Source organism: Streptomyces sp. NPDC093795 (assembly GCF_044764665.1).
GTDB lineage: Bacteria > Actinomycetota > Actinomycetes > Streptomycetales > Streptomycetaceae > Streptomyces.
This window is the reverse complement of sequence record NZ_JBIWIO010000006.1, coordinates 66,220-123,165: the sequence shown is the minus strand read 5'-3', so window position 1 is coordinate 123,165 and position 56,946 is coordinate 66,220. Positions and strand designations below refer to the sequence as shown.

Annotated in this window: 50 protein-coding genes, 1 tRNA gene and 1 pseudogene (2 of these 52 cut by a window edge); 37 read left to right on the top strand and 15 right to left on the bottom strand. The window is 72.4% G+C overall.

Translation table 11 applies throughout. The features are described 5' to 3' along the window. The 10 genes from ACIRB7_RS17945 to ACIRB7_RS17900 form a co-directional block, all read left to right on the top strand. Positions 1-1,392 carry the 3' portion of a sodium-translocating pyrophosphatase gene (locus ACIRB7_RS17945; protein WP_403599139.1) on the top strand. 918 nt of this gene lie to the left of the window's left edge, so only the last 1,392 of its 2,310 coding nucleotides appear in the window; the start codon falls outside the window, past its left edge; it ends in the stop codon at positions 1,390-1,392. A gap of 176 nt (positions 1,393-1,568) precedes the next feature. Continuing rightward, complete coding sequence (locus tag ACIRB7_RS17940; protein ID WP_403599136.1) at positions 1,569-2,258, top strand: small secreted protein; 690 nt, start codon at positions 1,569-1,571, stop codon at positions 2,256-2,258. Positions 2,259-2,441: 183 nt separating this feature from the next. Next, complete coding sequence (locus ACIRB7_RS17935; protein WP_403599132.1) at positions 2,442-3,965, top strand: methyltransferase; 1,524 nt, start codon at positions 2,442-2,444, stop codon at positions 3,963-3,965. A 417-nt stretch (positions 3,966-4,382) separates the two neighbouring features. Then, a complete protein-coding gene (locus ACIRB7_RS17930) occupies positions 4,383-4,580 on the top strand; it encodes a hypothetical protein (RefSeq protein WP_403599129.1) in 198 nt (65 codons plus the stop codon). A gap of 339 nt (positions 4,581-4,919) precedes the next feature. Then, entirely contained in the window at positions 4,920-7,781 is a 2,862-nt protein-coding gene (gene topA / locus ACIRB7_RS17925; protein ID WP_403599127.1) for a type I DNA topoisomerase, read from the top strand. A 121-nt stretch (positions 7,782-7,902) separates the two neighbouring features. Beyond that, positions 7,903-11,463 (top strand): dTMP kinase, encoded by a 3,561-nt coding sequence (tmk, locus tag ACIRB7_RS17920; RefSeq protein ID WP_403599125.1) that lies wholly within the window; start codon positions 7,903-7,905, stop codon positions 11,461-11,463. Positions 11,464-11,538: 75 nt separating this feature from the next. Next, positions 11,539-12,741, top strand: a complete 1,203-nt coding sequence (locus ACIRB7_RS17915; protein WP_403599122.1) for a DNA polymerase III subunit delta' — start codon at positions 11,539-11,541, stop codon at positions 12,739-12,741. Between the two features lie 117 nt (positions 12,742-12,858). Then, complete coding sequence (locus ACIRB7_RS17910; protein ID WP_403599119.1) at positions 12,859-14,412, top strand: alpha/beta hydrolase; 1,554 nt, start codon at positions 12,859-12,861, stop codon at positions 14,410-14,412. A gap of 79 nt (positions 14,413-14,491) precedes the next feature. After that, positions 14,492-14,565: transfer RNA gene (locus ACIRB7_RS17905), tRNA-Thr, on the top strand. A 108-nt stretch (positions 14,566-14,673) separates the two neighbouring features. Then, positions 14,674-15,381, top strand: coding sequence for a pyridoxamine 5'-phosphate oxidase family protein (locus tag ACIRB7_RS17900; RefSeq protein WP_403599116.1), 708 nt, complete (start codon positions 14,674-14,676; stop codon positions 15,379-15,381). Between the two features lie 107 nt (positions 15,382-15,488). On the opposite strand, the gene ACIRB7_RS17895 is transcribed toward ACIRB7_RS17900, so the two are convergent. Beyond that, on the bottom strand, positions 15,489-15,911 hold the full coding sequence (locus tag ACIRB7_RS17895) for a sigma factor-like helix-turn-helix DNA-binding protein (protein ID WP_403599113.1): 423 nt from the start codon (positions 15,909-15,911) through the stop codon (positions 15,489-15,491). A 79-nt stretch (positions 15,912-15,990) separates the two neighbouring features. Further along, the gene (locus ACIRB7_RS17890) at positions 15,991-16,377 is read right to left on the bottom strand and encodes a DUF6479 family protein (RefSeq protein WP_403599110.1); all 387 of its coding nucleotides are present in this window, start codon (positions 16,375-16,377) and stop codon (positions 15,991-15,993) included. A 151-nt stretch (positions 16,378-16,528) separates the two neighbouring features. Here ACIRB7_RS17890 and ACIRB7_RS17885 point away from each other — a divergent pair, with 151 nt between their 5' ends. Then, complete coding sequence (locus ACIRB7_RS17885) at positions 16,529-17,038, top strand: SigE family RNA polymerase sigma factor (RefSeq protein WP_403599108.1); 510 nt, start codon at positions 16,529-16,531, stop codon at positions 17,036-17,038. A gap of 152 nt (positions 17,039-17,190) precedes the next feature. Beyond that, positions 17,191-18,489, top strand: a complete 1,299-nt coding sequence (locus ACIRB7_RS17880) for a hypothetical protein (RefSeq protein WP_403599105.1) — start codon at positions 17,191-17,193, stop codon at positions 18,487-18,489. 145 nt (positions 18,490-18,634) lie between these two features. Here ACIRB7_RS17880 and ACIRB7_RS17875 read toward each other — a convergent pair whose 3' ends face one another. Beyond that, complete coding sequence (locus ACIRB7_RS17875; protein WP_403599102.1) at positions 18,635-20,326, bottom strand: bifunctional 3'-5' exonuclease/DNA polymerase; 1,692 nt, start codon at positions 20,324-20,326, stop codon at positions 18,635-18,637. A gap of 147 nt (positions 20,327-20,473) precedes the next feature. Then, positions 20,474-21,718: a LuxR C-terminal-related transcriptional regulator gene (locus tag ACIRB7_RS17870; protein WP_403599100.1), complete on the bottom strand. Its 1,245-nt coding sequence runs from the start codon at positions 21,716-21,718 to the stop codon at positions 20,474-20,476. Positions 21,719-21,870: 152 nt separating this feature from the next. Between ACIRB7_RS17870 and ACIRB7_RS17865 the strand changes: the two genes are divergently transcribed. After that, a complete protein-coding gene (locus tag ACIRB7_RS17865; RefSeq protein ID WP_403599097.1) occupies positions 21,871-22,800 on the top strand; it encodes an NADP-dependent oxidoreductase in 930 nt (309 codons plus the stop codon). Positions 22,801-22,954: 154 nt separating this feature from the next. Further along, positions 22,955-23,524 (top strand): GNAT family N-acetyltransferase, encoded by a 570-nt coding sequence (locus ACIRB7_RS17860; RefSeq protein WP_403599094.1) that lies wholly within the window; start codon positions 22,955-22,957, stop codon positions 23,522-23,524. A 114-nt stretch (positions 23,525-23,638) separates the two neighbouring features. Here ACIRB7_RS17860 and ACIRB7_RS17855 read toward each other — a convergent pair whose 3' ends face one another. The 3 genes from ACIRB7_RS17855 to ACIRB7_RS17845 form a co-directional block, all read right to left on the bottom strand. Continuing rightward, on the bottom strand, positions 23,639-25,756 hold the full coding sequence (locus ACIRB7_RS17855) for an FtsX-like permease family protein (RefSeq protein ID WP_403599091.1): 2,118 nt from the start codon (positions 25,754-25,756) through the stop codon (positions 23,639-23,641). Next, entirely contained in the window at positions 25,750-26,487 is a 738-nt protein-coding gene (locus ACIRB7_RS17850; protein ID WP_403599956.1) for an ABC transporter ATP-binding protein, read from the bottom strand. The genes ACIRB7_RS17855 and ACIRB7_RS17850 overlap by 7 nt, the downstream gene beginning before the upstream one ends. A 260-nt stretch (positions 26,488-26,747) precedes the next feature. Next, positions 26,748-27,566: an NAD(P)H-binding protein gene (locus ACIRB7_RS17845; protein WP_403599088.1), complete on the bottom strand. Its 819-nt coding sequence runs from the start codon at positions 27,564-27,566 to the stop codon at positions 26,748-26,750. 73 nt (positions 27,567-27,639) lie between these two features. Here ACIRB7_RS17845 and ACIRB7_RS17840 point away from each other — a divergent pair, with 73 nt between their 5' ends. The 7 genes from ACIRB7_RS17840 (at position 27,640) to ACIRB7_RS17810 (ending at position 35,917) form a co-directional block, all read left to right on the top strand. Next, positions 27,640-28,050 (top strand): winged helix-turn-helix transcriptional regulator, encoded by a 411-nt coding sequence (locus ACIRB7_RS17840; RefSeq protein WP_403599085.1) that lies wholly within the window; start codon positions 27,640-27,642, stop codon positions 28,048-28,050. Further along, a complete protein-coding gene (locus ACIRB7_RS17835; RefSeq protein WP_403599082.1) occupies positions 28,047-29,174 on the top strand; it encodes a DUF2786 domain-containing protein in 1,128 nt (375 codons plus the stop codon). Before ACIRB7_RS17840 ends, ACIRB7_RS17835 begins: the two co-directional genes overlap by 4 nt. Positions 29,175-29,274: 100 nt before the next feature. Then, on the top strand, positions 29,275-31,371 hold the full coding sequence (gene dnaA / locus ACIRB7_RS17830) for a chromosomal replication initiator protein DnaA (RefSeq protein ID WP_403599079.1): 2,097 nt from the start codon (positions 29,275-29,277) through the stop codon (positions 31,369-31,371). A 108-nt stretch (positions 31,372-31,479) separates the two neighbouring features. Beyond that, on the top strand, positions 31,480-33,609 hold the full coding sequence (locus ACIRB7_RS17825; RefSeq protein WP_403599077.1) for an FUSC family protein: 2,130 nt from the start codon (positions 31,480-31,482) through the stop codon (positions 33,607-33,609). Between the two features lie 154 nt (positions 33,610-33,763). Further along, the gene (locus ACIRB7_RS17820) at positions 33,764-34,423 is read left to right on the top strand and encodes a hypothetical protein (protein ID WP_403599074.1); all 660 of its coding nucleotides are present in this window, start codon (positions 33,764-33,766) and stop codon (positions 34,421-34,423) included. 97 nt (positions 34,424-34,520) lie between these two features. Then, entirely contained in the window at positions 34,521-35,117 is a 597-nt protein-coding gene (locus ACIRB7_RS17815) for a SigE family RNA polymerase sigma factor (protein ID WP_403599072.1), read from the top strand. Further along, positions 35,114-35,917: a hypothetical protein gene (locus ACIRB7_RS17810; RefSeq protein WP_403599069.1), complete on the top strand. Its 804-nt coding sequence runs from the start codon at positions 35,114-35,116 to the stop codon at positions 35,915-35,917. The genes ACIRB7_RS17815 and ACIRB7_RS17810 overlap by 4 nt, the downstream gene beginning before the upstream one ends. Positions 35,918-36,024: 107 nt before the next feature. On the opposite strand, the gene rpsN is transcribed toward ACIRB7_RS17810, so the two are convergent. Together rpsN and rpmB are read right to left on the bottom strand one after the other, a co-directional pair. Beyond that, the gene (gene rpsN / locus ACIRB7_RS17805; RefSeq protein WP_403599066.1) at positions 36,025-36,330 is read right to left on the bottom strand and encodes a 30S ribosomal protein S14; all 306 of its coding nucleotides are present in this window, start codon (positions 36,328-36,330) and stop codon (positions 36,025-36,027) included. Next, complete coding sequence (rpmB, locus tag ACIRB7_RS17800) at positions 36,330-36,566, bottom strand: 50S ribosomal protein L28 (protein WP_351216850.1); 237 nt, start codon at positions 36,564-36,566, stop codon at positions 36,330-36,332. The genes rpsN and rpmB overlap by 1 nt, the downstream gene beginning before the upstream one ends. A 63-nt stretch (positions 36,567-36,629) precedes the next feature. Here rpmB and rpmG point away from each other — a divergent pair, with 63 nt between their 5' ends. After that, on the top strand, positions 36,630-36,794 hold the full coding sequence (rpmG, locus tag ACIRB7_RS17795) for a 50S ribosomal protein L33 (protein ID WP_403599063.1): 165 nt from the start codon (positions 36,630-36,632) through the stop codon (positions 36,792-36,794). Positions 36,795-36,997: 203 nt separating this feature from the next. Next, positions 36,998-37,210, top strand: coding sequence for a DUF397 domain-containing protein (locus ACIRB7_RS17790; protein ID WP_173861569.1), 213 nt, complete (start codon positions 36,998-37,000; stop codon positions 37,208-37,210). A gap of 120 nt (positions 37,211-37,330) precedes the next feature. Here ACIRB7_RS17790 and ACIRB7_RS17785 read toward each other — a convergent pair whose 3' ends face one another. Beyond that, positions 37,331-37,828, bottom strand: a complete 498-nt coding sequence (locus ACIRB7_RS17785) for an ATP-binding protein (protein WP_403599060.1) — start codon at positions 37,826-37,828, stop codon at positions 37,331-37,333. A gap of 329 nt (positions 37,829-38,157) precedes the next feature. Between ACIRB7_RS17785 and ACIRB7_RS17780 the strand changes: the two genes are divergently transcribed. The 7 genes from ACIRB7_RS17780 (at position 38,158) to ACIRB7_RS17750 (ending at position 45,289) form a co-directional block, all read left to right on the top strand. Then, complete coding sequence (locus ACIRB7_RS17780) at positions 38,158-39,030, top strand: helix-turn-helix domain-containing protein (protein ID WP_403599057.1); 873 nt, start codon at positions 38,158-38,160, stop codon at positions 39,028-39,030. Positions 39,031-39,114: 84 nt separating this feature from the next. Continuing rightward, the gene (locus ACIRB7_RS17775) at positions 39,115-40,572 is read left to right on the top strand and encodes an aldehyde dehydrogenase family protein (RefSeq protein WP_403599054.1); all 1,458 of its coding nucleotides are present in this window, start codon (positions 39,115-39,117) and stop codon (positions 40,570-40,572) included. 132 nt (positions 40,573-40,704) lie between these two features. After that, positions 40,705-41,247, top strand: a complete 543-nt coding sequence (locus ACIRB7_RS17770) for a DinB family protein (RefSeq protein ID WP_403599051.1) — start codon at positions 40,705-40,707, stop codon at positions 41,245-41,247. Between the two features lie 129 nt (positions 41,248-41,376). After that, entirely contained in the window at positions 41,377-41,991 is a 615-nt protein-coding gene (locus ACIRB7_RS17765) for a PadR family transcriptional regulator (RefSeq protein WP_403599048.1), read from the top strand. Between the two features lie 115 nt (positions 41,992-42,106). Next, positions 42,107-43,132 carry an ATP-binding cassette domain-containing protein gene (locus tag ACIRB7_RS17760; protein ID WP_403599046.1) on the top strand — a complete coding sequence of 342 codons (1,026 nt, stop codon included), beginning with the start codon at positions 42,107-42,109 and terminating at the stop codon, positions 43,130-43,132. After that, positions 43,129-43,893, top strand: a complete 765-nt coding sequence (locus ACIRB7_RS17755) for an ABC transporter permease (protein ID WP_403599043.1) — start codon at positions 43,129-43,131, stop codon at positions 43,891-43,893. The genes ACIRB7_RS17760 and ACIRB7_RS17755 overlap by 4 nt, the downstream gene beginning before the upstream one ends. Before the next feature lie 313 nt (positions 43,894-44,206). Beyond that, the gene (locus ACIRB7_RS17750; RefSeq protein WP_403599041.1) at positions 44,207-45,289 is read left to right on the top strand and encodes an exo-alpha-sialidase; all 1,083 of its coding nucleotides are present in this window, start codon (positions 44,207-44,209) and stop codon (positions 45,287-45,289) included. Positions 45,290-45,301: 12 nt separating this feature from the next. Here the strand turns inward: ACIRB7_RS17750 and ACIRB7_RS17745 are convergent, their stop codons facing one another. The 3 genes from ACIRB7_RS17745 to ACIRB7_RS17735 all read right to left on the bottom strand — a co-directional run bounded on the left by ACIRB7_RS17745 (position 45,302) and on the right by ACIRB7_RS17735 (position 48,513). Further along, positions 45,302-46,720: a glutamate decarboxylase gene (locus ACIRB7_RS17745; RefSeq protein ID WP_403599038.1), complete on the bottom strand. Its 1,419-nt coding sequence runs from the start codon at positions 46,718-46,720 to the stop codon at positions 45,302-45,304. Positions 46,721-46,752: 32 nt separating this feature from the next. Continuing rightward, positions 46,753-48,051: an ion channel protein gene (locus tag ACIRB7_RS17740; RefSeq protein WP_403599036.1), complete on the bottom strand. Its 1,299-nt coding sequence runs from the start codon at positions 48,049-48,051 to the stop codon at positions 46,753-46,755. Between the two features lie 93 nt (positions 48,052-48,144). Continuing rightward, a complete protein-coding gene (locus ACIRB7_RS17735; RefSeq protein WP_403599033.1) occupies positions 48,145-48,513 on the bottom strand; it encodes a YbjQ family protein in 369 nt (122 codons plus the stop codon). A gap of 151 nt (positions 48,514-48,664) precedes the next feature. Here ACIRB7_RS17735 and ACIRB7_RS17730 point away from each other — a divergent pair, with 151 nt between their 5' ends. Together ACIRB7_RS17730 and ACIRB7_RS17725 are read left to right on the top strand one after the other, a co-directional pair. Further along, complete coding sequence (locus tag ACIRB7_RS17730; RefSeq protein WP_403599030.1) at positions 48,665-49,363, top strand: DedA family protein; 699 nt, start codon at positions 48,665-48,667, stop codon at positions 49,361-49,363. Between the two features lie 103 nt (positions 49,364-49,466). Then, positions 49,467-49,736: pseudogene (locus tag ACIRB7_RS17725) on the top strand (helix-turn-helix domain-containing protein); the annotation flags it as partial. On the opposite strand, the gene ACIRB7_RS17720 reads toward ACIRB7_RS17725, so the two are convergent. Together ACIRB7_RS17720 and ACIRB7_RS17715 are read right to left on the bottom strand one after the other, a co-directional pair. Further along, positions 49,681-51,351, bottom strand: a complete 1,671-nt coding sequence (locus tag ACIRB7_RS17720; protein WP_403599027.1) for a threonine/serine exporter ThrE family protein — start codon at positions 51,349-51,351, stop codon at positions 49,681-49,683. The pseudogene ACIRB7_RS17725 and the gene ACIRB7_RS17720 sit on opposite strands and share 56 nt — an antisense overlap. A gap of 119 nt (positions 51,352-51,470) precedes the next feature. Beyond that, positions 51,471-51,962, bottom strand: coding sequence for an inorganic diphosphatase (locus tag ACIRB7_RS17715; protein ID WP_024758444.1), 492 nt, complete (start codon positions 51,960-51,962; stop codon positions 51,471-51,473). 102 nt (positions 51,963-52,064) lie between these two features. Here ACIRB7_RS17715 and dacB point away from each other — a divergent pair, with 102 nt between their 5' ends. The 5 genes from dacB to ftsH form a co-directional block, all read left to right on the top strand. Further along, complete coding sequence (dacB, locus tag ACIRB7_RS17710) at positions 52,065-53,468, top strand: D-alanyl-D-alanine carboxypeptidase/D-alanyl-D-alanine-endopeptidase (protein WP_403599024.1); 1,404 nt, start codon at positions 52,065-52,067, stop codon at positions 53,466-53,468. 93 nt (positions 53,469-53,561) lie between these two features. Continuing rightward, the gene (locus ACIRB7_RS17705; protein ID WP_403599022.1) at positions 53,562-54,701 is read left to right on the top strand and encodes a zinc-dependent metalloprotease; all 1,140 of its coding nucleotides are present in this window, start codon (positions 53,562-53,564) and stop codon (positions 54,699-54,701) included. A gap of 208 nt (positions 54,702-54,909) precedes the next feature. Continuing rightward, entirely contained in the window at positions 54,910-55,929 is a 1,020-nt protein-coding gene (gene tilS, locus ACIRB7_RS17700) for a tRNA lysidine(34) synthetase TilS (protein ID WP_403599020.1), read from the top strand. A 41-nt stretch (positions 55,930-55,970) separates the two neighbouring features. Next, complete coding sequence (hpt, locus tag ACIRB7_RS17695) at positions 55,971-56,510, top strand: hypoxanthine phosphoribosyltransferase (protein ID WP_030219931.1); 540 nt, start codon at positions 55,971-55,973, stop codon at positions 56,508-56,510. 171 nt (positions 56,511-56,681) lie between these two features. After that, positions 56,682-56,946, top strand: the start of a protein-coding gene (ftsH, locus tag ACIRB7_RS17690) for an ATP-dependent zinc metalloprotease FtsH (protein ID WP_403599017.1). It continues 1,754 nt past the right edge of the window; only the first 265 of its 2,019 coding nucleotides appear in the window; its start codon is at positions 56,682-56,684; its stop codon lies off the right edge, out of view.

The window sequence follows — 56,946 nt, the reverse complement described above, 5'->3', positions numbered from 1 at the left end:
GCCGACCGGGGCGGGATGAGCGCGATCAACCGCGGCTTCCTCGTCTCGGCGGTGATCTCGCTCGTCGGGGTCGCCGTCGCCGCCTTCGCGTACCTGCCGTCCTCGTACGCCGAGCTCAAGGGCGTCACCGTGCCCGGCATCGGCGACCACGCGGGCGACCCCCGGGTCCTCGCCCTGGTCGCGGTCGCCCTCGGCATCGTCCTCGCCGCCCTCATCCAGCAGCTCACCGGCTACTTCACGGAGCCGAGCCGGCGGCCGGTCAGGGACATCGGCAAGTCCTCGCTCACCGGCCCCGCGACCGTCGTCCTCGCGGGCGTGGCCCTCGGCATGGAGTCCGCCGTCTACACCGCCCTCCTGATCGGGCTCACCGTGTACGGGGCGTTCCTCCTCGGCGGCGGCTCGATCATGCTGGCGCTGTTCGCGGTCGCCCTCGCCGGTACCGGCCTGCTCACGACCGTCGGGGTGATCGTCGCCATGGACACCTTCGGCCCGGTCGCCGACAACGCCCAGGGCATCGCGGAGATGTCCGGGGACGTCCAGGGCGCGGGGGCCCGGGTCCTCACCGAACTGGACGCCGTCGGCAACACGACCAAGGCCGTCACCAAGGGCATCGCCATCGCCACCGCCGTCCTCGCGGCCTCGGCGCTGTTCGGCTCGTACCGGGACGCCATCGCGACCTCGGTCGCCGAGGTCGGCGCGAGGGCGGACGAGTTGACGCTCTCGATGGACATCTCGCAGCCCAACAACCTCTTCGGCCTGATCCTCGGCTCCGCGGTCGTCTTCCTCTTCTCGGGACTCGCGATCAACGCCGTGTCCCGGTCGGCGGGATCGGTGGTGTACGAGGTGCGGCGGCAGTTCCGCGAGCATCCCGGGATCATGAACCACACCGAGAAACCGGAGTACGGACGGGTCGTCGACATCTGCACCAGGGACGCGCTGCGTGAACTCGCCACGCCCGGGCTGCTCGCCGTGATGGCCCCGATCGCCGTCGGCTTCGCGCTCGGTGTCGGCGCCCTCGGCGCGTACCTCGCCGGAGCGATCGGCACGGGCGCGCTGATGGCGGTCTTCCTCGCCAACTCCGGTGGTGCCTGGGACAACGCGAAGAAGCTGGTCGAGGACGGGAACCACGGAGGCAAGGGCAGCGAGGCGCACGAGGCGACCGTCATCGGGGACACGGTCGGAGACCCGTTCAAGGACACCGCGGGTCCGGCGATCAACCCGCTCCTGAAGGTGATGAACCTGGTGGCGCTGCTCATCGCCCCGGCGGTCGTACGGTTCGGCTACGGGGACGACGCCAGTGCCGGGCTGCGGGCGGCGGTCGCCGCGGTCGCGCTCCTCGTCGTCGTCGCCGCGGTCCGGGCCTCCAAGAGGCGGTCGGTGACCGTGTCCTGACGCCGGGTCTCCTGACGTGGCGTCTGTCTCATTCCCGGGGGTTTCCGAGGTGGGTGTGAGGTGTCTCCCTTGGTTCAAAAGGCTGCAATCCGGGGTGAATCAGTCGTACGAAAGGTGGAAGTAGCCCGTTCGGCGTGTATGTTCCGGGGCCGAGAGCCTTGGAAGGGACCGATCCGGTGAACAAGAAGCTTGCGGCCGCACTGTCCGGCGGCGCGGTACTGGTGCTCGCGCTGTCGGGTTGCAGCGACGACGAGGGCGACAAGGTGGGTGACTGGGCGAAGACGTTCTGCGATCAGGCGAAGCCTCAGATCCAGAAGCGGGCCGACGCCCATCTGATCATCATCTCGACGGCTGCGGACAGCAAGCCCGCCGAGATCCAAGCCGCCGACTCGAAGGCGTTCCAGGACATCGCCGACGCCGACCGGGCGCTGGCCAAGGCCGTGGAGAGCGCCGGGGTCCCGCCCGTCGAGAACGGCCAGAAGATCCAGCAGGACGCGATCAAGGAGCTCAACGCCACCGCGGTGGCGTACGAGGGGCTCAAGAAGCAGGTCGACGCGCTGGACCCGTCGAACCAGCAGAAGTTCGCGGACGGCCTCCAGGGTGTCGCCGACGGTCTGACGAAGATCGAGAAGATGGACCAGAACGCCCTGGCCAAGCTGGAGGACGGCGAGCTGGGCCAAGCGATGGCCAAGCAGCCCGGCTGCCAGAAGCCCACGGCCTCGACCCCGCCGAAGACCACCGGCTCCGCCTCCCCGCAGCCCGGCTCCACCGCCGCGGACTCGGACAAGGGGTCGGACTCCGAGCCCACGGGGAACTCCTCCACGAAGCCGGCGGCCAAGAAGACCTCGGGGACCAAGAGCGAGTAGCGGGCACAGGGCGGCTGTCGGGCCAGAGTCGGAGGCCTGCCCCTCGACGGCCGCCGATCCGGCGGCCGTCGCCGGGTCGGCCACCGATCCCTCGTCGGCCATCGGCCCCTTGCCGGCCGCCGATCCGGCCGCCGTCGCCGGGTCGGCCGCCCCGATGTCGGTGGCGGCGGTCACAATGGAGCGGTGAGTACGACCAGCCTGCCTCCCCGCCTCCCGGTGCCCGCGCACGCCGCCCGTCTGCGCGAGGCCCTGCTCGCCGCCGACTTCACCGCCGACGGGCTGCTCGACCTGCTCGGCGCCCCCGCCTACGCGGCGCTCGCCCGGAGCGAGACCGTGCCCGCCCTGCGCGCCACCCGCGGCGACTCTCCGCTGGAGACCCTCGTCCGGCTCTTCCTGCTCCAGGAGGCCGTCGCGCACGACCGGGCCACCGCCGCGCTCCCGCTCGACGAGGCTCTCGCCGACGGCTGGGTGGTCCGCGAGGACGGCACCGTGTCCGCGACGGTCGACATCCGGCCGTACGGCGGGCCGGACGGTGAGGACTGGTTCATCGTCTCCGACCTGGGCTGCGCCGTCGGCGGAGCCGGGGGCATCGGCACGAAGGACGAAGGTGTCGTCCTCGGCGTCGGCGGGGCGTCCACCACGCTCGCCGGCATCACGGTCCGTACGCCGGTGTCCTCCGCGCTCGACCTCGGCACCGGCTCCGGCATCCAGGCGTTGCACGCCGCGCAGCACGCCACCCTGGTCACCGCGACCGACCTCAACCCGCGCGCCCTGGACTTCACCCGGCTGACGCTCGCCCTCTCCGGGGCCCGGGAGGCCGAGTTGGTCACGGGCTCGCTGTTCGAGCCGGTCGACAGCGAGACGTACGACCTGATCGTCTCCAACCCGCCGTTCGTGATCTCCCCCGGCGCCCGGCTCACCTACCGCGACGGCGGGATGGGCGGCGACGACCTGTGCCGGACGCTCGTGCAGGAGGCGGGCGAGCGGCTCAACGACGGCGGATACGCCCAGTTCCTCGCCAACTGGCAGCACGTCGAGGGCGAGGAGTGGCAGGAGCGGCTGCGGTCCTGGGTGCCGCGCGGCTGCGACGCCTGGATCGTGCAGCGGGAGGTCCAGGACGTCACCCAGTACGCGGAGCTGTGGCTGCGCGACAGCGGCGACCACCGGGGGGACCCGGACGCGTACCGGCTGGCGTACGAGGCGTGGCTCGACGAGTTCGAGGCCCGCAAGACGCGCGCGGTGGGATTCGGCTGGATCACGATCCGGCGGAACGAGGCCGTGGCCTCCGGGACCGACGAGCCTTCGATCGTCATCGAGGAGTGGCCGCACCCCGTCGAGCAGCCCCTCGGGCCCACCGTCCGCGCCCACTTCGAGCGCCAGGACTATCTGCGCGGTCACGACGACGCGGCCCTGCTCGCCGACCGTTTCACGCTCGCGCCCGAGGTCGTGCAGGAGCAGGTCGGGCTTCCGGGCGCCGAGGACCCCGAGCACGTCGTGCTCCGGCAGAACCGGGGCATGCGCCGCGCCACCAGGGTGGACCACGTCGGCGCCGGGTTCGCCGGAGTGTGCGACGGCACGCTCAGCGCGGGCCGCATCCTCGACGCGATCGGTCAGTTGATGGGCGAGGACCCGGTGATACTGCGGGACCGCACCCCGCAGGCGATCCGGCTGCTCGTGGAGGAGGGCTTCCTGCTGCCCGTCGACTGAGCCCTCCCCGGAAACGCGCCGGGGGAGGCAGGCACGTTCCGTTTCCCCGGCGCCACGCGGCTCGTCGTCGCCGGCGAGGTGGTTCCCCGACGGGCCCTGTCCGACCGGGCCACCCCGCCCATGCGCGGGGGAACGTGCTGGTCGGGCGGCTTGTCCGGGTTGTTCACCCCCGCCGGCTCGCACGGGGAGGCGGCAGGCACCGACCGCCGCTTCCACCGCGTCGGGAACGCCGTCACGCGGCTTCCGCCTCCGGTCCGGAGGCGAGAGAGGCGAGAGGCGGATCACTACCGGCCATCTTCGTGAAACCGCACGGGACGCTCCGCGTCGTTCACCCGGAATTCGCACCCTGGACGCCCGGAGGTGTCAGCCTCGGCTCCGGGAGACGCACACCGCACGTGGACGGAACGGGGTACGGGCATGGAGAGCGGGCCGGCGATTTTCGCGGGGACGGCATTCACGCTGTTCGGAGGCGCGCTGCTGCTGTGGACCACCGTGCGGACGTTGCACCGCGAGCCCGTCGCGTACGGGGTCGCCCCCCGTACCGCCGTCGCGCTGACGAGCTTCTTCGGCGCCGGCTTCCTCCTCCTCGGCGTCTGGTGCTACGCCAGGCTCTGACCTCGTACAGGAACGCGTCCAGGATCTCTTCCCGGATCCCTCGCCGGACTCCTCGCCGGATCCCCCTCCAGATCCCTTCCCGGGCCGCTTCCGGACCTTCGTGATCTTTCGCCGGAACCCCCGGCGCCGACGTCCCGCCCCGCCCGACCGGGAGTCCGGGCGGCAGGAATGCCAGGACTCGGGTTACCGTTCGAGTGGCCGTTGCGGGCTTTCGCCGTTTGACACGGGGGCGGGTTGTACCGTCACACTCCGCAGCGATGGGAGCGTCACCGTCCGTGCCGCTGCCGTGCGTGCCAGCGCTACGTGCCAGAGAGTGTCGATCCGGAGAGAAGAGCGAAGTTGTCCCCGACCAGCGAGACCGCACACGGCGGCCGCCGACTCGTCATCGTCGAGTCGCCCGCCAAGGCGAAGACGATCAAGGGCTACCTCGGCCCCGGATACGTGGTCGAGGCGAGCGTCGGGCACATCCGTGACCTCCCCAGCGGCGCCGCGGAGGTGCCCGAGAAGTACACCGGCGAGGTGCGCCGCCTCGGGGTCGACGTCGAGCACGACTTCCAGCCCATCTATGTCGTCAACGCCGACAAGAAGGCGCAGGTCAGGAAGCTCAAGGAGCTGCTCGCCGAGTCCGACGAGCTCTACCTCGCCACCGATGAGGACCGCGAGGGCGAAGCCATCGCGTGGCACCTCCAGGAAGTCCTGAAGCCCAAGGTCCCGGTCCACCGGATGGTCTTCCACGAGATCACCAAGGACGCGATCCGCGAGGCCGTCGCCAACCCGCGCGAGCTGAACCAGCGCATGGTCGACGCCCAGGAGACCCGCCGTATCCTCGACCGCCTGTACGGCTACGAGGTCTCGCCGGTCCTGTGGAAGAAGGTCATGCCGCGGCTGTCCGCCGGCCGCGTGCAGTCCGTCGCCACCCGGCTCGTCGTCGAGCGGGAGCGCGAGCGCATCGCCTTCCGTTCCGCCGAGTACTGGGACCTCACCGGCACCTTCGGAACCGGCCGCTCCGGTGACGCCTCCGACCCGTCCCAGCTGGTCGCACGCCTCGCGGCGGTCGACGGAAAGCGGATCGCGCAGGGCCGTGACTTCGGCGCCGACGGGCGCCTGAAGAGCGAGGCCGTGCTCCACCTGGACGAGGCGAACGCGCGGACGCTCGCCGCCGCGCTCACCGACACCGCGTTCTCGGTGCGCTCGGTCGAGTCGAAGCCGTACCGCCGATCCCCGTACGCCCCCTTCCGCACCACCACCCTCCAGCAGGAGGCGAGCCGCAAGCTGGGCTTCGGTGCGAAGGCGACCATGCAGGTGGCGCAGAAGCTGTACGAGAACGGCTTCATCACCTACATGCGTACGGACTCCACGACCCTGTCCGACACCGCCGTCACGGCGGCGCGGGCGCAGGTCACGCAGCTGTACGGCGCCGACTACCTGCCGGAGAAGCCCCGCGTCTACGCGGGCAAGGTCAAGAACGCGCAGGAGGCGCACGAGGCGATTCGCCCTTCGGGTGATCGTTTCCGCACCCCCGCGGAGACCGGTCTGACCGGTGACCAGTTCCGGCTCTACGAGCTGATCTGGAAGCGGACCGTCGCCTCCCAGATGAAGGACGCGACCGGTAACTCGGTCACCGTGAAGATCGGCGGCCGGGCGTCCGACGGCCGTGACGCCGAGTTCAGCGCGTCCGGCAAGACGATCACCTTCCACGGCTTCATGAAGGCGTACGTGGAAGGCGCCGACGACCCGAACGCGGAGCTCGACGACCGCGAGCGGCGCCTGCCGCAGGTCGCCGAGGGCGACGCGCTGACCGCCGACGGCATCACCGTCGACGGCCACGCGACCAAGCCGCCGGCCCGCTACACCGAGGCCTCGCTGGTCAAGGAGCTGGAAGAGCGCGAGATCGGCCGCCCTTCGACGTACGCGTCGATCATCGGCACGATCCTCGACCGCGGCTACGTCTTCAAGAAGGGCACGGCGCTCGTGCCGTCCTTCCTGAGCTTCGCCGTCGTCAACCTCCTGGAGACGCACTTCGGGCGGCTCGTCGACTACGACTTCACGGCCAGGATGGAGGACGACCTCGACCGCATCGCGCGGGGCGAGGCCAAGTCCGTGCCGTGGCTGAAGCGCTTCTACTTCGGTGAGGGCGGAGAGGGCGGCGGGGCCGGCGCGGTCGCCCCCGGCGGTGCGGCGGACGCCGGGAACGGCGACGGCGACCACCTCGGCGGCCTCAAGGAACTCGTCACCGACCTCGGCGCGATCGACGCCCGCGAGATCTCGTCCTTCCCCGTCGGCAACGACATCGTGCTGCGCGTCGGCCGTTACGGCCCGTACGTCGAGCGCGGCGAGAAGGAGGCCGAGGGCCACCAGCGGGCCGACGTCCCCGAGGAGCTCGCGCCCGACGAGCTGACCGTCGAGCTCGCGGAGGAGCTGCTCGCCAAGCCGAGCGGTGACTTCGAGCTGGGCGCCGACCCGGTCAGTGGCAACCAGATCGTCGCGAAGGACGGCCGCTACGGCCCGTACGTCACGGAGATCCTGCCCGAGGGCACCCCGAAGACCGGCAAGAACGCGGTGAAGCCGCGCACGGCCTCCCTCTTCAAGTCGATGTCCCTCGACACCGTCACCCTGGAGGACGCGCTCCGGCTGATGTCCCTGCCCAGGGTCGTCGGCGCCGACGCCGAGGGTGTCGAGATCACCGCGCAGAACGGCCGCTACGGCCCGTACCTCAAGAAGGGCACGGACTCGCGGTCGCTCACCGACGAGGAGCAGCTCTTCACGATCACCCTCGAAGAGGCGCTCGCGATCTACGCCCAGCCGAAGCAGCGGGGCCGGGCCGCGGCCAAGCCGCCGCTGAAGGAGCTGGGCACCGACCCGGTCAGCGAGAAGCCCGTGGTCGTCAAGGACGGGCGCTTCGGCCCGTACGTGACGGACGGCGAGACCAACGCCACCCTGCGGACCGACGACAGCGTGGAGACGATCACGCCGGAGCGCGGTTACGAGCTGCTCGCGGAGAAGCGGGCCAAGGGACCGGCGAAGAAGACCGCCAAGAAGGCCCCGGCGAAGAAGGCCCCGGCCAAGAAGGCCACGACCGCGAAGAAGACGGCCACCACGGCCACCAAGACGGCCGCCAAGAAGACGGCCGCGAAGAAGACGACGACGGCGAAGAAGACCACCGCCGCCGCGAAGAAGACGGCGGCGGCGAAGCCGGAATAGGCGCAGCTGACGCGAGGGCGGGGACGGGGGTGGAGACCCCCGTCCCGGCCTTCGTCACAGGCTCGTCCGGATGTTCGGGCGCAGGCCGCGGGGAGCAAGGCCGTCCGGATAGGGTGGACGGATGACGCGAGCAGAGCAGCCAGACCGCCTCGGCGATTCCGACGCCGCACTCGTCGCGGATTCCAGGGAGCGTGCCGTACGCGCCCTGTTGCGCCATCAGCCATTGCGCAGGTTGTGGAGCGCCCACCTCGCCGGCAGTACCGGTGACGCCCTCGCCGTCCTGGTGCTCGTCCTCCTCGGCCTCCAGGCCGCCGTGGCGGAGGGCGCGTTCGGAGGGGGCGCGCGGGGCGCCGCGTTCGCCGTGGCCGCTGTCGTCGGCGCGCGCCTGCTGGCCTCGGTCCTCTTCGGGGCCGTCCTCCTCGGGCCGCTGACCGCCCTCACCGGACCCGGCGGGGCGCTCGACCGGCGCTGGACCATGATCGGCGCCGACGGTGTCCGGATCGCGCTGCTCGTCGTCGCACCCCTGTGGATCGACTGGACCCCCGGCAGCGCCCTCTGGTACCTGCTCGGCACCGTCTTCGTCACCGGCGCCGCCGAGCGGCTCTGGACGATCAGCCGTGAGGGCGCCGCGCCCGCGTTGCTGCCCGCCCCGCCGATCGAGGGCGGGGCCGTACGACCGCTGCCCGACCACCTCGGCGCGCTGCGGCGGCTCTCCCAGCGCACCGGCTTCCTCGCCGTCCCGGCCGCCGCCGCCGTGCTGCTCGTCGCCACGCTCGTCAACAACCTGCTCGGCGCCGGACTCGACTGGTTCTCGCTCCACCAGGCCGCCCTCGGCTCGTACGTCGCCGCCGGGCTCTTCGCCGCCTCCGTCACCGTCCTGTACGCGATGGCGCTGCCCGGCGGGGAGACGCCCCGGCCCCGTTCGCCCCTGGAGGGCCTGCGCCGGCCGGCCGCCGAGAAGGGCCGTACGGGAGCCGTCAAGCCGCTGGTCCTGACCTGCGCCGTCGTCGCGGGGGCCATCGCCGCGGCCGCTTCCGTCGCCGTCCTCCACGCGTACGACCTGGGCGGCGGCGCCGTCACGTACGCCCTCCTGATCCTGGCGCTCAGCGGCGCCACCGCCGTCGGCATCCGCACCGCGGGCTCCGTGCTGCCGGTGCTCTCCCGGCGCCGGCTGCTCGCCCTCGTGACCGCGGTCACCGGGATCGCCCTGATCGCGATGGGCCTGGTGCCGGACACGGCGACCGTCCTCATCCTCGCCGTCCTCGCCGGTTACGCGGCCGGAGTCGCCGCGAACACCGGCCACACCCTCGTCGACCAGGAGGCCGAGGAGCCCCGCAGGGCCAGGACCACCGAGCACCTCCAGGCCTCCGCCCGGGTCGGCATGGGCATCGGCGCGCTCGCCGCCCCGCTGCTCGCCGCCGCGATCGGCCCGCACCGCCTCGCCTCCGGCGACCTCGTCCTCGCGCACGGCGGAGCGGCCTTCACCCTCGCCCTCGTCGGCGCCCTGCTGCTGCCCGTCGCCGCGCTCGTCCTCGCGAAGACCGACGACCGGGCGGGCGTCCCGCTCCGCCGCGACCTGCGCGACGCGCTGCGCGGCTCCGACCCGGCTCAGGCGCCCTCCGCCACCGGCTTCTTCATCGCCCTGGAGGGCGGCGACGGAGCCGGCAAGTCCACCCAGGTCGAGGCGCTCGCCGAGTGGATCCGGGCCAAGGGCCACGAGGTCGTCGTCACCCGCGAACCCGGCGCCACCCCGATCGGCAAGCGGCTCCGCTCGATCCTCCTCGACGTGTCGTCGGCGGGGCTCTCGAACCGCGCCGAGGCCCTGCTGTACGCGGCCGACCGCGCCGAACACGTCGACTCCCTGGTCCGGCCCGCCCTGGAGCGGGGCGCGATCGTCCTCTCCGACCGGTACATCGACTCGTCCGTGGCCTACCAGGGCGCGGGCCGTGACCTGTCCCCGACCGAGATCTCCCGTATCTCGCGCTGGGCGACGGACGGTCTCGTACCGCATCTGACCGTGGTCCTCGACGTCTCCCCGGAGACCGCGCGGGAACGCTTCACCGAGGCGCCCGACCGCCTGGAGTCCGAGCCGCCGGAGTTCCACGCGCGCGTACGGGCCGGATTCCTCGCCCTCGCCGCCGCCGACCCCAGCCGCTACCTCGTCGTCGACGCGGGCCAGGAGCCCGAGGCCGTCACCACCGTCGTACGCCACCGGCTCGACCGGATGCTGCCGCTCTCCGAGGCCGAGGTGAAGGCCGTCGAGGAGGCCCGCCGGAAGGCCGAGGAGGAGGCGCGGCGCCGCGCGGAGGAAGAGGCCGCCCGCAAGGCCGAGGAGGAGCGCCTGGAGCGCGAGCGCCAGGCGCAGCTCGCCAAGCTCCGCGCCGAGGAGGAGGAGCGCAAGCGGCGCGAGGAGGAAGAGGCGCGCCGCCTGGAGGCCGAACGGCAGGCGGAGGAGGCCCGGCGGAAGGCCGAGGAGGCCCGTCTCGCCGCCGAGGAGGAGCGGAAGCGGCTCGCCGCGGAGGAGAAGGCCCGCAAGGAGGAGCAGGAACGACTCCGCAAGGAGGCCGAGGAAGAGGCCCGGCTGCGGGCCGAGGCGGAGGAACGCCGCCTGGAGAAGCAGCGCAAGGCGGAGGAGGCCCTGCTCCGGGCCGAGGAGGCCCGCCGGATGGCCGAGGCCGCCGCCGCCGCGAAGGCGGCGGAGGAGGCAGCGGCGAAGGCCGCCGCGGAGAAGATCGCGGTCGAGGCCGCCGCCAGGGCCGCGGCGGAACGCGCGGCGGCCGAGCGGGCCGCGGCGGAGAAGGCCGCTTCTCAGCGGGCCGAGGCGGCGAAGGCGGCCCGGGAACGGGCGGCGGCCGAGGAGAAGGCGGCCGAGAAGGAGGCCGCGGCGAAGGCCGCGGCGGCGGAGAAGGCGGCGGCCGAGCGGGCCGCGGCGGAGAAGGCCGCGGCGACGGTGGCGGCCGAGAAGGCCGCTGCACAGGCCGCCGAGCAGGCGGCCCGCGCCGCGCGCGCCGCCGACGTGTCCGCGAACGAGGTCACCGTGGCGACCCCGATCGTGAAGCCGGACGCGCGGGCGGACCGCCCCGCGGACCCGCGCGTGGACCGTGCGGCGGATCCGCGGGCGGATCGCGTGACGGACGCGCGCGTGGACCGGGCGCCGGACGCGCCCACCGTCTCCCCCGACGAGGTCACCGTGGCCACGCCGATCGTGAAGATCGAGAAGCCGGAGGCCGAGACGGCCGCCCTGCCCCGGGTCCGGGAGACGCGCGCCGCCGACGAGACCACGGTCCTGCGCCGCGTACGGGACACCGACCTGCCTCCGGTACGGGACAACGACGTGCCTCCGGTACGGGACAAGGACCTGCCTCCGGTACGGGACACCGAGGAGACCGCCGTCATCCCGCCCGTACGCGACACGGAGGAGACCGCCGTGCTCCCGCCCGTACGGGACACCCGGGCGTCCGACCCCGTCGACCGGGTGCCGCCGGGCATCTTCCGGGACGCGCGGGAGGCGCCGCGCGGCGCGAACGACCGGACCCGTGAGCTGCCCCAGCTCGACGAGAACGGCAGGCCGCGCCGCTCCGACTGGGCCGAGGACACCCCGCTCGACGACCTGCCGACGCTGGCGGACGAGCTGTTCGGCCCGCACGACGACGAGGACGAGGGCCCCCGGCGCCGCCGCTGACGGCAGGGCCCCGCTCCGGCGGGGCCTGTCAGTGGGCTGCCCCACAATGGAGGACGTACCTGAGGAGGGGCAGACATGGCCGTATGGGACGACCTGGTCGGACAGACACGGGTCGAGGAGCAGCTCGCCGCCGCCGCGCGGGACGCCGACACGCTCGTGACCGCCCATGCCGCAGGTGAGCCCGACCCCGACGCGTCGAAGATGACCCATGCCTGGCTCTTCACCGGTCCGCCGGGGTCGGGGCGGGCGACGGCGGCGCGGGCGTTCGCCGCCGCGCTGCAGTGCGTGAGCCCCGACCGGGCCCTCGGCGGGGCACCGGGCTGCGGGTTCTGCGACGGCTGCCACACCACCCTCGTCGGCACCCACGCGGACGTGGAGATCGTCCGTACGGACCTGCTGTCCATCGGCGTGAAGGACACCCGCGCCCTCGTCCGCCGCGCCCAGCTGTCCCCGGCCGGCGGACGCTGGCAGGTCATCGTCCTGGAGGATGCCGACCGGCTCACCGAGGGCGCGGGCAACGTGCTCCTGAAGGCCGTCGAGGAGCCCGCCCCCCGCACGGTCTGGCTGCTCTGCGCGCCCTCCCTCGAGGACGTGCTGCCCACGATCCGCTCCCGCTGCCGGCACCTGTCCCTGCGCACCCCGCCCGTGGAAGCGGTCGCGGACGTCCTGGTGCGGCGCGACGGCATCGAGCCGGAGGCGGCGCTGGCCGCGGCCCGCGCCACCCAGGGGCACATCGACCGGGCCCGGCGGCTCGCGACGGACGAGCGGGCCCGCGCGCGCAGGTCCGTCGTCCTCAAGCTGCCGCTGCGCGTCGACGACATCGGCGGCTGCCTCAGGGCCGCCCAGGAGCTGGTGGACGCGGCCGCCGAGGACGCGAAGCAGGTCGCGGAGGAGGTCGACGTCAAGGAGACCGACGAGCTGAAGACGGCGCTCGGCGCGTCCCAGGGCGGCCGGATGCCGCGTGGTACGGCCGGGGCGATGAAGGAGCTGGAGGAGCGGCAGAAAAGGCGCAGGACGCGTACGCAGCGCGACAGCCTGGACCTCGCGCTCACCGACCTGACCGGCTTCTACCGCGACGTCCTCACCCTCCAGCTGCGCTCGCGGTCGGCCCTCGCCAACACGGATGTACGGGACGCGATCGAGCGGATCGCCCGCGACACGCCTCCGGAGCGCACCCTCCGCCGTATCGAGGCGATCCTGGCCTGCCGTGAGGCCCTCGACCGGAACGTGGCACCGCTGCTCGCGGTGGAGGCGATGACGATGGCGCTGCGGGGCTGAACCGGACGGCGAAGGGGGACGGCGAAGGGGGACGACGTAGGGGAGGGCGCAGGGGACGGCATGGGGAGGGATGATGCGATTGGACACGGTACGTACCCGTCCGGATACGCTCCGGGAATGGACTCCAGGCGTTTGCTCCGTACGTCCGCGTCGGCCCTCGCGGCCGCCGGGCTGATCCTCTCCGGCTGCACGGGCGGAAGCGACGCGGCGGCGTCCCGCACCACGGCGGCCCGGCCGGCCGCCCCTTCCTCCTCGCCGGAGGCCCTGAAGACGTTCTACTCCCAGAAGCTGATGTGGCGTGACTGCGGAGTCGAGGGTTTCCAGTGCGCGACCCTGCGCGCCCCGCTCGACTACGCGAAGCCGGACGGGGGCGAGGTGAAGCTGGCCGTCTCCCGGGTCCGGGCGACCGGCCCCGGCAAGCGGCTCGGTTCGCTCCTGGTCAACCCGGGCGGCCCCGGCGGCTCCGCCGTCGGCTACCTCCAGGGGTACGCGGGCATCGGCTATCCCGCACCGGTCCGGGCCCGCTACGACATGGTGGCCGTCGACCCGCGCGGAGTCGCCCGCAGCGAGCCCGTCGACTGCCTGACGGGCCCGCAGATGGACACGTACACGCAGGTCGACCAGACCCCCGACGACCCCGCCGAGACCACCGCGCTCAGCGCCGCGTTCAAGGCGTTCGCGGCCGGCTGCGAGAAGCGCTCGGGGAAGATCCTGCCGCACGTCTCCACCGTCGAGACGGCCCGTGACATGGACATCCTGCGGGCGGTGCTGGGCGACGCGAAGCTCAGCTACGTGGGGGCGTCGTACGGCACGTTCCTCGGCGCCACCTACGCCGAACTCTTCCCGGACCGGGTCGGCCGGCTCGTCCTCGACGGGGCCATGGACCCGTCCCTGCCCGCGGTCGACCTCAACCGCGACCAGACCGCCGGCTTCGAGACCTCGTTCCGGGCCTTCGCCGCCGACTGCGTCCGTCAGCCGGACTGCCCCCTGGGCACCGGTTCGGTGGAGGCGGCCGGCGAGGCGCTGAAGAAGTTCTTCCGCGACGTGGACGCGAAGCCCGTGCCCACCGGCGAGAGCCGCCCGCTCGGCGAGTCCCTCGCCACCACGGGCGTGATCGCGGCGATGTACGACGAGGGCGCGTGGCCCCAGCTGCGCGAGGCCCTCACCCGGGCCATCGGCGGCGAGGGCTCCGGCCTCCTCGCCCTGGCCGACAGCTACTACGAGCGTGAGCCGGACGGCACGTACGCCAACCTCATGTTCGCCAACGCCGCCGTGAACTGCCTGGACCTGCCGCCCGCCTACGGGGGCCCCGCCGACGTCGAGAAGGCCGTCCCCTCCTTCGAGAAGGCCTCCCCGATCTTCGGCAAGGGCCTCGCGTGGGCGGCCCTCAACTGCACCTCCTGGCCGGCCCCGCCCACCGGCCACCCCCACCGCATCACCGCGGAGGGCGCCGCCCCGATCCTGGTCGTCGGCACCACCCGCGACCCGGCCACCCCGTACAAGTGGGCCAAGTCCCTCGCCGCCCAGCTCTCCTCCGGCACCCTCCTGACCTACGAGGGCGACGGCCACACGGCGTACGGCCGGGGCAGCGACTGCGTCGACTCGGCGATCAACACCTACCTCCTGGAAGGCACCCCTCCGCAAGCCGGAAAGCGCTGCTCGCAGGCATGATCCGGGGCTGGTCGGAGCACCCTCCGAAACTGTGTAGACTTGGCGGCGCTGCTGCACCCAACATGGGTCTGCACGGCACGCCGCCTTAGCTCAGCTGGCCAGAGCAACGCACTCGTAATGCGTAGGTCTCGGGTTCGAATCCCGAAGGCGGCTCGGAATTACCCCAGGACTCACTCGCCGTGACCTGGGGTTTTTTCATGCCCTGGGGCTCTGATGCCCCGGGGCTTTTCGGTCGGGGAACAGGGAGCCAGGGGGGTAAATGTGACCGACACCGTCACGAGCACCGTCACGTCCGGCAGTGGTGAGGAGGAGCTCGTCGTCACCGAGCGGACTCGGTTGCGGCGGATACGGGAGCAGGGGAGTCATCGGCGGGCCGATCTGGCGGCCGTGCTCGGGGCCGGGTTCCTCTGTCATCTCGGGGTCACCGTCGACGGCACGCCGATGGTGGTGCCCACCGCGTACGGGGTGGACGGCGGGCAGCTGTACCTGCACGGTTCGGTCGCCAGCCGGAGTCTCGTCCAGGCGCCCGACGCGACCGTGTGCGTCACGGTCACCCATGTCGACGGGCTCGTCCTCGCCCGCTCCGTCTTCGAGCACGGGGTCAACTACCGCTGCGCGATGATCTACGGTGTTCCCCGCCTGGTCACCGACCCGGACGAGAAGCTGCGCGGCCTTCGGGCGCTGACCGAGCAGAGTTCGCCGGGGCAGTGGGAGTACGTGCGGCAGCCCAGCCGCAAGGAGCTGGCCGCGACCGCGGTCATCGCGCTCGATCTCACCGAGGCCTCGGTCAAGACCCGGAGCGGCCCGCCCGACGACGGGGACTCCGAGGACGCGGCGCTCGGCCTGTGGGCGGGGGTGCTGCCGGTGGTCACCACCTTCGGCGACCCGGTCACCGATCCCGTCCTGCCCTCGGACTCCGTGCCGCCCGCCCATGTCGCCTCACGCGCGGGGCGTGTTCTGGGGGAGTGACGTGGGGCGGGTTCTGGGGGCGTGAATCGGGGGCCTGGCCGGATCGGGGGCCCGGTCGAGCCGGGGGCCTGGCCGACTCGGGCCCGGTCGAGTCGGGGGCCTGTCGGCTAGACGGCCTCCGGCATCTCCTCCGCGTCCCGCAGCCGGTGTCTGGCCCGGCCCGCGAGGCGGCGGGCGGCGACCGGGGCGTGTTCCAGGATCGGGGCGATCTCCTCGTACGGGATCTGGAACTCGTCGTGGAGGACGAACGCCAGCCGTTCCGGGGGCGTCAGCTCGTCCAGAGCCGCCGAAGGGGGGCCCTCGGGGGCCTGGCCCCGGCCCGGGGGCTCGTCGTGGTGCGTCTCGCGGGCGCGGAGCCGGGTCAGGCAGGCCGCGGCCACGGCCATGGTCGGATCCTCCGGCCACCGCCGAGTTCCTCTCGCCTCCTCCACCGCCTCGTCGGCCTCGGGGTACGTGCCGAGCAGGCGGTACGCCACCGCCCGGAGGCGCGCCTCCGGAGCGGTGGGGGTGGGGACGGCTTTGTCGTCCACGGGATACGGCCTCCGTCGTCAGGCAAGGCAACCGCTTCGAGGGGTACGAGGCGCGGCAGCGGGCGCTACGGGGCTGCCGTCAGTCGCCGTGGCCGGTGCCTCCGCTGCCGAAGCCTCCGCTGGAGATCCCGCCCCACTTGCGCTTCTCCTCGCTCGGCGGTTCCGGCGAGGTTTCCGTGCTGCCGGCGTTCTTGAGCTGGTACGGCATGAGCCGGTGTTCGCCGTCGGTCTGCGGCATCTCGGCCGGCCGGCGGTATTCGGACATCTCACCGGGCAGCCGGTCGGTCTCGGGCCGGTGCGGATGCTCTTCCGGCTTGGGCGTGCGGGACTCGCGGTCGCGGACCCGGAACCCGAGGTAGACCGCCCCGATGAGTACGAAGACCACGACGAGCCCGGCGAGGAACTGGCCGAGGCCTGACTGCCAGACTCCCGCGGCCAGGGTCTGGGCTGCGCTGAGAGTGTTCATACAAGGGGATTACCCGATTCCGGTTCTTTGGATGCGTCGAGTGGGGCTCGGCGAAAAAATCCGCGGTCGGTGCTGAAACATTTGCCCGCCCCCGTCGCGTCAATGAGGTGTACGGCGACCCCACCACGTGACCACGAGGGAAAGGAGGGGCATGAGACAGTCCCGCGTGGACGAGTTCCTGGAGTTCGCCTCCGCACGCTCGGGCCATCTGTTCCGCTCGGCGTGCCTGCTGACCAGCGGGGACACGCACCTCGCCGAGGACCTCACGCAGGAGACGCTCGGCCGGATGTACGCCCTGTGGGGCCGCATCGCACGGATAGGCAACCCCGCCGCGTACGCCCAGACCGTGCTCGTCCGCACGTTCCTCAGCCACCAGCGCCGCCGCTCGGCCACCGAACGCCCGCTCGGCGAACTTCCCGACCGCGCCCCCGACACCGGCGAGGACCCGGCGCTCCGGATCGCGCTGCTCGACGCGCTCGCCGGACTCGCGCCCAAGGACCGTGCGGTCGTGGTGCTGCGGTACTGGGAGGACCGCAGCATCGAGGAGACCGCCGACGCGCTCCACGTCAGCTCCGCCGCGGTACGCACCCGCTCCGTACGGGCGCTCGGAAAGCTGCGGGAGCGGCTCGGCGGCAGCATCGCCGAGTTCGCGGCCCGCTGACGACGGACGTTCGCGCCAGTAGCGCCAACACGGCCTTGCACCGCCAGTAGCGCCCGTACCTCCTGCGCCGCCCGTACCGCCTGCACCTCCAGCACCACCAGTACCTCCCGCACCCCCCGCCCTTCCCACCAACCGGAGACGGTGAATTCGACATGCCTCAGAACGACCACCCCCAGCACGAGGGATTCGAGGAGGAGCTCGGCGCGGTCCTGCGCCGCACCGGTGACGGCTTCGCCGCCGACGAGCGGCGCGAGCTGGTCACCGGCGGTCTCCAGCGCGGTCGGCGCCGCCTCGTCCGCCGCCGCCTCGCCGTGACCGGCGGCGCCCTCGCGCTCGCCGCCATCGGCATCGGCGGGGTGTACGGCGGCTCGCTGCTCTCGCCCGCCGGAGCGCCGGAGCACGTCTCCGTGGCGGCCCCCAGCGGCCCCAAGCCGACCGAGGGCACCGGGCAGGCCGAGACCGTGCCGAACAAGCCGTACCAGGCCCAGATCCCCGTCAAGGACCTCGCGGCCGTCCTCCAGGCCAACACCCCGGCCGGCACCTGGGCGATCGACAACCTGGACGGCCAGGGCCAGCACGTCGGCGGCGTCTACGACGACGGGCAGGGCAAGGCCGCCGTCACCGTCGGCCTCTACCGCGCCTCCGGCGACGGCGAGGCGGGGGACGGCCGGGTGACGTGCCCCTCCAGGGTCCACGTCTCCTTCGACGACTGCACCAGCGAACGCCTGCCGAACGGCGCCCGGCTGATGGTCTACCAGGGGTACGAGTACCCCGACAGGCGCGAGGAGACCAAGAACTGGCGGGCGGTCCTGCTCACCAAGGACGGTTTCCTCATCGACGCGAGCGAGTACAACGCCGCCGCCGAGAAGGGCGCCGCGATCAGCCGCGAGACCCCGCCTTTCAGCCCCGCCCAGCTGAAGGCCCTGGTCACCGCCGACGCCTGGCTGCCGCTCCTGAAGCAGCTCCCCGCCGAACCGCAGATGAAGCGGCCGGGCGCCGCCGACCGGCTGCCCGCCGAGCCGAGCGGCCCGGTCATGCAGGCCACCCTGCGCTCCCTCATGCCCAAGGGCCTCACGGTCACCGACAAGGGCGCGGAGGGCGGCTACGGCTTCGTCGTCGTCGACGACGGCAAGGGCAAGAGCCTCGTCCAGATCAACGTCCAGCCGAACATGGCGGACGTGGCCGACAGCATCTTCGGCAGCGGGGACGTCACCACGCTCCCCGACGGCCGTAGGGTCAAGCTCACCCAGCAGCCCGGTGAGAAGAGCGGCGCGGGCGTCGTGTGGTGGACCGCGGACACCATCACGCCGGCGGGCTTCCGGGTCGTCGTGTCGGCCTTCAACACCGGAGCCCAGCACGAGGACGCCACGCGCGCCAAGCCCGCGCTGACGATGGAGCAGCTGAAGGCGGTCGCGCTGAGCCCCAAGTGGCAGAAGCTGCCCCTGAAGTGACGGGGGGAGGCGCGGCGGTACGGGAAACCCTTACCGCCGCGCCGCACTGCGCCTCTTCAGGGACCAGGCCCTCGCGCCTCCTCGGCGTGCGCGTACCGCCGAGGCGGCCCTATTTGGCGTCCGCGTATCGCCGAAGCGGCCCGCCCTACTTGGCGTCCGCGTACCGCTCGACCGTGGCCGTCGTGAACGGGAACCGTACCGGCGTCTCCCCGAACGCGATCCGGCCCGCCTCGTCCCCTGCCGCCCGGATCGCCTCCGTGACGGCCTCCGCCTCCTCCGCAGGACAGTGCACGATCACCTCGTCGTGCTGGAAGAACACCAGCTCCGCCCGCATCCCCGCGAGGGACCGCCGCAGCGCCGCCAGCATCAGCAGCGCCCAGTCGGCCGCGCTGCCCTGCACCACGAAGTTACGGGTGAACCGGCCCCGCGCCCGCGCGTTCCCCGAGGCGTACCCGGGGACGAACTCGCCCTCCTCCGCAGCCGGTTCACCGCCCTCCTGCGGCAGGCCCGCCTCCTCGTCGTCGCCCGCGCCCACCGCCCGCGGGCTGGTTCTGCCCAGCCAGGTCCGCACGAGCCGGCCTTCCTCGCCCGCCTTCGCCGCATCGTCGACATACGCCACCGCGCGCGGGAAGCGGCGCCGCAGCGCCGCCAGGTTCCTCAGGCCGTCGCCGCTGGTCTGCCCGTAGATCGCGCCCAGGAGCGCGATCTTGGCGTGGTCGCGGTCGCCGGAGAAGGCCCGGTCCGAAAGCCGGGTGTAGAGGTCGTCGGGGTGCCCCGCGACCTCCATCAGGCCCGGGTCCCGGGAGATCGCGGCGAGCACGCGCGGCTCCATCTGGTCGGCGTCGGCCACCACCAGGCGCCAGCCGGGGTCCGCGACCACCGCCCGCCGGATCACCTTCGGGATCTGCAGGGCCCCGCCGCCGTTCGTCGTCCAGCGACCGCTGACCGTGCCCCCCGGCAGGTACTCCGGGCGGAAGCGGCCGTCCCGCACCCAGTCCTGGAGCCACGACCAGCCGTGGGCCGTCCAGATCCGGTACAGCTTCTTGTACGCGATCAGCGGCTCCACCGCCGGGTGGTCGACCTCCTCCAGCTCCCAGCGGCGGGTCGACTTCAGCCGGACACCGGCCTGCGCGAAGGCCTTCACCACGTCGGCGGGCAGGTCCGGCCGGACCCGGCGGCCGAAGGCCGCGGACACCTCCTCCGCGAGCTCGGCGAGGCGGCGCGGCTCGCCCCCGCCCGCGTACCGCTCGCCCAGCAGTTCGTGCAGCAGGTCCCGGTGCACGTCCGCCCGCCACGGCAGCCCCGCCCGGTGCATCTCGGCGGCCACCAGCATTCCCGCCGACTCGGCGGCCGTGAGCAGCCGCATCCTGCCCGGGTGCTCCGCCCTGTCATGGCGGCGCAGCTGCTCCGCGTACACCGCGAGGAGGGCGTCGAACGGTACGGAGACCACCGGCCGCGGCTCGAACAGCGAGTCCTGCGAACCGGGCTCGGCGCCGCGCTGCGGCGGATCTGGGGGCACCGGCCCGTTCCGCAGGCGCGCCCAGGCCGCCGCCGCCGAACGGGGCTCGCCGAGGCGGCCCTCGTGGCCCAGGAGCAGCTGCTCGGCGTCCTCCATGTCGTAGCACCGCTCGACGCGCACGCCGCCGGCGAGCAGCCGGGGGTACACCTCGGCCGTCGACCGCCACACCCAGCGGGCCACGTCGGGCCGGGTCCGTACGGCCGCCACCAGGTCCGGCTCGCGCCGCACCTCGCCGGCGGGCAGGCCGTCCGGGCCGAGGGGGGCGAGCAGCGCTCCGTCCCCCTCGGCCTCGGCCGCCAGTGCCCACCTCTCGGTCATGGGTGCGAGTCTGGCACCCGGCACTGACAACGCCCGGAAGGCGAGCCGGGGGAGGGGACCGCCGTCCGGTCCTACGCCGCCGCGTGACTCCTACGCGTCCGCGTGGCTCCTACGCGTCCGCGTGGCTCTTACGCGTCCGCGTGGCTCTTACGCGGCCGCGTGGAAGAGGGCCGCCGCCTCGCCCCGGGAGTTGACCGACAGCTTGGTCAGGATCTTCGCGACGTGGAACTTCACCGTCGATTCGCTGATGTGCAGCTCCTCGGCGATGCGGCGGTTGCGGTGGCCCAGGGCCAGGTGGCGCAGGACCTCCACCTCCCGTTCGCCGAGGCCGGACAGCGGGTGCGCCGCCTCGACCGGGGCGGCCGGCGCCGCCAGGGGGAGCACCGCCGTGATCGTCGTGCCCCAGCCCGGGACGGCGTCCATGTCGAGCCGCCCGCCGAGCACGTCGAGCCGGTCCCGGATCGTGCCCGCCCCCAGGTCGCAGGGGGCGAGCGCGCCCGCGCCGTCGTCCCGTACGGTCGCCCGCAGCTCGTGTTCGGTCAGCTGCCAGCCGACGTGGATCCGGCGCACCGAGTCCTGTTCGAGCACGACCAGGAGCAGGGAGCGGACGATCGCCCGCGCACTGTGCGCCACGTCCGCCGCGAGCGACCGGTCCGAGTCGGGCGCCCCCAGGTCGAGCCGGACCTGGCTGTGCCGCAGCAGCGGCCGCAGCTCCCCGGCGAGCCGCTCGAAGGCGTCCCGGGCGGGCTCCTCCGCGAGCGCCCGGTCCCGTCGCTGCTCGGCCCGCATGTCGATCAGCGCCGAGGCGGCCAGGTCGGTCGCGGTCGTCCGGGCCGTGGTGTCGTCCAGGGCCCGGCTCCGCAGCACCCCGAGGACGCCGGAGAGTGCCGCCGTGTGCGAGGCCGTCAGTTCCGCGATCACACGCGCCCGCGTGTCGGCCGCCGCCCGTGAACGGGCGAGGGCTCCCGGCAGCGCCTCCGTCGCGAACCGGTCGAAGTGCCCCGACACCAGGTCCCACAGGGCCTGCGCCACGGTGAGCGCGGCCGGACCGACCGGGGCGGCGCCGTCCTCCCGTACGAGTACGAGAACCGCCCCGCGCACGGTCGCGTGGCTCGTGACGGCGACGACCTGCCGCTCCCGGCCGCCGATCGTCGCCGCGCCCTGCCAGGGGCTCCCGGGCACGCCCGCCGCGAGCAGCGGCGCCAGTTCGGCGGCGGTCAGCAGCGCCGTACCGCCGAGCGCCTTGAACGGGGAGTGGGCGCAGTGGGTGGAGAGTTCGGCCGCGTCCACGTGCGGGACGAGGGGGGCCAGGGCCGCCGAGACCTTGGGCAGGATCTCCCCGAGCGGCTGCCGGATGATCTCGTACGCGGTGGTCAGCGTGAGCGCGTCCATGCGGTCGAGCCTACGCGGGAAGGACCAGGTGGCGGCTGGCCTTTCGGCCAGGTGGTACTGGCCGTCGGGAGGGCGGGCGGTGGGTGGTCGTGGGCGCAGGCTGGGGCGTGTCGAGAGGCGAGAGCCGCGAACGAACCGCTGTGGAGGCTGAGATGGAAGCGATCGTGTACGAGGAGTTCGGTGGCCCCGAGGTGCTGCGTCACGCGACCGGCGTCGCCGTACCGGAGCCCGGCCCCGGCGAGGTCCGCGTCAAGGTCGCGGCCGTCGGGCTCAACCCGGTGGACTGGAAGCGCCGTTACGGCTGGGTCGAGGAGTTCTACCCGACGACCTTCCCTGCCGTCCCGGGCCTGGAGTTCGCCGGCACCGTCGACAAGCTCGGCGAGGGCGTCACCGATTTGGCCGTCGGCGACGAGGTCCTCGGCTGGACGAAGACCGGCGCCTACGCCCAGTACGCCATCACCGGCCTCGTCGTGCCCAAGCCCGCCGGGCTCTCCTGGGCGGCCGCCGCGAGCCTCCCGGTGGCGGCGGAGACGGCACAGCGCGTCCTGGACCTGATCGGGGTGCGGGCGGGCGAGACCCTGTTCCTGCACGGTGCCGCGGGGGTCGTCGGCTCGGTGGGCGTGCAGCTCGCCGTCGCGGCCGGGGTCACGGTGATCGGCAGCGCGTCCGAGTCCAACCACGCCTACCTGCGCGAACTCGGCGCGATCCCCGTGGCGTACGGGGACGGTCTGGCCGACCGGGTCCGGGCCGCCGCACCCGACGGCGTCGACGCGGTCTTCGACTCTGCCGGCCATGGGGTGCTGCCGGTCGCGATCGAGCTCCTGGGCGGGGAGGAGGGCGCGGCGAAGGAGCGGATCGCGACGATCGCGGACGTCGACGCCGAGAAGCACGGCATCGCCTTCACCGGGGTCATGGGCGACCCGGACGCCGTACGAGCCGGACTCACGGCCCACGCGCGCGCGGCGGAGGCGGGCACGCTCACCGTCCGGCTCGCCGACACGCTGCCCCTGAAGGAGGCGGCGCGCGCCCAGGAGCTGAGCGAAACGGGGCATGTGCGGGGGAAGTTGATCCTGATCCCGTAGGCCCCCAGGCGCGAGGGCCGAGCTCGGGCCGAACTCGGGCCTGGCCCGGGGCGAACTCAGGGTGGGATCCGGGTGAGGTCGGGGTGAGTTCCGCGCGAGGGGTGGGAAGATCCTCAGCCGTGAGTGCTGGATCCGACCGTGGAAGGCGACAACGATGTACGCGATACCCCTGGGCGACGACGGCGCGGAACTGCGCCCGCTCGAACCGTGGCAGGCCGACGAGTTCCTGGCGCACATGGACCGGGGACGGGAGTTCATCGGCGCCCGCAACGGGCTCCCCGACGTCGTCACGGACCTGGAGTCGAGCCGCGCCTTCCTCCGGTTGTACGCGGAGAAGACGGCCACCGACACCGGACGCATCCATGGCATCTGGTCCGGCGGCACCCTCGTCGGCGCCGTCATCCTGCGGACGCTGGACACCGGCCACGGCACGGCCGAGGCGGGCTGCTGGCTCGAGCCGGCGGCCGCCGGGAAGGGCCTGGTGACCCGGGCGGCGCGGGCGCTCATCGACTGGGCGATCGAGGTACGGGGGATCCACCGGGTGGAGTGGGTGGTGTCCTCCGACAACGAGCCGAGCATCGCCGTGGCCCGTCGGCTCGGCATGAGCAGGGAAGCGGTCCTCAGGGAGAGCTACCCCTACCGGGGGCGACTCCACGACCAGGAGGTCTGGTCGGTCCTGGCGCCGGAGTGGAGGGCGGCGAGATCCGCGTCCGCTGCGGGGTGAGGTGCGGGGACGTGGCGTGACGTGCCGTGACGGGTGGCGTCTTCGGGGGGAACCGGGCGGGGCGGTGACCCGGCTCCGACCCCGGCCACCGCCCCGTCCGTCCACCTTCGCCGCTCAGCGCGTCAGGCGCCACGCGGGGAGGGCCGCCGCGGCGGCCGCGACCGTCGCGCACACGCCTGCCGTCGCGCCTACCGTGGCCCAGGGGAGGGACAGGGCCACCGGTGCCGACAGGGCGGCCAGGCCCGCGCCCAGGGTGCCGAGGACGAGGGCGGTCACCGCGAGACCGAGGACGGTGCCGATCGCTACGGCGAGTGTCGCCTCGCCCGTCACCACCCGCAGGATCTGGGCCCGGGTGGCCCCGGCGAGCCGCAGCGAGGACAGTTCCCCACCGCGTACCGAGGTCGCCATGAGCAGGGTGTTGGCCAGGCCGATCACCGTGTAGACGAGGGCGATGCCGAGGACGAGGACCATGCCGAGCCGCTTCTGCGGGTCGTCGCTCGCCCGGTGGCCAGCCTCCGCCCACGCGTCGGCGGTCCTGACGGTGCCGCCGCTCGCCTCCAGGGCCCGCGCGGTGGCCGTACCGCCGCCGCGCGCCTCGATCCGGTCGGGGGCGGAGCCGGGGGCGTTCGCCCGGGTGACGTACGGGCCGTTGTCGCCGGTCCCCAGGGCGAGGACGGCCGCCACCCGGAGCCGTACCGGACCGGTGCCGTCCGCGCGCCAGACCTCGACGGTCTCGCCCACGCGGTGCCGCTCGAACTCCTCGTTGACGACGATCGACCGGTCGTCGAGGTCCCGTAGGTCGCCGGCGACCACGGGCAGCCGTGCCAGATCGGCGAAGGCCGCCGGGTCGGTGACCGCCCGCGCCCCGTACTTGACGACGGCCTCGGCCCCGTCCCGTACGAAGATCGAGGTCGCCCCGGTGGGGGACACGACCACCCCCGGCGGCGCCGTCACAGGCTTCAGGTCCGCGCCGGCCGCGACGTACCGGGCGGTCGTCTGCTCCCGCGCCTCGACCCCCTTCGTACGCGCGATGCTCGTCGCCGAGCCGAAGAGCGTCCCGGCGAGCGCCACGGTCACGAGGACCGGACCGGCGACGGCGGCGGTACGCCGTACGGAGGCCGCGCTGTTCTCCCGTACCAGCGTGCCCACCGCCCCGCGCGTCCGCAGCAGCCGGGCCACCGGCCGCACGAGCAGCGGGGAGAGCAGGGCGACGCCGGTGATCAGGAGCATCGGCAGGGTCGTGTACGTCTTCCGCTTGAGCAGCGCGGAGGGGTCCGTGGCGCATGTCCAGACGAGGAGCCCGAGGCCGGACAGGAGCAGGGCCGCGCCGAGCAGGGCGCGGCCGAGGGGCAGGGCGTCGGCGTCGACGTCCGACTCGCGGAGCACCGCCGTCGGCGCGACCTTCCCCGCGCGCCGGGAGGCGGCGACGGCCCCGGCGACGGCGACGGTCACGCCCGTCCAGAAGGCGGCGTGGAAGGGCCAGACGGGCCCCCCGCCGACCGTGAACCACTCGGGTGCCAGCCCGCCGTCGACGAGGGTCCTGGCGAGCAGGGGCGCGCCCTGGGCACCGAGCGCGCAGCCGGCGCCGGAGGCGAGCACGCCGAGCGCCGTGGCCTCGGCGAGGAGGAGCCGCCTGATCTGCCCGGGGGTGGCTCCTGCGGTCCTGAGCAGCCCGAACTCGCGGCGGCGCAGCGCCACGGCGAACGCGAAGGTGGAGGCGACGACGAAGACGGAGACGAAGGCGGTGACGCCGCCGGAGGTGCCGAGGAGGGCGTTGAGGCCGACGAGCGCGTCGGCGTCCCGCTCGGGTTCGGGGTCGGCGTGGCGCCGCTCGCCGCCGGTGAGAACGCGGGCGCGGTCGCCGACGAGGGCCCTGACCTCGGTGGCGGGGGCGTCGACGCCGACGGCGTCGGGGCCGCCGGAGGTGGTGACGGGCCAGCGGGCGCGGAGCTCGCGAAGGAGTTCGTTGTCCACAGGCTGTGGACGGTCGAGCCGGTGTGCGACGGACGCGGTCTCGGGACCGCGCCGCACGTCGAGCGTCAGCCGGTCCTGACCCTGCACGACGACGGGCGAGGAGGCGAACCGCTGGGGAGAACGCTCGGGCGCGTCAAAGGTGGCGGAGAGGCCGAGCCCCATGGTCGCGAGCAGCCCTACGCCGAGTGCGAGCGCGACGAACCCCCCGAGGAAGGAGGCCCAGCGGTCCCGGAGCCCGGCCAGAACGACGGTCAGCACGGGAGCCGCCTGGGGGCGGAGGGGGCGGACGGGGCGGAAGGGGTTGCGGTCGGGGCTGGAGCGGGGCCTTCCGGCGCCGCCGGTCCCGCCGGGGCCGGAGTGGGCCTCTCCGGCGCCGCCGCCCCCGTCTCCAGCCCCGTCATCCGCGTCGCGACCGTCTCCACCGTCGGGGCGTGCAGTTCGCCCGCCACGCGGCCGTCCACCAGGAAGACCACCCGGTCCGCGCGGGCCGCCGCCACCGGGTCGTGGGTGACCATGACGATCGTCTGACCGTCCCGGTCCACCAGCTCCCGCAGCATGTCGAGCACCTCGCGGCTCGTCGTCGAGTCGAGCGCGCCGGTCGGCTCGTCACCGAAGAGGACGGCCGGGCGGGTGATCAACGCGCGCGCGATGGCCACCCGTTGCTGCTGCCCGCCGGAGAGTTCCCCCGGCCGGTGCCGCTTCCGTCCCGCGAGCCCCACGCGGGCCAGCGCTTCCCGTACCTCCGTGCGGGACGGGCGGCGGCCGGCGAGCCGGAGGGGGAGAGCCACGTTCTGCGCGGCCGTCAGGGAGGGCAGCAGGTTGAAGGACTGGAAGACGAAACCGATCCGCTCCCGCCGCAGCAGGGTCAGGCGCCGCTCGCTCAGCCCCTCAAGGGCGGTGCCGCCGACCTCCACCCGCCCGGCGGTGGGCCGGTCGAGACCCGCCGCGCACTGGAGCAGCGTGGACTTGCCGGAGCCGGAAGGACCCATGACGGCGGTGAAGGTCCCGGCGTGGAAGTCGAGGTCGACGCCGTCGAGGGCGCGGACGCCGCCCCGGTGGTGCCGGGCGAGCCCTCGGAGCCGTACAGCAGTGGTGGTGGTGGTGGTGGTGGTGGTGGTGGTGGTGGTGGCCGTGGCGGCGCCTGTGGTGACGGCGCCGGTGGTGGTCGTGGTCATGGCTCAAGCGAACCGTTTCCGCCGCCGCCGATCACGACCACTGCCGGGTGTACGGAAGGTATGCCTGGCCCTACCTACCCCTCGCGTACGGCCTTCACGAACACGTCGAGCGCGTCGAGGGGTTCGCGGCCGCCGAGCAGCGCCCGCAGGTCGCTCTCGATCCCCGTACCGTCCATGAATCCGTGGGCGATCGCCGAGTACGTGCTCGCCAGCATCGGCACCTGGAAGGGCGTGGCCCCGGAGGCGGCGACGGCGGCGCGGGCGTCGGCGAGCGTGCCGGGGGCGTACGTGGCGCCCAGGGCCGCCGCGAGGTCGGCGCCGCCGAGGGGGCGCTCGCCGACGAGCTCGTACACCCGGTTCCGGTGGGCGGCCGGGTCCGTCGCCACGGAGACGGCGATGTCGGCGAGGTCCGCCCGGGCGACGGCGGCGAGGCGGCCGTCACCGAGGGGGCCGGTGATGCGGTCGTCGGCGTCGGGGGCGGCGATCCAGGTGAGGAACTCGGCGTAGAGGCCGTTGCGGAGGATCGTCCAGTCGAGGGCGGTGGAGCGCCGTAGCCGCCGCTCGGTCCAGCGGTGCGCGAGCGCGTACGTGAGGTGGTCGCCGTCGCCGGAGAGGCTCGTGTACACGACGTGCCGGACGCCCGCCCGCTCGGCGGCCGAGATCGCGGCCTCGTGCCGGGCGACGACCGTGTCGTCCTCCCCGTAACCGGCGGATATCAGGAGCAGCGTGCCGACCCCGGCGAAGGCGTCCGGCAGGGTCTCGGGCGCGTCGAAGTCGAGGCGGCGGGTGCCGGGCAGCCCCGCGCGCGTCCCGAGGACGACGTCGTCACGGCCGGCGAGCCGTTCGGCGACGAGCGAGCCGAGAGCGCCGGAGACGCCGGTGACGAGCAGCATGATTTCCCCCAGGGGTCGAGATGGCTGAGACCATCGTGGGGGGACGGGGAAGATCGCGTAAGGAGGCACATCGATGTCCGAGGGGCACACGGAGGTAACCACCGAACCCTTGGTGAGCTGTGCGGAGGAGTGCGGGGTACGGGACGTCCAGGACCGGCTCGGCGACAAGTGGACCGTGCATGTGGTCGTCGAACTCGCGCCGGGGCCACGGCGGTTCAGGGAGCTCCAGCGGCTGGTCACCGGGATCTCGCAGCGGATGCTGACCCTGACGCTCCGCCGCCTCGAACGGGACGGCCTGGTCTCACGGACGGTCTACCCGACGACGCCGCCGCAGGTGGAGTACGCGCTGACGGAGACCGGCCACCACATGACCCGGCTGATCAAGCAGCTCGTCGACTGGTCGCTCGATCACCGGGCGGTGATCGCCCGGTCGCGTGAGGAGTGGGATGCGAGGGACATGAGAGACCCGAGGGGCACGGCGTGAGTACCGGGGACACCACCATCGGCAAGGCCTTCGAGGCGCTGTACGCGAGCGACGACGGGTCGCTCGACACGGCGGCGTCGCTGCTGGCCGCCGACCGGGGCGCCGACGCGGAACTGGCGCGACGGGGCGAGGAGTTCGTACGGACGCTGTGGACGCGGGGATGGCAGCCGGCGGACCTCGTCCGCCTCGCCCGCCGTGACCTGTCGGACGAGCACCTCCGGGTCCTCACCGGCCTGATCCGGTCCGAGACCGACCGGTACGGGACGCTGCCGCGCCGCTGGCGGGCGCAGCTCGACGAGCTGGACGCGACGCCCGGCCGGCCGGCGGACCGCTTCTCGTACGCGACGACCGTGCTGGAGCTGTACCGGCTCCTGGTCCGGCTGCCGCGCCTGGACGCGGTCGGGCCGGTACCCGGCGAGGCGCTGCCGCCGGCGGTGGCCGGAGAACCCCGGATGCTCAGCCGGATCCGGGCGCTGCTCGCGAAGGCGGAGGCGACGGGGTATCCGGAGGAGGCGGAGGCGCTCACCGCCAAGGCCCAGGAACTGATGGCCCGGCACAGCCTGGACGAGGCGACGCTCGCGGCGGGCGCGCCGTCGCCGGAGACGCCGGGGGCGATCAGGATCGGCGTGGAGCCGCCGTACGAGCAGGCGAAGGCGATCCTGCTCGACGCGGTGGCGACGGCGAACCACTGCCGGGCGGTGTGGAACGAGACGTACGGCTTCTCGACGGTGATCGGCTTCGAGGGGGACCTCGACCCGGTGGAGCTGCTGTACACCTCGCTGCTGGTACAGGGGACGGCGGCGATGACGCGGGCGGAGGCGGAGCAGCGGGCCGGCGGGCGCAAGCGCACGAAGTCCTTCCGGCAGTCGTTCCTGCTCGCGTACGCGAACCGGCTGGGCGCCCGCCTCTCGGCGACGTCCCGCCGTGTCGCGGCCGAGACCCCGGCCCTCCTCCCGGCCCTCGCCTCCCGCGACCTCGCCGTCACGAGCCGCACGGACGAACTCTTCCCGGAGGCGCGGACGACCCGGGTCCGCGCGGCCTGGGACGAGGCGGGCTGGACCCACGGCGAGACGGCAGCGGACGACGCGGGCCTGCACCCGGGGCGGCGGGGGCTACGGGGATAGCGATAGCGGCGGCCCGTACCGGTGACCGGGCGGGCCGCCCCTCCGGTCACCGGTGCGGGCCTGGCTCGTCGTCCCGGCGCCGGGGCGAAGCATCCTGACGGTGCCACGCGAGGTACAGGTTGGAGAGGCCGACCGCGATGGTGGACACCGCTTCGGGTTGAACACTGCAACTGATGAGAATGACGCCGGTCGACAGAACACCGAGGAAGACCGCGAGGTCCGTACTACGCTGCGGCGCGCGCATGGGGTTGCCTTTCCGCTCTCCGATGGGGACAGCCCAAGGCTTTTGCGCGCGTGGGGTGTTGCGGTAGATGGCACAGTTGCCACCTGCTGCAACGGTGAGGTGACCGCAGAGGACGAGCAGGGGGTTGGCATGGGAAGTCTGGTGCCGCTGAGCAGCAACCTTCCGGACGACGCGCGTGAACTCGCGGCGGCCTTGCGCAGTCTCTTCGAGGGGCTGGGAGTCAGTGTGCGTCGGTATGCCGCGAGACGGCATCGGGACGCCGGCTCCATATCGCGGTTCCTCAATGGCACACGCGTCCCCAGCTGGGACTTCGTCAGTGACTTGATCAACGACGTGGCTGAGGTGCAGGGCCGCGCACCGACTGTCGAGGCGATGGAGCACGTACGGGGCCTGCACCGGACGGCACTGGAGAAGAGCGGAGCGCCCCAGCACAGGCTTCAGGTTCTCGAGGACCAGCTCGCCGAGGCCGACATTCGATCCGTCCGCAGCTCGGTTCTGGTGAAGGCTCTCGAACAGGCGTTGGCAGACGCGCAACACCGGGTGAGCAACCTTGAGGTGCAGATCAGACAACTGCACGGCCACCAAGGGCGTCAGGACGCCTCGACGGACCAGATCCTTCAGGTGTACGAGGACCAGGTCCTTGGTCTCCGCCGCGAGCGTCAGAGCCTTCTCGAGCAGGTGGATGCCTTGGCAGACCAGCTGAGAGACGCCCACAACCGACGCGTCGAAGCGGAGAAACGGTGCGAAGAGCTGGAGCGCCAGCTGGTCGCGGCCGAGGAGCAGTGGAGTGTGGACAACACTTCGGACCTGCCCGGTCTGGCGAGCACCGAGGAGTTCGACGCACCGCTCGACGTCTACCGCGAAGCGTCCGACTCGCGCTCCAGCGGATCCGCCGTGCGCGAGGTGTCCAAGCGGCTGAATCAAGCCTACACGTTCACGAATTTCGTCATAGGGGAGTGCAACAGATTCGCCCACTCCGCTGCTCTTGCCATGGCCGGTGAATCTGCGGGACACCAGCTCCTCTATGTGTACGGCCCTTCAGCAGTCGGGAAGACGCACCTTCTGCACGCTATCGGGCAGCATGTGCTCACTCGGCGTCAAGGTGCCCGTGTCGAGTACGTATCGGCGGAGGAATTCACGAACAGTTTCGTCCAGGCGGCAAGGGCGGGCAGTATCGGGGAGTTCCGTCGCCGCTACAGAAGTGCGGACGTGTTACTTGTGGACGACGTGCAGTTCTTCAGTGGCAAGGACGTCACTCAAGAGGAGTTCTTCCATACGTTCAACGCGCTGCACACCGCGAACAAGCACATAGTCATCTCTGCGGACAGACCGCCCATGCAGATTCCTTCCCTTGCTGCTCACCTTCTCAACCGCCTTGAAGGAGGGCTCGCTGTCCAGATCGAACCACCCGATCTGTCGACTCGAGCCGGCATCATCAGGGCCAAGTTGGGCAGGGAGAACATATCCTTCTCCGAGGAGGTGGTCGACCTGATCGCGCAGAAGGTCCAGCGTAATGTGCGCGAATTGGAAGGCGCCCTCGCGCGAGTGAACGCGCTGGCGACGCTCAATCGAGAACCGGTGAGTACAAGCCTCGCGGAGAAGGTTCTTTCGATGCTGGTCCCGGATCGGCAGCCCCTGCGTGGAGAAGAAACTCTACGGTTGATACTTGAGCAGACTGCCGAGTATTTCGGATTGACCACAACGGACTTGTGCGGATCCGAGAGGAGCCGCGTGCTGGTGACGGCACGCCAAATGGCGATGTACTTGTGCCGTGAGCTCACCGACCTGCTTCCGACTGAAATCGGCTCGCATTTCGGTGGCCGGGCGGGAGACGTCGTGCTCCATGCCGAGAACAAGGTGAGGGCGCTGATGATGGAACGTCGCGCGATCTACAATCAGATTTCCGAGCTCACGCAGCGAGTGAAAAACAGTGCTGAGTTCTCCGTGATGTAGGACCGCTGCGGCACATCCCGCGCCCCGCACCCCGTCCGGCACCGGCCGTTCGCGGGCGAGGTGGGGGCAAATGACCGGTTTTGATCCGATCGCGGATACGCTCAGGCCATGAGCTGGCTTCGGGCCCTGAAACAGACCGCCCGTTCCGGGCTCACCGTCGAGCGGCGGCGGCTCGAACCCGTCGTCGCCGCCCGCGCCGCCCTCGGTCTCGCCCTCGTCGTCGGCTTCTCGCTCGCGCTCTTCGGCCCCGCCGTCGCCGCCTCCTCCGCCTTCGGTGCCTTCCAGGCGGCCATCGCCACCTTCCAGCGTTCCTGGCGCCCCCGCCCGACCCTCGCCCTCGCCTCCGGCGCCAGCCTCGCCCTGTCGACCTTCTTCGGCTATCTCACGGGCGCCCACGGAGTTTTCTTCCTCGCCCTGCTGCTCCTCTGGACGTTCCTGTCGGGGCTCGCCTGGGCCGCCGGCCCCACCGCCGGACTCATCGCCTCCTCCAACGTGGCGATGATGCTGGTGACCGTCACCCTCCCCACCTCCGTCGCCACCGCCGCAGGCCACGCCGCCATGATCTTCGCGGGCGGGGTCGTCCAAGCCGCCCTGGTCGTCGTCCTCCCGGTCCGCCGCTGGGGCGCCCAGCGTGATGCCCTCGCGGACGCCCTCGCCGCCGAGGCGGACTACGCCCGCCGCCTCCGCCACGACCCGGTGGCCCCGTTCGACCCCGTACCGCTGATGACGGCCCGCAGCGCGGCCGCCGTGACGCCCGGCCAGGCCCGTCGCCGCCCGGCGGAGCTGCACGGCGCCCGGGGCCTCGCGGAACGCATCCGTCCGGTCCTCGCCTCCCTCGCCGACCCGGCGGTCGGCGTGCCGGAGGAGGGCCCGGAGCGGGACCGGGTGCGGGAGCTGCTCGCGGCGGCGGGCGCGGTCCTGGACGCCGCCGCGCACGCGATCCGGCACGGCGAACCGGTCGCCATGCCCGCGCCCTCCGTCGCCGCCCTGCGCACCCCGGACACCGGCGCGATCCTCACCGGCCCGTCCCGCCGCGCCGCCCTCCGGCTCGCCGCGCTGCTCGGCGACGTGGTCGAGACGGCGGAGCCGAGGACGGAGACCACGCAGTCCCCGGAGGCCACGGAGGGCGCGGAGACCCCGCAGACCCCGCAGACCACAGGGGCGCCGAGGCACGCCACCGGAGCCGCCCTCGCCCGCCCCACGCTCGTCCGTATGGCGCCGATCGTCGCGGCGAAGGTGCGGGCCGAGCTCCGCCGGGACTCCCCGGTCCTGCGCCACGCGGTCCGCGTCTCGGCGGCCACGGCCGCCGGCTACCTCCTCGGCGGGGTACTGCCGTTCGGCCACGGCTACTGGGCGCCGATGGCCTCGGTGATGGTCATGCGCCCGGACTTCTCGCAGACGTACGCGCGCTCGGTGGCGCGGTTCGGCGGCACCCTGGTCGGGGTGGCCCTGGCGACGGCGGTCGTACAGTCGGCGCACCCGGGCACGTACCTGTCGGCCGGTCTCGCGGTGGTGTGCGCCTTCGGGATGTACCTGCTGATGCGGACGGGGTACGCGGCCGGTCAGGTCTTCGTCGCCGCGTACGTCGTGTTCCTGCTCGGCATGGAGGGCGCGGGCCTGACCCAGACCGTACGGGACCGGGTGACGCTGACCCTGCTCGGCGGGCTCCTCGCGATGCTGGCGTACGCCGTCTACCCGGCCTGGGAGACGCCCCGGCTGCGCGGCCGGCTCGCGGACTGGCTGGCGTCGGTCGGCGGGTACGCGGCCGTCGTCACCGCGCGGTACGCCGACCCGGCGGGTACGGGCAGCCCCGACGTACGGGAGGCGCTCCTGAAGACCCGCGCGGCCCGGGTGGCCTGGCAGGAGGCGGTGGACCGCGCGACGCACGAACCCGTACGGCACCGGGGCCTCTCCCACGCGGCGGCGGAGCAGGCCGACCACGCGCTCGCGGAGTTCGGGCGGGTGGCGATGCTCCTGGAGGCGCACCTGCCGGAACGCGGCTCCCCGCCCCTGGCGGCCGCCGCGACCCTCGCGGAGTCCCTGCGCAGGGCGACGGAACGGGGCGCGAAGGAGGTACGGGAGCGCAAGGAGCCGCACTGGGACGACCTGCGCGAGACGCTGGACGCCTGGTCGGCCGACCCTCCGGACCACTTCCTGCTGCACAAGGGCGCCGTGCTGCTCCTGGAGGCCCTGGACGAGGTCACGACGGCGCTGACGGCCTCCACGCGGGCGCGTTGAGCTCGCGTCAGGCGTCCATTTCACGAACACGTCATCCGGGCGGGGGCCGCCCGGAGTTGATAGGGGTGGGGCCGCGCACGCACGCGGTCGCTTCGAGACATCGACACCGGATATCGGATATCGAATATCGGATACAGATCCCAGGAGCAACCGGATGAAGAGGTACCTGCTGGCCGCGGCCGCCCTCGTGGCCGCGGCGGTGATCGCGGCACCTGCGGCCGTGGGGGCGTCCACCGAGACCGCCACCGAGACCGCCGCCGCGTCCCAGCCCGCCGCCCAAGCCCCAGCGGCGGCGGCTCCCGCGAAGGCCGCCCCGGCCCCCGCGGCGGCCGTTCCCGCGAAGGCCGCCCCGGTCGAGGCCCTCGCGCCCGCCCCGAACCCGGTCCGCACGGTCCGCCCCGGCGAGCGCGTGGAGGCCGGAAAGGGCTACACCGTGTGGCTGACCAGGGAGGGCAAGCACTGGACCGGACCGGACGGTTACGAGAACTTCCGCAGCGTCGTCGACGGCAACATCGACCGCTCCCAGCCCGGCGTGAGCCACCAGAGCGAGGGGGACACGACGGGCGTCTTCCACTCGGGCCTCTACTACGGCACCCGTCACGTGGGCCGCGTCGAACTGACCGACGCCGAGGGCGACACGACCGTCGCCACCCTCCTCGCCCTGCCCGGCCGCCCCGACTGGGGCGTCTGGTACGCCCACACCGGACCGTCGGAGGGCAACCACGGCGGCAGCACGGGCGTCGCTCTCTACGACCGCGCGGGCAAACTCCTGGCCGAGCTGCCGGGCTTCGACTTCCCGGCGGCGGGCAGCTGATCCGCCGCGGACGTCAGCCGATCCGCGGCTGACCGGGGGGCAGAAACGTGGCGGGGCCCGGCACGGGGCGGGCCCCGCCACCTCCACACCCACACCCATGCCGACCACCGACCACCAACCACGACCGATCGCGAGGTCAGCCACCGTGCCGCACGAGTCCGTCACCGAGGACGACGGCTTCGCCGAGTTCGCCGTCGCCGCCTGGCCGCGTCTGGTGCGTACGGCGCAGCTCCTGACCGGCGACTTCCACGAGGCCGAGGACCTGGTGCAGACGACGCTGGCCAAGGTGTACGTGCGGTGGCGGAAGGTTCCGCGCGCGGAGATCGACCTCTACGTGCGCCGGGCGCTGATCAACAACAACCTCAGCAGGCTCCGCCGGAAGCGGGTCGTCCATCTGCTGACGCCGGTCCTTCCGGAATCGGTCCGCCACACTTCCGCGGGCCATGCCGAGGCGGTCGAACGACGCACCTCGCTCCTGGCGGCCTTAGCGGATCTGACCGCCCGCCAGCGCGCGGTCATGGTGCTCCGCTATTGGGAAGATCTGACCGAGGCGGAGATCGCGAGCGTCCTCGACTGTTCGATCGGCACGGTCAAGACCCATGCCCGGCGCGGTCTGGCGGCCCTGCGCGCCCACCCCGGGCTCGTCACCGCCTCCCTCCCGCCTCTGCCCGCCCCTTCCGGAGCCCGACGATGACCCCCGCAAGCCCGACGACGCCCCCCGGCCCCGGCCCTGACCCGGCCGACCCCGTCGACCTCGACCCCGCCGACCCGGCCGACCTCGTCCCCGCCGACCCCGCTGAGGCGGACCTCCGCGCCGCGTTCGCGCGGGCCGCGCTCGACGTCACCCCGGGCCCGGTGCCACTGGCGGCCGTGCGGCGGGCCGGGCGGTCGCGCCGGCGGAGCCGTACGACCGCCCTGTCGGCGCTCTCGGTGCTCGCGGTCGCGACGGCCGTGGCGGCGGTCGTGGCCCTGACCCCCGTACGCCCGTCCCCGCCGCTCCCGGGCCCTGCCACCACCCCGTCGACCGCCGTCCCGACCGCGTCCCACGCCGCGCCGCCGACCCAGGTCCCGGCCCCACCCCCAGCCCCGAGCCCGGTCCGGGTGGTGGCCCGCGGAGAGCGGGTGAACGCCGGCAAGGGCTGGACGGTCTGGCTGACGGAGGAAGGCAAGCACTGGTCCGGGCCGGACGGTTACGAGAACGTCCGCAGCGTCACCGACGGCAACGTCGACACGGGCGAGCCGGGCGTCAGCCACCAGAGCGAGGGCGACGCGACGCGGATCTTCCACTCGGGGCTCTACTACGGGACCCGTACGGCGGGACGCGTCGAGCTGACGGGCGCGGGCGGCCGCAGAACCGTCGCCACCCTGCTCGAACTGCCGGGCCGCCCGGGCTGGGGCGTCTGGTACGCGTCCACCGGGCCGGAGGACCAGGCGCCAGGCCTCGCGCTGTACGACCGGGCGGGCCAACTCCTCGCCGAGCTCCCCCCGATGTAGCCGTGAGACGGACGGAGGCGCACCCTCCACCGACAGCCGTCATCCCCCGGCCGCCTCCGCCGCGCCTTCGCCTCCCCCGGCTCGGCCACCTCCGCCGCCTCCACCCCTCACCACGAAGCCTTCCGCACCCCCGGCAGGTACCCCGCGTGCGCCTGCCCCCTGACCCGGACCCTGGAGAGGCCGAACTTCCGCAGGTGGCCGCGGGGCCGGCCGTCCACGGCGTCCCGGTTGCGGACGCGGGTGGCACTGGCGTCCCGGGGCTGACGGTTCAGCTCCCGTACCGCCGCCTCGCGCGCGTCCGCGGCAGTGCCGGGGCGGCGGATGATCTCCTTCAGCTCGGCCCGCCGCTCGGCGTACCGCGCCACGACCGCCTTCCGGCGCTCGTTGCGTGCGATCTTGCTGCGCTTGGCCATCAGACCTTCACCCCACGTGCCCGGATACGGGCCACGGCGGCCTCGACGCCGATCACGTCGACGGTCTTGATGGCGCGGGCGCTGAGGGTGAGCCGGACGTACCGGCCCTCGCCGGGCAGCCAGTAGCGCTTCTGCTGGATGTTGGGGTCGAAGCGGCGTGAGGTGCGCCGGTGGGAGTGCGAGATCCGGTTGCCGAAGCCGGGGCGTGCTCCGGTCAGCTGACAGTGGGCGGACATGGGTGACCTACCTCTCCATCAAGACATTGGAAATGGGAACCATTTTCATTTACTCTACACACCATGGCCCGCAACGAACTCCGCCCCGTCGTCAAGCTCCGGTCCACCGCCGGTACCGGATTCACCTACGTCACCCGCAAGAACCGCCGCAACGACCCCGACCGTCTCACCCTGCGCAAGTTCGACCCGATCGCCCGTCGGCACGTCGACTTCCGGGAGGAGCGCTGAGGGGGGGGCCGGGGCCCAGTGATCGTTTCCCGGCATACTCGCTGGTGACACGCTGCGTCGCGTAGCCGCTACGCCACCCCCCGTGCACGTGCATCTGCTCATGCAGTGGCATATGAACACAGCTATGATCCGAGGAAGTTGACACCTGCACCAAGCAACTCGGGGAGCTACCAGTGCATCATGCGCATCGCGCGTACAACGGCATGGCGGCCACGGAGCTGCGAGGCGTCGTGTGGCAGAAGAGCCGGCACAGCAACTCCCAGGGATCATGCGTGGAGTTCGCCAAACTGCCGGGGGGAAACGTTGCCGTACGCAACTCGCGCCACCCCGAGGGGCCCGCGCTCGTCTACACGCCCGCGGAGATAGAGGCGCTCCTGCTGGGCGTGAAGGACGGGGAATTCGACCACCTGGTGTGAGGCCGACGCCGCCCGCCGCGCGAGCGAGGGAACGGCCACGCACAGAAGAAGGGCCCCGGCGCCGTGCGCCAGGGCCCTTCTTCTCTATGAATACAGCTGCCCGCAGCCTCTGCGGCGGCGCTACTCCGGCCCGACCCGGAACAGTGCCCACACCACCTTGCCCCGCAGCGTGCCGGCGAGCGGGTGCCACCCCCAGCTGTCGCTGAACGAGTCGACCAGGAACAGCCCGCGGCCCGACTCGGCGGCGAAGTCCTCCTCGCCGCCGCGCGCCTCCGGGCTCTCCTGGCTCGGGTCGCGCACGGCGCACACGAGGCGCGAGGACCAGCGCATCAGGTGCAGCCGAACCGGTGGGTTCTGGCCTTCTTCCTGGGGCGCGTCGGCGGGCACCGCGTGGCGGAGCGCGTTGGTGACGAGTTCGGAGACGACCAGGGCCACGTCGTCGAAGCGTTCGCTCAGATTCCAGCGGTCCAAGGTCGCGCTGGTGAACTTCCGGGCCCCGCCCACGGCTTCGTACCGTGCGGGCAGTGCACAGGAGGCGGAGGTGGAGACGGCGCCGGGATCGATCGGCGGAAGGCCCTGCCGTAACGGCTCGAGCACGGTCGATCCATTCGTCCCCATGCGAGGCACTCCCGGGAATCGCGACTGTGGTGCGACAACACGACAACACGAACGAGCACGCGGCTGCGCGGGGTCCATGGTTCCGAATGCGCCCACTGGATGCAAGGGCAGATGCACGTGCACGCGCCGGACCTGTCCGTTCACGTGCCGAATCTGTGTATAAGTCGTCCACTCGATGAGGGGAACTTTCCGCGAAGTGTGTGCGGAGTGGCCTCGACTGCCCGGATCTCGCCGCCTTTCCGTAATCGAATGTGTACGCGCTGAAGCGTTTGGTGGCAGAATCCGGGGCTCGACGGGGGCTCGACACCGTAAAGGGGAGGCTGGCAGCCGTGACCGCAGGCGAATCGGGCGGAGCGAGCGGGAGTGTGGTGCGGCGCATCCTGCTGGGCTCCCAGCTGAGGCGGTTGCGCGAGTCGCGCGGGATCACCCGCGAGGCGGCCGGCTACTCGATCCGCGCGTCCGAATCCAAGATCAGCCGCATGGAGTTGGGACGGGTGAGCTTCAAGGCCAGGGACGTCGAGGATCTGCTCACGCTGTACGGGGTCGGGGACGAGGCCGAGCGCGGTTCGCTCCTCGGGCTCGCCCGCGAGGCCAACGTGGCCGGCTGGTGGCACAGCTTCGGCGACGTCCTGCCCGGCTGGTTCCAGACGTACATCGGCCTGGAAGGCGCCGCCTCCCTCATCCGCGTCTACGAAGTGCAGTTCGTGCACGGACTGTTGCAGACCGAGGCGTACGCCCAGGCCGTCGTCACCCGGGGCATGCCGGACGCCCCGAGCGCCGAGATCGACCGGCGGGTCGCCCTGCGCCTGGAGCGGCAGAAGGTCCTCGTCTCCGAGCGCGCCCCGCAGTTCCACGCGGTCCTCGACGAGGCCGCGCTCCGTCGGCCCTACGGCGACCGCTCGGTCATGCGGGGCCAGTTGAGGCATCTCATCGAGATCTCCGAGCATCCGGGCGTCACGCTCCAGATCATGCCCTTCAGCTTCGGCGGCCATGCCGGCGAGAGCGGGGCCTTCACGATGCTGCGCTTCCCCGAGTCCGACCTCTCCGACATCGTCTACCTGGAGCAACTCACCAGCGCCCTCTACCTCGACAAGCCCGAAGAGGTCGCCCAGTACCAGCGGGTGATGGGGCGACTCCAGGAGGACGGACCGGATCCGGCCGAAAGCCGTGATCTTCTCCGAGGCCTCCTTCAACTCTCCTGACACATCAGTACGATGACGTGACATCAGTTCCGACGTCACTTCTGTCATCGTGCAGAGGTAGAGCGGGTAGAGGGGTCTCGATCCATGTCGCACTTCACCGACCTGGCCCACCAGTACATCGACGGCGAGTGGAAGCCCGGCAGCGGCTCGTGGGACATCATCGACTTCAACCCCTACACCGGGGAGAAGCTCGCGTCGATCACCGTCGCCACCGCCGGTGAGGTCGACCGCGCCTACCGGGCCGCCGAGCGTGCCCAGGCCGCGTGGGCCGAGACCAACCCGTACACGCGCCGGCTCGTCTTCGAGCGCGCCCTGCGGATCGTCGAGGACCGCGAGGAGGAGATCGCCGAGACGATCATCGCCGAGCTCGGCGGCACCCGCCTCAAGGCGGCCTTCGAGCTGCACCTCGCCAAGGAGTTCCTGCGCGAGGCGGTCCAGCTGGCGCTGCGTCCCGAGGGCCGCATCCTGCCGTCCCCGGTCGACGGCAAGGAGAACCGCGTCTACCGCGTCCCCGTCGGCGTCGTCGGTGTCATCTCGCCCTTCAACTTCCCCTTCCTCCTCTCGATCAAGTCGGTCGCGCCCGCGCTCGCGCTCGGCAACGCGGTCGTCCTCAAGCCGCACCAGAACACCCCGATCTGCGGCGGCACCCTCGTCGCCAAGGTCCTGGAGGAGGCCGGTCTCCCGGCGGGCCTGCTGAACGTCGTCGTCACCGACATCGCCGAGATCGGTGACGCGCTCCTGACCCACCCGGTCCCGAAGGTCATCTCCTTCACCGGCTCCGACAAGGTCGGCCGCCACGTCGCCACGGTCTGCGCCCAGAACTTCAAGCACGCCGTCCTCGAACTCGGTGGCAACAGCGCCCTGATCGTCCTCGACGACGCCGACGTCGACTACGCCGTGGACGCGGCCGTCTTCAGCCGCTTCGTGCACCAGGGCCAGGTCTGCATGGCCGCCAACCGCATCCTGGTGGACCGCACGCTGGAGGAGGAGTTCACCGAGAAGTTCGTGGCGAAGGTGAAGACCCTGCGGGTCGGCGACCCGGCCGACCCCGCCACCCACATCGGTCCGCTCATCAACTCCCAGCAGGCGGAGGCCGTCTCCTCGGTCGTCGACCAAGCGGTGGCGGCCGGCGCGACGGCGCTGCTGCACGGCACGGTGGACGGCAACCTCGTCTCGCCTTCCGTCCTCACCGGCTTCGCCCCGGACGCCCCGGTCCTCGGCCAGGAGATCTTCGGCCCGGTCGTCCTGATCGTCCCGTTCGACGGTGAGGAGGAGGCCGTACGGATCGCCAACGACACGCCGTACGGGCTCAGCGGCGCCGTCCACACCGGGGACGTCGAGCGGGGTGTACGGATCGCCAAGCGCATCCACACCGGCATGATCCACATCAATGACGGCACCGTGCACGACGAGCCGATCGTGCCCTTCGGCGGCGAGAAGCGCTCGGGCGTGGGGCGGCTCAACGGCGAGGCGATGGTGGAGAGCTTCACCACCCAGAAGTGGATCTCGATCCAGCACGGCCGGAGCCGTTTCCCGTTCTGAGCCGTTTCCCGTCCCGGGGCGCTTCCTGTCCTGAGCCGCTTCCCGTTCTGAACCACTTGCGGACAGTAGTTGTCCGCAAGCCTTCGTAGCGTGGTCGGTGTCAGAGAGACCCAGGTACGGAAGGCGGACACCATGGTTGCCCTTGTTCCCACGGAGGCCCACAGCGACGAGCGCGGCACGCTCCTCGACTTCGTCGAGACCCAGCGCGACGCGCTCCGCCGCTCGCTCGTCGGACTCACCGAGGAGCAGGCGGCGAGCCGGCCCAGCGTCAGCGAACTCAGCCTCTCCGGCCTGGTCAAGCACGTCGCCGAGATGGAACTCAACTGGCTGCGCATGGCCCAGCAGCAGCCGAACGAGAGGCAGCGCGACCAGGGGAACTGGGGCGACAGCTTCCGGCTCGTGGACGGCGAGACGATCCCGGAACTGCTGGTGTTCTGGGAGGGCGTGGTCAAGGAGACCGTGGAGTTCGCCCGCTCGGTGCCGAGCCTGGACGACACCTTCCCGCTGCCGCCCGCGCCCTGGTTCCCGAAGGACGGACGGGTGTCGATGCGCTGGATGCTGCTGCACCTGGTCGAGGAGATGGCCCGGCACGCCGGGCACGCGGACATCATCCGTGAGTCCCTGGACGGCAAGGGTTCCTTCGAGCTGATCGCGGAGGAGCAGGGTCGGGGCTGACCGGCGGTAGGGCGGGGCGGCCCCGCCGCGGAGCCTGACCGGCGGTGGGGCGGGGCAGGCCCGCCGCGGAGCCGCACCCGGAGGGCACACGCGCGTACCCTGGTCAAAATTGACTAGGAGGTAGGTGGGATGTCTGCGATCCGTCTTCTCGTCCTGGGCGCGGTGAAGCAGCACGGCCGCGCCCACGGCTACCAGGTGCGCAACGACCTGGAGTACTGGGGCGCCCACGAGTGGTCCCACGCCAAGCCCGGCTCGATCTACCACGCGCTGAAGCAGATGGCGAAGCAGGGACTGCTGCACGCGCACGAGGTGGCGCCGAGCGCGGTCGGCGGGCCGCCGCGCGTCGAGTACGAGCTGACGGACCTGGGCGCGGAGGAGTACTTCGCGCTGCTGCGCGAGGCGCTGACCACGTACGACCAGAAGATGGACGTCCTGTCGGCGGGCATCGGCTTCATCGTGGACCTGCCCCGGGAGGAGGCGGCGGAGCTGCTGCGCCGGCGGGTGCGGGCGCTCGACGAGTGGCGCGCCGCGGTCACGGAGTACTACACGCCGGAGGGTGGACCCGGCCAGCTCGGGCACATCGGCGAGATCATGCACATGTGGGTCCACTCGGCCGACGCGGGCAAGGAGTGGACGCTGGGCCTGATCGAGCGGATCGAGGGCGGGGCGTACGTCTTCGCGGGCGAGGGGGACCCCTTCGTGGGTGTGCTCGCCGAGGGGGAGGAGAACCCCTTTGCGACCTGATCGGGCCGGGAACGCAGCGGCTAATCAAGTTTGACTAACCTCGTTCGAGGGCATACCTTGCTCCGTCGGCGGCGAGTGGTCAAATTTGACTACGAAGATTTCGGGAGGAATCGAGATGGCGACGGAAGCGATCCTCGTGGAGGGCGCACGCAAGCGGTACGGCGAGAAGGACGCCCTGGCCGGCCTGGACCTGACCGTCGGGCGGGGCACCGTCCACGGCCTGCTCGGCCCCAACGGCGCGGGCAAGACCACGACGGTACGGATCCTGGCCACGCTGCTTCGTCACGACGCGGGTCTGGTGCGGGTGGCGGGGCACGACGTACGGACCGAGGCCCGGGAGGTACGGCGGCGGATCGGGCTGCTCGGGCAGCACGCGGCCCTCGACGAGGAGCTGGGCGGTCGGCAGAACCTGGAGATGTTCGGCAGGCTCCACCACCTGGGCGCGCGCCGCGCCGGGGCACGGGCCGACGAGCTCCTCGAGCGCTTCGGCCTCGGCGACACCGGCCACAAGCCGGTCAAGCAGTTCAGCGGCGGTATGCGGCGGCGGCTCGACCTGGCCGCGTCGCTGATCACGGAGCCCGAGGTGCTGTTCCTCGACGAACCGACGACCGGACTCGACCCGCGGGGCCGCGGCGAGGTCTGGGAGTCGGTGCGTTCCCTGGTCGGCGGGGGCACCACGGTCCTGCTGACCACGCAGTACCTGGAGGAGGCCGACCAGCTCGCCGACCGGATCTCGGTCGTGGACCAGGGCCGCGTCGTGGCGGACGGCACGGCCGACGAGCTCAAGGCCCGGGTCGGCCTCGACCGGATCGACGTGGTCGTACGGGACGGCGCACGGCTCGACGAGGCGGCGGCCCTGCTGCCGGCCGCGCGGGCGGAGGTGACCGTCGACGCGGACCGGCGGCGGCTCAGCGTGCCGGTCGTGGACCGGATGGCCTCGCTCGCCGAGACGGTGAGGGCGCTCGGGGCGGCCGGGATCGAGGCGGAGGACATCGCCCTCCGGCGGCCGACGCTGGACGAGGTGTTCCTCCGGCTGACGGGTGATCGGGACGGGGTTGGGAGCGGGCTCGGGGCCGGGGTCGGGGCGGCCTCCGGCGCGGGGGCGGCCTCCGGCTCCGAGGAGAAGGAGGTGGCGGCATGAGCGCGGCGTACGTGGTGAGCGACTGCTGGACGATGACCCGCCGGGAACTGGCGCACTGGGCGAGGCAGCCCGTGCAGGTCCTGGTGGGGCTCGTGTTCCCGGTGATGATGCTGCTGATGTTCGGCTACCTCGTCGGCGGCGGGCGGAGCGTCGACGGCGACTACGTCGACTTCCTGGTGCCCGGGATGCTCACCCTGACCATGGTGTTCGGCCTCGAAGGCACCATGACGGCCGTGACGCAGGACCTGAACAAGGGTGTGATCGACCGGTTCCGGTCGATGCCGATGAGCGACGGGGCGGTGCTCGTGGGGCGCGCCGCCGCAGACATGCTCCAGTCGACGGTCGGGCTGCTCGTGATGGTCGGCGTCGGATACGCGATCGGCTGGCGGGCGGACGGCGGCCTCGGGAGCACCCTGGGGGCCCTGGGACTGCTGCTTCTGCTGCGCTTCGCGATGCTGTGGATCGGGATCTACCTCGCCCTGGTCGCGGGGCGGGCCGAGCTGGTGCAGGCGGTGCAGATCCTGGTCTGGCCCGTCGGCTTCCTGTCCAACGCCTTCGCGTCGCCGGAATCGATGCCGGGCTGGCTCGGGACGTTCGTGGAGTGGAACCCGATGTCGGCGACCGCGACGGCGGTCCGTGACCTCTTCGGCAACCCGGGCGGCGAGCCGGGGCACATCGGGGCGGCGGTGGTGTGGCCGCTGGTGCTCCTCGCGGTCTTCTTCCCGCTCGCGGTACGGAAGTTCGGGCGGCTCGGGAAGTAGCGGCGCGGAAGTGGGAACCCGGGGGCGGTGAGCGGTGTATTGAAAGCAGCGGCTCACCGCGGACCGCTCGGGGGAGGACGGGGGACGTGCGATGCGCAGGCTTGGGGGAGTGGCCGGCGCCGTGGTGGCGCTGGTGTTGGTGGTGCTGACGGGGTGTACGGGGTCGGTGGGGCCGTCGGAGTCGTCGGGGTCTTCGGGGTCTTCGGGGTCGTCGGGTTCGGCGTCCTCCGGACCGGGACCGGGGGCGGGGCCGTCCTCCGGAGCGTCGGCGTCCGTCGCCCCTCCGGGAAGCCCGCCCTTCCGGAACAAGGGGGTGTACGGCGCTCCGCCGCGGATACCGTCCGCGCCGGGGCTGCCCGGCTGGGCGCACAGTCTGGGCTTCGCGTCGGACGGCAGCGGGTTCGCGCTGCTCGCCGAGTGCGTGAGCGTCGCGGCCGACCCGGAGAGCGGCTTCTGCCGGCAGCACGTGGCCGCGCGGGACGCCGGGGCGGGGCAGTGGGTGCTGCGGCGGTCCCCGCTGCCCCGGATACACGGGACGGACGGTGTCTCGGCCGACCTGCTGGCCCTCGGGCCCGGCCGGGCGCTGATCACGGCCGGCGGCGGTGACCGGCCGGAGGAGGCCTGGTTCACCCGGGACGGGGGACGGAGCTGGCGTGCCGTCGACCGGCGGACGGCCGGCCGCGTCCCGGAGATACCGGCGGGGGCGGTGCTCACCACCGACTGCGCCGACCCGGCCGGGGCCGGTCCCGACGAGTGCGCGCGGAAGCGGCTGGTGGTGGTCTCCCCGGAGGACGGGCGGCGTAGAGCGCTCGTCCGTCAGCCGCTCCTCGGGGCGCACCCGGGGCCCGCGGCCCAGCCGGAGCCCGATGGTTCCTGGTGGGTCTCGGGGGTGGACCCGCTCACCGGGCGGGCGGCGGTCGCCGTCTCCCGGGACGCGGGCCGGAGCTGGACCGTGAGCCGGCTGCCGAGCCCGGCGACGACGCCGGGGTGGCGGGTCGCGGTCGCGGTGGGCCGGGACGCGGTGTACGCGGCGGAGATGGGTGAGCTGACGGGCGGCGAGCCCGTGAAGAACCCGCTGCGGGCCCTGCACCGCTCGCTGGACGGCGGCAGGACCTGGCAGCGGACGTGGGCCACGGGACCGGAGGTGGAGCCGCGCGCGCTCCAGGGAGTGCCGGTGCCGGGCCCCGGCGGCCGGGTCGAGGTCGGCGCGCAGCTCGCGGGGTACGTGAGCCTGGACGGTGGGCGTCGCTTCACCGTCCTCGACACGGGTACGTTCCACGTCCGCCGCACCCCGCTGGGCCTGCTGCGCGAGAGCTCGCAGTGTGTGTACGAGCTGACCGCGGACGGGGTGCGGTGGTCGGAGTTCCGGCTGGCCTGTGAGGGGGACGAGCTCTAGGCCTCTGGGGCGTCAGTGGTGGAAGGAGGTGGCGGCGTCCTTGTCCCGGGTGAACGGCTGGGACTGGCTCCGCAGTTCGGGCAGCAGTCGGTTCAGGTCCTCCACGAGGAGGCCGGCCAGGTCGGCCGAGAATCCGTTGCGGCAGACCACGCGCAGGACGGACAGGTCCTCGCGGTGGGCGGGGAAGGTGTAGGCGGGTACCAGCCAGCCCCTCTCCCGCAGTCGGCGTGACACGTCGAAGACGTCGAAGGAGGTGACGTCGGGGGCGGTGGTGAAGGCGAAGACGGGCAGTTGGTCGCCGCGGGTGAGGAGCCGGAAGTCGCCCATGGCCTCGACGCGTTCGGCGAGGCCGCGGGCGATGTCCCGGGAGGCCTGTTGCACCGCCCGGTAGCCCTCCCTGCCGAGCCTCAGGAAGGTGTAGTACTGCGCGACGACCTGGGCGCCGGGCCGGGAGAAGTTGAGGGCGAAGGTGGGCATGTCGCCGCCCAGGTAGTTGACGCGGAAGACGAGTTCCTCGGGGAGTTCGGCGGGTGAGCGCCACAGGGCCCAGCCGACGCCGGGGTAGACCAGGCCGTACTTGTGACCGGAGGTGTTGATGGAGGAGACGCGGGGGAGCCGGAAGTCCCACACCAGATCCTCGTCGAGGAAGGGGGCGACCATGGCGCCGGAGGCGCCGTCGACGTGGACGGGGATGTCGAGACCGGTGCGTTCCTGGAGGGCGTCCAGGGCGGCGCAGATCTCGGCGACCGGTTCGTAGGAGCCGTCGAAGGTCGAGCCGAGGACGGCGACGACCCCGATGGTGTTCTCGTCGCAGAGCGCGGCGGCGGAGTCGGCGTCGAGGTGGAAGCGGTCGCCCTCCATGGGGACGAGCCGGGGCTCGACCTCCCAGAAGGCGCAGAACTTCTCCCAGCAGACCTGGACGTTGACGCCCATCACCAGGTTGGGGCGGGCCGCGCCCGGATAGCGGTCGGCGTTCCGCTGGGTCCAGCGGCGCTTCAGGGCCAGGCCGGCGAGCATGCAGGCCTCGCTGGAGCCGGTGGTGGAGCAGCCGACGGCCGCGCCCGGGTCCGGGGCGTTCCACAGGTGGGCGAGCATGGCGACGCAGCGGCGCTCCAGTTCGGCGGTGCGCGGGTACTCGTCCTTGTCGATCATGTTCTTGTCGCGGCACTCGCCCATCAGGACGCCGGCCTGGGGCTCCATCCAGGTGGTGACGAAGGTGGCGAGGTTGAGCCGGGAGTTGCCGTCGAGCATCAGCTCGTCGTGGACGAGCTGGTAGGCGCTCGCCGGGGGCAGGGGGCCGTCGGGCAGCCGGTGGAGGGGTGGGGCCTCGGTCATGTCGCCGATCGGGTCGGCCTCTCCGAAGAAGGGGTTGAGTGCGAGCCGGCGCTCGGGCTCGGGAGGTGAGGCGGCGGGGCCCTGGTGCAGTGGCATGGGGGATTCCTTCTGTCCGGTGGGGGAGGGGGTCAGCGCAGGGCGCGGCCGTGTTCGTCGAGTTCGAGCTGGGGGCGGCCGGTGACGATCAGCCAGGCGGGAAGGGAGGCGAGGCAGAGCAGGGCGAGCATCGCCGGGGAACTGGCGAGGACGGCGCTGGTGAAGAGGCTGATCCAGCCCTGTCGGGTGGTGGCGAGCAGGACGCCGAGGACGGCGGAGGAGACGGCGACCGCGGGGTGGACCTCGGGGACGAGGGCCTGGGCGAACAGTCCGAAGGCGGCGCCGACGAAGACGGCGGGGAAGATCCGGCCGCCCCGGAAGCCGCAGGAGGCGGCGACGAGAAGGGCGAGGAGCTTGACCACGGCGAGCTTGGCCAGTTCGCCCGAGGACCAGCCGCCGATGGAGGAGGTGAGCTCCTTGACCTCCTCCAGGCCCTTGAAGAGCGTCAGATGCCCGCCGAGGGCGCCCAGGAGGCCGAGGGCGAGGCCGCCGAGGGGCAGCATCAGCATGGGGTGGCGGAGGCGCTGGAAGGCGCCGTGGACACGGGGGAACAGGTAGCAGGCGCCGAGAGCGAAGACGGCCCCCGCGGAGGCGATCACCAGAGCGGCGAGGAGGTCGCCCCAGCCCGGGTCGGTCAGCGGCGGCAGGCCCGCGGCGAAGCTGGGTTCGGCGAGGAGCTGGGTGGTCATCGTCCCGGTACCCGCGGCGACGAGCGGGGCGAAGAGCCGGTCCCAGAGGGAGCCGCGCCCCGGCTGCCCGGCCAGGGCCTCGGAGATGACGAGGGCGGCGGCCACCGGGGTGCCGAAGAGGGCGCCGATCGTGCCGGCCGAGGCGAGGGAGACCCAGGCGGCGCCCGGCAGGGCGGGCTGGGCCTTGCGGCCGAGCCAGTAGGCGAGGGCGATATTGGTCGCGATGATCGGGTTCTCGGGGCCGAGGCTGACCCCGCCGGCGAGGGCGAGCACGCTGGCGAGCAGCAGTCCCGGGACGACCCCGGGGGCGAGCGGCGCCCCGCCGAGGCCCATGGAGGCCGGGTCGGGCCCGGCGTGCCCCGGCGCCTTCCAGACGACGAGTCCCACGGCGACCCCGGTCGCCGTGAGCATGATGATGATCCAGAGGGAGGAATGGCCGCCGAGGCCGAGGGCGTCCGGCAGGTCGTCCCAGAGGACGCCCTGGAGCCGCTCCGCGACCGCGCTGATCCCCAGGAACAGCAGGCTCGCCCCCAGCCCGACCACGACCGCCGGCAGCACCTGCGGCAGCAGGACCCGCAGCGCGGTCTCGTCGGTGGGGGAGTGCGGATCGGACGGAGCGGGCTGAGCATGATCGGTAGCCACCGACCCACCATAAGTGAGCAAAAGCCGCAAAACGGCTCAAATGGCGCTCCGAACGCCCGCAGAGGCATGAGTCCGCTCGGCCCCGGGCCCGGCTCACGTCCGCGGCGCGATCACCACCGCTGTGCCGTACGCGCAAACTTCCGTTCCCACATCAGCCGCATCCGTCACATCGAAGCGGAACATCAGCACGGCGTTCGCCCCGCGCGCCAGGGCCTGCTCCACCAGGCGTTCCATCGCCTGATTGCGGGTCTGCACCAGGGTCTTCGTCAGCCCCTTCAGCTCCCCGCCGATCATCGACTTCAGACCCGCGCCGATCTGGCTCCCCAGATGACGGGACCGGACGGTGAGCCCGAAGACCTCACCGATCACCTGCCGCACCTCGAACCCCGGCACGTCGTTCGTCGTCACGACCAGTACGTCGGGGTGCGGTCCCTGACCGCCCCCGTACTCCTCGATGCCCATCGGCATACACCTCCTGACCCCCCAGCCTCAGGGCCGCGCCCCCTCTCCGCATCCCGTGGGACCCGGGCGGAACCGCTCGCGTTTGCCTGGCGTTGATAGCTTGGGGCGAGCCGTCCCCCATGCCCCCACCGACCGCAGGAGCCCGGAACCCGTGAACACGCTTGCCCTCGGACCGAGCTGGCTGGACCCGGACTATCTGATCGGAGAGTTCGGTCTGATCGGTGTCCTCGTCATCGTCTTCGCCGAGTCCGGACTCCTCATCGGGTTCTTCCTGCCCGGTGACTCGCTTCTCTTCACCACCGGCCTGCTCGTCACCACCCAGAAGCTCGACGAGCCGCTGTGGCTGGTGTGCACCCTGATCGTGGCCGCCGCGATCATCGGCGACCAGGTCGGCTACCTCTTCGGCCGGAAGGTGGGCCCGGCCCTCTTCAAGCGCCCCGACTCCAAGTTCTTCAAGCAGGAGAACGTCGCCAAGGCGCACGAGTTCTTCGAGAAGCACGGCCCGAAGTCGCTGATCCTGGCCCGCTTCGTCCCCATCGTGCGGACGTTCACGCCGATCATCGCGGGCGTCAGCCGGATGAACTACCGCTCGTTCATCACGTTCAACATCATCGGCGGTGTGCTGTGGGGCGCGGGCGTGACCCTGCTCGGCGCCTCCCTCGGCAAGGTCGACTTCGTCCACAAGCACATCGAGATGATCCTCATCGGGATCGTCCTGATCTCCGTGGTCCCGATCGTGATCGAGTTCCTCCGGGCCCGCTCCCAGTCGAAGAAGGCGCAGGCCGAGGGCGACCACGACGCCCCCAGCACCCCCAACCCCGAAGCTCGCGGCCGGCACGCCAAGCGCTAGGTGTATTGATCACGAGCGTTGTTGACACTGCTCTGGTCTTGAACATGGCGAAGACCTCCGGTGTGGTGGGAGCTGTCTAGGAACTCACCTCACGGAGGTCTTCGTGGCCCACCGTAATGCCCGGCTGACCGTCTTCGGTAGGAGACTGCTGGTCGCACGTGTCTGCTCAGGCCGTCCGGTCGCTCATGTGGCCGCCGAGATGGGCGTCTCCCGGGCCACGGCCCACAAATGGATCCGACGGTGGCGGACCGAGGGCGAGGCGGGCCTGCCCGAGACCCGACGGGGCCGCCGCACCCCGGCGGCCCGGGGTCGGAACGTCAGAACCCTCGGGTGCGCTTCGCGGCGCGCCGCGCCGCCGCCGCGCCCGGGGCCTGCATGAAGAGGCGGGCCAGCTCGCCTCCCAGGTTCACGCCGATGGCGATCGCCAGGGCCAGGGCCGACGCCTTCGCCAGCGAGGCGAAGCCCTCGTCCAGGTTGTTCTGCGCGATCGCCAGCACCCCGAAGTACGTCGCCGAACCGGGCAGCAGAGGCCCGATCGCCGCCGTCACGTACGGCAGCGACGAGGTGTGCTCGTAGCGGGCGATCAGCTGCCCGAAGAGCCCCACAAGACCCGCCGCCACCGCCGTCGCCATCACCGCCGAACCCTCCGCGGTCACCGCGATCGACGCGTAGATCACCCACGCCACCCCGCCGTTCAGCGTCGCGAACAGCACCGTCGCCCGCGACTGCTGCAACAGGATCGCGAACGTCGCGCACAGCACCATCGACGCCAGGATCTGCGTCACCGGCCGCTCCACCGCCTCCAGCGTCCCCTCGGGATTGAGCTGCGCGTCGAACTGCACGGCGATGTACAGGACCGACAGCACGCCCACCACGATCGCGACGAAGAAATACGCGACCTCCAGGAGCCGGGCCGAGGCCGTGATGTAGAAACCGGTCAGACCGTCCTGCACGGCCGCCACGAGCGCCCGCCCCGGAATCAGCGCGAACAGCCCACCCGTGATCACCGCCGAAGGCCGCAGATCCGCGTGCAGCATCGTCAGCAGCACACCCATCGCCGCCGGCGGCATCGCCGCCACCAGGAACTGGTAGAACTCCGGCAGCCCACGCCCCGCGCACAACCACGCCAGCCGGTCACCGAGCACCGCCCCGAGCGCGGCCACGAAGAAGACCGTCGGACCGCCGCCGAGCAGCACCGACGCCGCACCGGCGAGCACCCCCGCCGCCGCCGTGAGCACCCACCCCGGGTACGGATGCCGGTTGCGCCGGATCTCCGCCAGCCGCCGGTACGCCTCCTCGGGCGTCACCTCGTGCGCCCGCGCGTTGAGGTCGGCGAGCAGCGTGTACACCGCCGCGAGCCGCGTGTAGTCCGTCCCCCGGCGCCGTACCGTCCGGTTCGCCGTGATCGGATCGTCCACCAGGGACGGCTGGTACGTGACCGACAGCAGGGTGAACGTCACCGTCGGCTCGACCCGGTCAAGACCGTACGAGCGGGAGATCGCGAACATCGCCGCCTCGACGTCCTCCGCACCCTCCCCGCCCGCGAGCAGCAGCTCACCGATACGCAGGGTCAGGTCGAGCACACGCGGCACCGAAGGACCGGCCTCGTCCTCCTTGCGCTGCGCCTCCGGCACCGGCCGCTCACCCACCGGCAGCCGCAGCATGGTCCGCATCCGGTCCTGCCAGGGCGCGTCCTGCGACAGCCGCACCAGGGGCACCCCGTACGCCGGAGTGAAAGCGGGCGGCGAGTTCTTCGCCGAATAGGTCGCCGGCGTCGCGAACGCCGAACCCTCCTGCTCGGCCGGCGGCTCCGCCGTGAACCCCGCGGGAAGGGCGAACTCGGAGGTCGGATGCTCCTCCTCCGGCGGCGCGGGCTGCTCCACACCCGCAGGCGGCACGAACGCGCTCCGCGCCTCGTCCGACTGCGGCTTCCGGTCCTCCGGAGCGTCGTCCGGATTCCCCCTCGAGCCGTTCGGCTCCGCCACCACTCTGCCCGCCTCGCTCTCCTTCGGGAATCGTGCATTCCAGTATGAGTGTGCGACAGATGCGCGAAAGGCGGTGCACCCCGAGGGGCACACCGCCTTCACACGATCAAAACAGCGGGGGCTCAGTGGCCGCCCTGCTCCTTGGCGCGCGCGTACGACTTCTCGATCTCTTCCTCGGCCTCGGCGCGACCGACCCAGTCGGCACCCTCGACCGACTTGCCCGGCTCCAGGTCCTTGTAGACCTCGAAGAAGTGCTGGATCTCCAGGCGGTCGAACTCCGCCACGTGGTGGATGTCCCGCAGGTGCTCCATGCGCGGGTCCGTGGCCGGGACGCACAGCAGCTTGTCGTCGCCGCCCGCCTCGTCCGTCATGCGGAACATGCCGATGGCGCGGCACTTGATCAGGCAGCCCGGGAACGTCGGCTCGTCGAGGATGACGAGCGCGTCCAGCGGGTCGCCGTCCTCCCCGAGGGTGTTCTCGACGTAGCCGTAGTCGGTCGGGTAGGCCGTCGACGTGAACAGGCGACGGTCCAGGCGGATGCGACCCGTCTCGTGGTCGACCTCGTACTTGTTCCTCGATCCCTTCGGGATCTCGATGAGAACGTCGAACTCCACGGGTGGCTCCTCCTGAATCAACACAAGTGAATGCTCGCGACGGCGGGCGGTGATTAAGTGTCCCTCACGCATGTGTGTGATCGCGAAAGGGGCTGGTCAGCAATGCCCGAGCCGAGGACATGGCAGCTCACGGCGGGCTCCGCCGCCCTCGGTCTCGCCCTGGCCGCCGTGGCGGTGACCGCGGCAGGCCCGTGGGACTCGGGTCAGCGTACGGCCGAGCGGGCCCGCGCCGCCGCCCCGACGACGGGTGGCGCACATCACGCCCCGCCGCCCGCGCCCGCCGCGCCCCGGCGCCCCGCACCCGCCCCCAGCGCCCCCGGCGTCCTCACCGCCCTGCACGCCCCCGCCCCCGCCGGACACCCCGCGGACCTCGCCGCCGTCCTCGTACCGCTCCTCGCCGACCCCGGCCTCGGCCCGCTGCGCACCGCCTCCGTCGTCGACACCGCCACCGGCGAGCAGCTGTACGGCGAGGGCGCCGGCACCCCCATGACCCCCGCCTCCACGGTCAAGATCGCCACCGCGGCGGCCGCGCTCTCCGCCCTCGGCCCCGACCACCGCATCCCCACCACGGTCACCGCCACCCCCGACGGCCGCACCGTCACCCTCACCGGCGGCGGCGACCCCACCCTCGACCCGGCCCGCCTGAAGGCCCTCGCCACCGACACCGCCCGCGCCCTCACCGCACGCGGCCACACCTCCGTACGCCTCACCTACGACGCGAGCCTCTACCCGGGCGCCACGCTCCACCCCATCGGCCCCAACGAGAACATCGCCCCCGTCGTCGCCCTCATGACCCGCGCGGGACGCCTCGACGACAGCCACAGCGGCCCCGCCCCCCGCACCGCCGACCCGGCGGGCGACACCGCCCGAGCCTTCGCGGACCTCCTCACCCAGGCCGGGATCAAGGTCACCGGCGACCCCGCCCCCGGCCGCGCCCCGAAGGCCGCCCCCCTCGCCCGTACGTACTCCGCCCCCCTCGCCGACCTCGTCGAGCGCACCCTCACCCACAGCGACAACGACCTCGCCGAAGCCCTCGCCCGGCAGACCGCCCTCGCCCGGAAACAGCCCGCGAGCTTCGACGGCGCCGCCAAGGCCGTACACGACGAACTCGCCCGGCTCGGCCTCCCCGTCGCCGGAGCCCGCTTCGCCGACGGCAGCGGACTCGACCGCCGCGACCGCGTCTCCGCCGCCCTCCTCACCGGACTCCTCACCCGAGCGGCCGACCCCGCGGGCCCCACCCTGCGCCCCCTCCTCACCGGACTCCCCGTCGGCGCCTTCACCGGCACCCTCGCCGACCGCTTCGACACCGCCCCCGCCACCGCGGGCGCCGGGCTCGTCCGCGCCAAGACCGGCACCCTCACCGGCGTCAACACGCTCGCCGGGACCGTCGTCACCACCGACGGACGCCTCCTCGCCTTCGCGTTCCTCGCCGGGCGCACCCTCTCCCCGTACGAGGCACAGCCGGCCCTCGACCGGCTCTCCGCCGCCCTCGCCGACCCGCGCTGACCACCCGCCGGACCGCCCCCGCGCCGTACCCCACCCGGGTCCGACCCGCCCCGAACCCTGACCGAACAGGCGCCGAGACCGTACGGTTGACGCATGACGAGCATCGGTGGCGCAGGCACATCCGGGATGGTCGACTGGAACCTCGCGGTCGCGACCGCGACCCGCCTCGTACGGCCCGGACCCGAAGTCAGCCGCGACGAGGCCCGCGAGGTCGTCGCGGAACTCCGCAGGCACGCCAAGGCGTCCGAGGAACACGTCCGCGCCTACACCCGGATGATCCCCGAGGGCCACGAACCACAGGACACCCCCGTCCTCGTCGTCGACCGGGCCGGCTGGATCAAGGCCAACGTCGCAGGCTTCCGCGAACTCCTCACCCCCCTCCTCGGCAAGATGCAGGAACGCCGCTCCGCCACCCCCGGCAGCGCCGTCCTCGGCGCCGTCGGCGGCAAGGTCACCGGCGTCGAACTCGGCATGCTCCTGTCGTTCCTCGCCTCCCGCATCCTCGGCCAGTACGAGACCTTCGCCCCCGCCACCCGCGAATTCCCCTCCGGCGCGAACGGCGGCGGACGCCTTCTCCTCGTCGCGCCCAACATCGTCCACGTCGAACGCGAACTCGACGTCGACCCGCACGACTTCCGGCTCTGGGTCTGCCTCCACGAGGAGACCCACCGCACCCAGTTCACCGCCGTGCCCTGGCTCCGCGACCACCTCCAGGGCGAAATCCAGTCGTTCCTCTCCGCCACCGACGTCGACCCCGGCACCGTCGTCGAACGCCTCCGCGAGGCCGCCCAGACCCTCGTCGGCGGCCGCCCCGAAGCAGAGGAGGGCGAACCCTCACCCTCCTTCGTCGAACTCGTCCAGACCCCCGAGCAGCGCGAGATCCTCGGCCGCCTCACCGCCGTCATGTCCCTCCTCGAAGGCCACGCCGACTACGTCATGGACGGCGTCGGCCCCCAGGTCGTCCCCTCCGTCGCCGAGATCCGCGAGAAGTTCCAGGCCCGGCGCGCCCGCGGCGCCTCCCGCCTCGACCTCGCCCTGCGCAAGCTCCTCGGCCTCGACGCCAAACTCCGCCAGTACCGCGACGGCGAGCGTTTCGTCCGAGCCGTCGTGGACGAGGTCGGCATGGACGGCTTCAACCGCGTCTGGACCTCCCCCAACACGCTCCCCACCAAGGCCGAGATCGCCGCCCCCGCCGACTGGATCGCGAGGGTGCACCGTAGGGCAGACTCCTGAGACAGGTGCGGCAGACGGCACAGGAACACGTCAGAAGACCTCACCAATCACCCATCCGAGGGACCCTGGGCACAGGGTGAGGCGTGCAATGCTCGGGTAACGGCCGGGTTTCTGTCACCATCGACGCACTCTGAGTGACCGAACCCCCCTTTCCGACCGTTAAGACTCCGACCGAGGCACCCCACCCCCATCACGAAGGGCACCGGACATGGGTCCCCATCCTGCGGTCGCGGCGATACGCCTGGCGGTCCGCCGCGTACTCCACGACGTCCTCACCGAGCACCAGACCGACCCCGCCCCCACAGGCGACGCACAACCCCCCCTCGTGCTCGTCGCCTGCTCCGGAGGCGCCGACTCCATGGCGCTCGCCTCCGCCCTCGCCTTCGAGGCCCGCAAACTGCCCGTGCGCGCCGGCGGCGTCACCGTCGACCACGGACTCCAGGACGGCTCCGACACCCGCGCCGGCGAGGTCGTCGGTCGCATGACCGCCCTCGGCCTCACCCCCGCCGAGGCCGTCGCCGTCACCGTCGGCCGCGAAGGAGGACCCGAGGCCGCCGCCCGCGACGCCCGCTACGCGGCCCTCGACGCCGCCGCCGAACGTTACGGAGCAGCCGCGATCCTTCTCGGCCACACCCGCGACGACCAAGCCGAAACCGTCCTGCTCGGCCTCGCCCGCGGCTCCGGCATCCGCTCCCTCTCCGGCATGGCCGCCATCTCCGGCGCCTCCGGCCGCTACCGGCGCCCCTTCCTCCAGCTCGACCGCCAGACCGTCCGCAAGGCCTGCGTCGCACAGGAACTCGCCGTCTGGGACGACCCCCACAACAGCGACCCCGCCTACACCCGCTCCCGACTCCGCCACGAAGGCCTCCCCGCCCTGGAGAAGGCCCTCGGCAAAGGCGTCGTCGAAGCCCTCGCCCGAACGGCCCAGCTCTCCCGCGACGACGCCGACGCCCTCGACACCTGGGCCGCCGACGCCGAGACCTCCGTACGCGACGAGGCGGGCACCCTCGAATGCGCCAAACTCCACGGACTGCCCCCCGCCGTACGCCGCCGCGTCCTGCGCCGAGCCGTCATCGCCGAAGGCGCACCCGCCGGCTCCCTCTTCGCCCGGCACATCGAAGAAGTCGACCGGCTCATCACCGGCTGGCGCGGCCAAGGAGCCATCAACCTGCCCGGCCGCGTCGAAGCCCGCCGCCAGGGTGGCAGACTGGTCATCCGGCAAGGCTGACGCACGCTGCAACGAAAGTGACCCGGGTGAACGAGAAGGACATGGGCACCGACCTCCAGTCGGTGCTCATCACCAAGGAAGAGATCGACGCCAAGCTGGCAGAGCTGGCCGCGAAGATCGACGCGGAATACGCGGGCAAGGACCTGCTCATCGTCGGAGTCCTCAAGGGCGCCGTGATGGTGATGGCGGATCTGGCTCGCGCCCTTTCCACCCCCGTCACCATGGACTGGATGGCCGTCTCCTCCTACGGCGCCGGCACCCAGTCCTCGGGCGTCGTCAGGATCCTCAAGGACCTCGACACCGACATCAAGGGCAAGCACGTCCTGATCGTCGAGGACATCATCGACTCCGGTCTGACCCTGTCCTGGCTCCTCTCGAACCTCGGCTCGCGCGAGCCCGCCTCCCTCGAGGTGTGCACGCTCCTGCGCAAGCCCGAGGCCGCCAAGGTCGCGATCGACGTCAAGTGGATCGGCTTCGACATCCCCAACGAGTTCGTCGTCGGCTACGGCCTCGACTACGCCGAGAAGTACCGGAACCTTCCGTTCGTCGGCACGCTCGCCCCGCACGTATACGGCGGCTGAACACCTGGCCGTACGGGGAACCCCGACCGCCTTCCCTCCGTTGAACCACGGGAAGGCGGTCGCGGGCGACGATGCTGAGGTACCGTCCGAAGAACAGCTTTTTCACACAGCAGCACTCACAGCAGCATTTTCCTACGGGCAGGAGGGACGGAGCGTTCTCGCTCCGTATGGATGGACGTGAAGCGATACTTCCGTGGGCCGGTCATGTGGATCGTGCTGGCCGTCCTCGCCGTGGTCGTGCTGATGCAGGTCGTCGGCTCGTCCGAGGGCTACAAGACGGTGGACACCGGCAAGGTCGTCCAGGCGATCGACAAGAACCAGGTCAAGCAGGCAAAGATCACCACCGGTGACGAGCAGCTCATCAAGATCGAGCTCATCCCCGGCCAGAAGATCGACAAGAGCGACAAGATCCAGGCCAGCTACATCGGCAGCCAGG

Excerpts from the sequence above, each read along its gene's own strand:
- ACIRB7_RS17890 (WP_403599110.1), bottom strand. The coding sequence starts at position 16,377 with ATGAACACTCTCAGCGCAGCCCAGACCCTGGCCGCGGGAGTCTGGCAG.
- ACIRB7_RS17845 (WP_403599088.1), bottom strand. The coding sequence starts at position 27,566 with ATGCTGCTCGTCACCGGCGTCTCCGGCGCTCTCGGCTCGCTCGTCGCC.
- tmk (WP_403599125.1), top strand. The coding sequence starts at position 7,903 with ATGACGCGAGCAGAGCAGCCAGACCGCCTCGGCGATTCCGACGCCGCA.
- ACIRB7_RS17745 (WP_403599038.1), bottom strand. The coding sequence starts at position 46,720 with ATGCCACTGCACCAGGGCCCCGCCGCCTCACCTCCCGAGCCCGAGCGC.
- ACIRB7_RS17735 (WP_403599033.1), bottom strand. The coding sequence starts at position 48,513 with ATGGGCATCGAGGAGTACGGGGGCGGTCAGGGACCGCACCCCGACGTA.
- ACIRB7_RS17825 (WP_403599077.1), top strand. The coding sequence starts at position 31,480 with ATGAGCTGGCTTCGGGCCCTGAAACAGACCGCCCGTTCCGGGCTCACC.
- ACIRB7_RS17775 (WP_403599054.1), top strand. The coding sequence starts at position 39,115 with ATGTCGCACTTCACCGACCTGGCCCACCAGTACATCGACGGCGAGTGG.
- ACIRB7_RS17770 (WP_403599051.1), top strand. The coding sequence starts at position 40,705 with ATGGTTGCCCTTGTTCCCACGGAGGCCCACAGCGACGAGCGCGGCACG.
- ACIRB7_RS17860 (WP_403599094.1), top strand. The coding sequence starts at position 22,955 with ATGTACGCGATACCCCTGGGCGACGACGGCGCGGAACTGCGCCCGCTC.
- ACIRB7_RS17705 (WP_403599022.1), top strand. The coding sequence starts at position 53,562 with ATGACGAGCATCGGTGGCGCAGGCACATCCGGGATGGTCGACTGGAAC.
- ACIRB7_RS17880 (WP_403599105.1), top strand. The coding sequence starts at position 17,191 with ATGCCTCAGAACGACCACCCCCAGCACGAGGGATTCGAGGAGGAGCTC.
- ACIRB7_RS17810 (WP_403599069.1), top strand. The coding sequence starts at position 35,114 with ATGACCCCCGCAAGCCCGACGACGCCCCCCGGCCCCGGCCCTGACCCG.
- ACIRB7_RS17785 (WP_403599060.1), bottom strand. The coding sequence starts at position 37,828 with ATGGGGACGAATGGATCGACCGTGCTCGAGCCGTTACGGCAGGGCCTT.
- ACIRB7_RS17930 (WP_403599129.1), top strand. The coding sequence starts at position 4,383 with ATGGAGAGCGGGCCGGCGATTTTCGCGGGGACGGCATTCACGCTGTTC.
- tilS (WP_403599020.1), top strand. The coding sequence starts at position 54,910 with ATGGGTCCCCATCCTGCGGTCGCGGCGATACGCCTGGCGGTCCGCCGC.
- ACIRB7_RS17875 (WP_403599102.1), bottom strand. The coding sequence starts at position 20,326 with ATGACCGAGAGGTGGGCACTGGCGGCCGAGGCCGAGGGGGACGGAGCG.
- ACIRB7_RS17760 (WP_403599046.1), top strand. The coding sequence starts at position 42,107 with ATGGCGACGGAAGCGATCCTCGTGGAGGGCGCACGCAAGCGGTACGGC.
- ACIRB7_RS17790 (WP_173861569.1), top strand. The coding sequence starts at position 36,998 with ATGGCGGCCACGGAGCTGCGAGGCGTCGTGTGGCAGAAGAGCCGGCAC.
- ACIRB7_RS17755 (WP_403599043.1), top strand. The coding sequence starts at position 43,129 with ATGAGCGCGGCGTACGTGGTGAGCGACTGCTGGACGATGACCCGCCGG.
- ACIRB7_RS17815 (WP_403599072.1), top strand. The coding sequence starts at position 34,521 with ATGCCGACCACCGACCACCAACCACGACCGATCGCGAGGTCAGCCACC.
- hpt (WP_030219931.1), top strand. The coding sequence starts at position 55,971 with ATGGGCACCGACCTCCAGTCGGTGCTCATCACCAAGGAAGAGATCGAC.
- rpmB (WP_351216850.1), bottom strand. The coding sequence starts at position 36,566 with ATGTCCGCCCACTGTCAGCTGACCGGAGCACGCCCCGGCTTCGGCAAC.
- ACIRB7_RS17840 (WP_403599085.1), top strand. The coding sequence starts at position 27,640 with ATGTCCGAGGGGCACACGGAGGTAACCACCGAACCCTTGGTGAGCTGT.
- ACIRB7_RS17870 (WP_403599100.1), bottom strand. The coding sequence starts at position 21,718 with ATGGACGCGCTCACGCTGACCACCGCGTACGAGATCATCCGGCAGCCG.
- ACIRB7_RS17885 (WP_403599108.1), top strand. The coding sequence starts at position 16,529 with ATGAGACAGTCCCGCGTGGACGAGTTCCTGGAGTTCGCCTCCGCACGC.
- ACIRB7_RS17910 (WP_403599119.1), top strand. The coding sequence starts at position 12,859 with ATGGACTCCAGGCGTTTGCTCCGTACGTCCGCGTCGGCCCTCGCGGCC.
- ACIRB7_RS17820 (WP_403599074.1), top strand. The coding sequence starts at position 33,764 with ATGAAGAGGTACCTGCTGGCCGCGGCCGCCCTCGTGGCCGCGGCGGTG.
- dacB (WP_403599024.1), top strand. The coding sequence starts at position 52,065 with ATGCCCGAGCCGAGGACATGGCAGCTCACGGCGGGCTCCGCCGCCCTC.
- ACIRB7_RS17865 (WP_403599097.1), top strand. The coding sequence starts at position 21,871 with ATGGAAGCGATCGTGTACGAGGAGTTCGGTGGCCCCGAGGTGCTGCGT.
- ACIRB7_RS17765 (WP_403599048.1), top strand. The coding sequence starts at position 41,377 with ATGTCTGCGATCCGTCTTCTCGTCCTGGGCGCGGTGAAGCAGCACGGC.
- rpmG (WP_403599063.1), top strand. The coding sequence starts at position 36,630 with ATGGCCCGCAACGAACTCCGCCCCGTCGTCAAGCTCCGGTCCACCGCC.
- ACIRB7_RS17850 (WP_403599956.1), bottom strand. The coding sequence starts at position 26,487 with ATGGGTCCTTCCGGCTCCGGCAAGTCCACGCTGCTCCAGTGCGCGGCG.
- ACIRB7_RS17915 (WP_403599122.1), top strand. The coding sequence starts at position 11,539 with ATGGCCGTATGGGACGACCTGGTCGGACAGACACGGGTCGAGGAGCAG.
- rpsN (WP_403599066.1), bottom strand. The coding sequence starts at position 36,330 with ATGGCCAAGCGCAGCAAGATCGCACGCAACGAGCGCCGGAAGGCGGTC.